44 protein-coding genes and 2 tRNA genes (1 of these 46 running past the window's edge) are annotated in these 57,671 nt (G+C 51.0%); 11 read left to right on the forward strand and 35 right to left on the reverse strand.

The features are described from left to right. The first annotated feature begins 370 nt into the window (after positions 1-370). The gene (locus KTH89_RS17120; protein ID WP_158348746.1) at positions 371-1,156 is read left to right on the forward strand and encodes a PHP domain-containing protein; all 786 of its coding nucleotides are present in this window, start codon (positions 371-373) and stop codon (positions 1,154-1,156) included. Positions 1,157-1,174: 18 nt separating this feature from the next. Further along, positions 1,175-2,473, forward strand: a complete 1,299-nt coding sequence (locus KTH89_RS17125; RefSeq protein ID WP_238722510.1) for an L-cysteine desulfidase family protein — start codon at positions 1,175-1,177, stop codon at positions 2,471-2,473. 73 nt (positions 2,474-2,546) lie between these two features. Here the strand turns inward: KTH89_RS17125 and KTH89_RS17130 are convergent, their stop codons facing one another. From KTH89_RS17130 to KTH89_RS17140, 3 genes are all read right to left on the reverse strand, one after another. Next, positions 2,547-4,997: a transporter substrate-binding domain-containing diguanylate cyclase gene (locus KTH89_RS17130; RefSeq protein WP_238722511.1), complete on the reverse strand. Its 2,451-nt coding sequence runs from the start codon at positions 4,995-4,997 to the stop codon at positions 2,547-2,549. A gap of 236 nt (positions 4,998-5,233) precedes the next feature. After that, positions 5,234-5,304 (reverse strand) — tRNA-Cys (locus KTH89_RS17135). Between the two features lie 591 nt (positions 5,305-5,895). Beyond that, entirely contained in the window at positions 5,896-6,843 is a 948-nt protein-coding gene (locus tag KTH89_RS17140) for a S1 RNA-binding domain-containing protein (protein WP_158348749.1), read from the reverse strand. A 208-nt stretch (positions 6,844-7,051) separates the two neighbouring features. Here KTH89_RS17140 and KTH89_RS17145 point away from each other — a divergent pair, with 208 nt between their 5' ends. Further along, entirely contained in the window at positions 7,052-7,498 is a 447-nt protein-coding gene (locus tag KTH89_RS17145; protein WP_238722512.1) for a hypothetical protein, read from the forward strand. Between the two features lie 70 nt (positions 7,499-7,568). Here the strand turns inward: KTH89_RS17145 and KTH89_RS17150 are convergent, their stop codons facing one another. The 3 genes from KTH89_RS17150 to KTH89_RS17160 form a co-directional block, all read right to left on the reverse strand. Continuing rightward, positions 7,569-7,991, reverse strand: a complete 423-nt coding sequence (locus KTH89_RS17150) for a DUF3021 domain-containing protein (protein ID WP_238722513.1) — start codon at positions 7,989-7,991, stop codon at positions 7,569-7,571. Positions 7,992-8,002: 11 nt separating this feature from the next. After that, positions 8,003-8,431, reverse strand: coding sequence for a LytTR family DNA-binding domain-containing protein (locus tag KTH89_RS17155; protein WP_238722548.1), 429 nt, complete (start codon positions 8,429-8,431; stop codon positions 8,003-8,005). 137 nt (positions 8,432-8,568) lie between these two features. After that, positions 8,569-8,946: a DUF3592 domain-containing protein gene (locus tag KTH89_RS17160; RefSeq protein WP_158348752.1), complete on the reverse strand. Its 378-nt coding sequence runs from the start codon at positions 8,944-8,946 to the stop codon at positions 8,569-8,571. Positions 8,947-9,135: 189 nt separating this feature from the next. Here KTH89_RS17160 and KTH89_RS17165 point away from each other — a divergent pair, with 189 nt between their 5' ends. After that, the gene (locus KTH89_RS17165) at positions 9,136-10,119 is read left to right on the forward strand and encodes a 2-hydroxyacid dehydrogenase (protein WP_238722514.1); all 984 of its coding nucleotides are present in this window, start codon (positions 9,136-9,138) and stop codon (positions 10,117-10,119) included. Between the two features lie 319 nt (positions 10,120-10,438). Next, complete coding sequence (gene glnA, locus KTH89_RS17170; protein WP_238722515.1) at positions 10,439-11,875, forward strand: type I glutamate--ammonia ligase; 1,437 nt, start codon at positions 10,439-10,441, stop codon at positions 11,873-11,875. A gap of 220 nt (positions 11,876-12,095) precedes the next feature. On the opposite strand, the gene KTH89_RS17175 is transcribed toward glnA, so the two are convergent. Genes KTH89_RS17175 through KTH89_RS17195 form a run of 5 tightly spaced genes read right to left on the reverse strand, consistent with a single transcriptional unit; the run spans position 12,096 to position 18,697 of the window. Beyond that, entirely contained in the window at positions 12,096-13,157 is a 1,062-nt protein-coding gene (locus KTH89_RS17175; RefSeq protein WP_238722516.1) for an ABC transporter permease, read from the reverse strand. Next, positions 13,157-14,659 (reverse strand): efflux RND transporter periplasmic adaptor subunit, encoded by a 1,503-nt coding sequence (locus tag KTH89_RS17180; protein ID WP_238722517.1) that lies wholly within the window; start codon positions 14,657-14,659, stop codon positions 13,157-13,159. Before KTH89_RS17180 ends, KTH89_RS17175 begins: the two co-directional genes overlap by 1 nt. Positions 14,660-14,705: 46 nt before the next feature. Next, a complete protein-coding gene (locus KTH89_RS17185) occupies positions 14,706-15,545 on the reverse strand; it encodes a carbohydrate ABC transporter permease (RefSeq protein ID WP_158346969.1) in 840 nt (279 codons plus the stop codon). A 19-nt stretch (positions 15,546-15,564) separates the two neighbouring features. Beyond that, positions 15,565-16,446, reverse strand: a complete 882-nt coding sequence (locus KTH89_RS17190; RefSeq protein WP_238722518.1) for a carbohydrate ABC transporter permease — start codon at positions 16,444-16,446, stop codon at positions 15,565-15,567. Beyond that, positions 16,406-18,697, reverse strand: a complete 2,292-nt coding sequence (locus KTH89_RS17195; protein ID WP_238722519.1) for an ABC transporter substrate-binding protein — start codon at positions 18,695-18,697, stop codon at positions 16,406-16,408. Before KTH89_RS17195 ends, KTH89_RS17190 begins: the two co-directional genes overlap by 41 nt. 321 nt (positions 18,698-19,018) lie before the next feature. Here KTH89_RS17195 and KTH89_RS17200 point away from each other — a divergent pair, with 321 nt between their 5' ends. Continuing rightward, positions 19,019-19,708, forward strand: coding sequence for a response regulator transcription factor (locus KTH89_RS17200; protein WP_158346966.1), 690 nt, complete (start codon positions 19,019-19,021; stop codon positions 19,706-19,708). Positions 19,709-19,724: 16 nt separating this feature from the next. After that, complete coding sequence (locus KTH89_RS17205; protein WP_238722520.1) at positions 19,725-21,014, forward strand: sensor histidine kinase; 1,290 nt, start codon at positions 19,725-19,727, stop codon at positions 21,012-21,014. A 408-nt stretch (positions 21,015-21,422) separates the two neighbouring features. Here KTH89_RS17205 and KTH89_RS17210 read toward each other — a convergent pair whose 3' ends face one another. Then, positions 21,423-22,364, reverse strand: a complete 942-nt coding sequence (locus KTH89_RS17210; protein WP_238722521.1) for a helix-turn-helix transcriptional regulator — start codon at positions 22,362-22,364, stop codon at positions 21,423-21,425. A 174-nt stretch (positions 22,365-22,538) separates the two neighbouring features. Here KTH89_RS17210 and KTH89_RS17215 point away from each other — a divergent pair, with 174 nt between their 5' ends. From KTH89_RS17215 to KTH89_RS17225, 3 genes are all read left to right on the forward strand, one after another. Further along, a complete protein-coding gene (locus KTH89_RS17215; RefSeq protein ID WP_238722522.1) occupies positions 22,539-25,328 on the forward strand; it encodes an alpha-L-rhamnosidase in 2,790 nt (929 codons plus the stop codon). A gap of 44 nt (positions 25,329-25,372) precedes the next feature. Then, positions 25,373-26,806, forward strand: coding sequence for an SLC13 family permease (locus tag KTH89_RS17220; RefSeq protein WP_158346962.1), 1,434 nt, complete (start codon positions 25,373-25,375; stop codon positions 26,804-26,806). Between the two features lie 145 nt (positions 26,807-26,951). Beyond that, entirely contained in the window at positions 26,952-27,863 is a 912-nt protein-coding gene (locus KTH89_RS17225; RefSeq protein ID WP_238722523.1) for a DHH family phosphoesterase, read from the forward strand. Between the two features lie 91 nt (positions 27,864-27,954). On the opposite strand, the gene KTH89_RS17230 is transcribed toward KTH89_RS17225, so the two are convergent. From KTH89_RS17230 to KTH89_RS17305, 16 genes are all read right to left on the reverse strand, one after another. Then, positions 27,955-30,600 carry an alpha-L-rhamnosidase gene (locus tag KTH89_RS17230; protein WP_238722524.1) on the reverse strand — a complete coding sequence of 882 codons (2,646 nt, stop codon included), beginning with the start codon at positions 30,598-30,600 and terminating at the stop codon, positions 27,955-27,957. Between the two features lie 5 nt (positions 30,601-30,605). Next, positions 30,606-31,496: a 2-hydroxy-3-oxopropionate reductase gene (garR, locus tag KTH89_RS17235; protein WP_238722525.1), complete on the reverse strand. Its 891-nt coding sequence runs from the start codon at positions 31,494-31,496 to the stop codon at positions 30,606-30,608. A gap of 25 nt (positions 31,497-31,521) precedes the next feature. After that, on the reverse strand, positions 31,522-32,541 hold the full coding sequence (locus KTH89_RS17240; protein WP_238722526.1) for a transaldolase family protein: 1,020 nt from the start codon (positions 32,539-32,541) through the stop codon (positions 31,522-31,524). A gap of 35 nt (positions 32,542-32,576) precedes the next feature. Continuing rightward, entirely contained in the window at positions 32,577-33,509 is a 933-nt protein-coding gene (gene rbsK, locus KTH89_RS17245) for a ribokinase (protein ID WP_238722527.1), read from the reverse strand. Then, positions 33,502-34,320: an MBL fold metallo-hydrolase gene (locus KTH89_RS17250; RefSeq protein WP_238722528.1), complete on the reverse strand. Its 819-nt coding sequence runs from the start codon at positions 34,318-34,320 to the stop codon at positions 33,502-33,504. The genes rbsK and KTH89_RS17250 overlap by 8 nt, the downstream gene beginning before the upstream one ends. A 21-nt stretch (positions 34,321-34,341) precedes the next feature. Then, on the reverse strand, positions 34,342-35,379 hold the full coding sequence (locus KTH89_RS17255) for a zinc-dependent alcohol dehydrogenase (RefSeq protein WP_158346955.1): 1,038 nt from the start codon (positions 35,377-35,379) through the stop codon (positions 34,342-34,344). 31 nt (positions 35,380-35,410) lie between these two features. Then, positions 35,411-36,196 carry an SDR family NAD(P)-dependent oxidoreductase gene (locus KTH89_RS17260; protein ID WP_238722529.1) on the reverse strand — a complete coding sequence of 262 codons (786 nt, stop codon included), beginning with the start codon at positions 36,194-36,196 and terminating at the stop codon, positions 35,411-35,413. Positions 36,197-36,293: 97 nt separating this feature from the next. After that, positions 36,294-37,367, reverse strand: coding sequence for a LacI family DNA-binding transcriptional regulator (locus KTH89_RS17265; RefSeq protein WP_238722530.1), 1,074 nt, complete (start codon positions 37,365-37,367; stop codon positions 36,294-36,296). Between the two features lie 21 nt (positions 37,368-37,388). Continuing rightward, complete coding sequence (locus tag KTH89_RS17270) at positions 37,389-38,750, reverse strand: aminopeptidase (protein ID WP_238722531.1); 1,362 nt, start codon at positions 38,748-38,750, stop codon at positions 37,389-37,391. Between the two features lie 52 nt (positions 38,751-38,802). Further along, positions 38,803-39,786: a PHP domain-containing protein gene (locus KTH89_RS17275; protein WP_238722532.1), complete on the reverse strand. Its 984-nt coding sequence runs from the start codon at positions 39,784-39,786 to the stop codon at positions 38,803-38,805. A 14-nt stretch (positions 39,787-39,800) separates the two neighbouring features. Continuing rightward, positions 39,801-40,640, reverse strand: coding sequence for a carbohydrate ABC transporter permease (locus KTH89_RS17280; protein WP_158346951.1), 840 nt, complete (start codon positions 40,638-40,640; stop codon positions 39,801-39,803). A gap of 12 nt (positions 40,641-40,652) precedes the next feature. Further along, the gene (locus KTH89_RS17285; RefSeq protein WP_238722533.1) at positions 40,653-42,632 is read right to left on the reverse strand and encodes an ABC transporter permease subunit; all 1,980 of its coding nucleotides are present in this window, start codon (positions 42,630-42,632) and stop codon (positions 40,653-40,655) included. Between the two features lie 102 nt (positions 42,633-42,734). Beyond that, a complete protein-coding gene (locus KTH89_RS17290) occupies positions 42,735-44,405 on the reverse strand; it encodes an ABC transporter substrate-binding protein (protein WP_238722534.1) in 1,671 nt (556 codons plus the stop codon). Between the two features lie 149 nt (positions 44,406-44,554). After that, positions 44,555-46,540, reverse strand: a complete 1,986-nt coding sequence (locus KTH89_RS17295) for an alpha-galactosidase (protein WP_238722535.1) — start codon at positions 46,538-46,540, stop codon at positions 44,555-44,557. A gap of 75 nt (positions 46,541-46,615) precedes the next feature. Next, a complete protein-coding gene (locus KTH89_RS17300; RefSeq protein WP_238722536.1) occupies positions 46,616-47,851 on the reverse strand; it encodes an MFS transporter in 1,236 nt (411 codons plus the stop codon). Positions 47,852-47,870: 19 nt separating this feature from the next. Next, positions 47,871-48,278 carry a cupin domain-containing protein gene (locus KTH89_RS17305; RefSeq protein WP_158346946.1) on the reverse strand — a complete coding sequence of 136 codons (408 nt, stop codon included), beginning with the start codon at positions 48,276-48,278 and terminating at the stop codon, positions 47,871-47,873. 192 nt (positions 48,279-48,470) lie between these two features. Here KTH89_RS17305 and KTH89_RS17310 point away from each other — a divergent pair, with 192 nt between their 5' ends. Further along, complete coding sequence (locus tag KTH89_RS17310; RefSeq protein WP_158346945.1) at positions 48,471-49,226, forward strand: gamma-glutamyl-gamma-aminobutyrate hydrolase family protein; 756 nt, start codon at positions 48,471-48,473, stop codon at positions 49,224-49,226. On the opposite strand, the gene KTH89_RS17315 is transcribed toward KTH89_RS17310, so the two are convergent. The 7 genes from KTH89_RS17315 to KTH89_RS17345 form a co-directional block, all read right to left on the reverse strand. Beyond that, the gene (locus KTH89_RS17315; protein WP_238722537.1) at positions 49,156-50,229 is read right to left on the reverse strand and encodes a LacI family DNA-binding transcriptional regulator; all 1,074 of its coding nucleotides are present in this window, start codon (positions 50,227-50,229) and stop codon (positions 49,156-49,158) included. The two genes, KTH89_RS17310 and KTH89_RS17315, sit on opposite strands and share 71 nt — an antisense overlap. 196 nt (positions 50,230-50,425) lie before the next feature. Continuing rightward, positions 50,426-50,497 (reverse strand) — tRNA-Glu (locus KTH89_RS17320). Between the two features lie 116 nt (positions 50,498-50,613). Further along, entirely contained in the window at positions 50,614-52,482 is a 1,869-nt protein-coding gene (locus KTH89_RS17325; RefSeq protein WP_238722538.1) for a purple acid phosphatase family protein, read from the reverse strand. Positions 52,483-52,514: 32 nt separating this feature from the next. Continuing rightward, positions 52,515-53,918 carry a glycosyltransferase family 2 protein gene (locus KTH89_RS17330; protein ID WP_238722539.1) on the reverse strand — a complete coding sequence of 468 codons (1,404 nt, stop codon included), beginning with the start codon at positions 53,916-53,918 and terminating at the stop codon, positions 52,515-52,517. Continuing rightward, the gene (locus KTH89_RS17335; protein WP_238722540.1) at positions 53,902-55,059 is read right to left on the reverse strand and encodes a HEAT repeat domain-containing protein; all 1,158 of its coding nucleotides are present in this window, start codon (positions 55,057-55,059) and stop codon (positions 53,902-53,904) included. Before KTH89_RS17335 ends, KTH89_RS17330 begins: the two co-directional genes overlap by 17 nt. Before the next feature lie 29 nt (positions 55,060-55,088). Next, the gene (locus KTH89_RS17340; protein ID WP_238722541.1) at positions 55,089-57,257 is read right to left on the reverse strand and encodes a hypothetical protein; all 2,169 of its coding nucleotides are present in this window, start codon (positions 57,255-57,257) and stop codon (positions 55,089-55,091) included. Between the two features lie 21 nt (positions 57,258-57,278). Further along, positions 57,279-57,671: the final stretch of a CotH kinase family protein gene (locus KTH89_RS17345; RefSeq protein ID WP_158346939.1), read on the reverse strand. The gene runs 1,161 nt beyond the window's last position; the window shows 393 of its 1,554 coding nt (coding positions 1,162-1,554); its start codon lies off the right edge, out of view; its stop codon occupies positions 57,279-57,281.

Below are 57,671 nucleotides of genomic sequence, written 5' to 3' on the forward strand. Positions count from 1 at the left end.
GAATAGGCTCGGTTCCTGAACCCGGCTTTTCGATTTCACTTAGCGTATTCCAGCGCTAGCCCTCCGCGCTCCCAGGGAGATACAAAAGAACCCGGCCGCCCGGGGTGTCCCCGGATACCGCCCGCGGTTCCAAGCTCTAAGCAGCGGGCATCCGAAGCCCCCGGGAAGACACAACAGATCCCCGGAACCGGAAGCCTCCCCGGAAACCGTCCGCCGGCCCCGGTCTCCACGTCCCCGGTCCCCATCAGCAAATCAAAAATTCCGCAAATACATGAAATTCCGCAGATTACCCCCTTCCCGAACACAGGATTTATAGTATAATGGAATCAGAATACAAGTAAAACAGCTCTGAGAATAGTAGGTGATCCACTTGAAATTTGATATGCACTGTCATGTAAAAGAGGGATCCATCGACGCCAAAGTATCACTGGAAGAATACATTGACCGGTTAATGGACAAGGGATTTCAGGGAATGCTGGTGACGGATCACGATACCTATGACGGGTACCGGAAATGGAAGTATGAGTTGAAAAACGATGACCGCTATAAAGATTTCGTGGTTATCAAGGGGATCGAGTATGACACCCGGGACGCCGGGCACATGCTCATCATTATGCCGGATCATCTCAAACTGCGGGTGCTGGAAGTCCGCGGACTGCCCATCCAGACACTGATCGACGTTATCCACAAAAGCGGCGGTATTATTGGTCCCGCCCACCCTTGCGGGGAACGTTTCTTAAGTATGATGAGCACCGGACGCTTTCGGAAAAATGACCATCTGGTGGAAAAGTTTGATTTTATCGAGACTTTTAATTCCTGTGAAAGCGATGAATCCAACCGCAGGGCCAGAGCCCTGGCCGAGAAGTATCATAAGCCCCAGTTCGGAGGCAGCGACGCGCACAAGCTGGACTGCGCGGGCCTGGCTTATACCAGGATCGATGCCGATATCCGTTCGGCCAATGATCTGATCCACGCCGTACAGGAACACAAGGTCGTCTCCTGCGGAGGCACATATTACAAATTTACCACGAAACAAAAACTGGGAAAACTGAATAATATCCCGGTAGCCGCCTTTTATTTCTATAATAAAAGTGCCAGCCTCATCAAGACGAATAAAAGAAACAAGAAACTGATTGAGCATCTGCTGCTACGCTAAGGAAGGAACGGTAAACCTATGGATAAAAAAGATAAACGCTACGACGCTTATCTTCGGATACTGAACAAAGAACTGATTCCGGCAATGGGATGTACGGAGCCCATTGCCATCGCATACTGCGCCGCCGTTGCCCGGGACACCCTGGGAACCTGGCCCGACCGGGTGGAGATCTATGTCAGCGGGAATATTATTAAAAATGTAAAAAGTGTCATCGTCCCGAACACCGGGAATAAGAAAGGACTGGAAGCTGCGGCAGCGGCCGGGATCGTAGCCGGCAACGCAGCCCGGAAGCTGGAAGTGATCGCGCAGGTCAGCGTAGAACAGATCGAACAGATGACCCGGTTTTTGGACGACATCCCCATACGGGTGATGTTCGCAGACACGGAATGCCCGCTGGATATCGAAGTTATCCTGTATCATGGTCAGGATTCTGCCCGGGTACATATCATGCAGGAGCACACGAATATTGTACTGATCGAAAAAAATGGGGAAATTCTTGTAAAAGCCGAACCGCAAAACGCGCCCGGTACAAAAGGACTCCCGGAAGCATCCGGCCAGGATGACTATGGGCTTCTTTGCATGGAAGGTATCTTTGATTTTGCACAGACCGTTGCTATCGAGGATGTGCAGCAACTGCTGGATCAGCAGATTGAGTATAACACTGCCATCGCCCGGGAAGGACTGGCCCGGGACTACGGCGCGAATATCGGCAGCGTACTCCTAAAGGCCTACGGCAGCGACATCCGGACGCGGGCCAAGGCAGCGGCCGCCGCCGGTTCCGACGCCAGAATGGATGGCTGTGAGCTTCCGGTGGTGATCAATTCCGGCAGCGGCAATCAGGGCATGACCGTCTCTCTTCCCGTCATTGAGTACGCAAAAGAAACAGGCGCCGGTCAGGAAACCCTGTACCGCGCCCTTGTGCTCTCCAATCTGGCCGCCATACACCAGAAGTTTTACATCGGCCGTCTCTCCGCCTACTGCGGAGCGGTCAGCGCCGGTGCCGCAGCCGGCGCCGGTATTACCTATCTCCTGGGCGGCGGCTACTCTCACATCTGCCACACCATTGTCAATGCCCTCGCCATCACGTCCGGCATCGTATGCGATGGCGCCAAGCCATCCTGCGCTGCCAAAATCGCAGCCTCCGTGGACGCCGGTATCCTGGGATACGAAATGTATCGAAACGGCCAGCAGTTCTACGGCGGCGACGGCGTTCTGGCCAAAGGCATCGAAAACACGCTGCGCAATATCGGACGTCTCGGCAAAGACGGCATGAAAGATACCGACAAAGAGATTATCCGCATTATGTCAGACTGTTAATATACAGCCCTCCAGACCGGCAGCGCCAGTGCTGCCGGAACCGGGGGGCTGTTTTTCGTTTTGGCTGTCCGGATCATAAGCCGGCCGCTTCCATCCTGTCCGCCGCCTTGAATCCATCTCTTCCGTCCTTTTTTGCCTCATACAGCTGTTTATCCGTGATCTGATACAGGTCTTCATACTCATCTCCGGCACAGGACAGTGCCGCTCCTACGCTGATCGTAATCCCGATCTCGTTCTCCACCAGAAGCTCCCGGGCTTTCGAACATATTTCCCCGCATTTATCGCAAAGCGCGCTTTTATCCTTCACTTTCTTCATATAGACCATGAATTCATCCCCGCCCGGACGCCCTACGATATCATCCGCCCGGAAACTGGAGCGAAGCAGCTGTGCCACAGCGCGCAGCACTTCATCACCGCTCATATGGCCATAATTGTCATTCACCGTTTTAAAATGATCCACATCGATCATCAGCAATGCGCCGTGTTCGCCCTCTTTCATCTGATGAATATCTTCTATAATCAGATTCCGGATCGTTTCGGCATTATAGATATGTGTCAGGCTGTCCAGGCGTGCCTTTGACAGCAGCTCATCTCTCTGCTGCATCTCCTCGTCGATCATGTTGATTTTACCCAGAACATATACCAGGGCATCGCCGTCATAGACTTTTTCGATCGCAAGCCTTAGCCAATGGCGCTGTCCGTCATTGCAAACCAAATTAGTCTCCACGATTCCCTCGTTCTGCATAATTAGATCCACAAATCCTTGTTTCTGTTCTTTCAACTCATCCGAATCGGAATCTTGTTTCAAATCAAAATCCATCATCTCCGGCTCCGAATTTTTTTCCGGCCGCGGCCGCGATACCAGAAGCTTCCCGGTCTGGTGGTTATATTCGAAAATGTAATCATTGACCAGCGCATAGAGCCGGAAATGTTTCCGAAGCTCCAGAGCTGTCTTTTTGCTCATCCGGGCGCGCTGCCTCAGAAAATAGGACAGCACTGCGATCACAGTCAGGAACCCGGCCACAAGGACGATGATGGCTTCCAACGGATTCATCCGGATCATATCGCCGATCGTGTAGCTTTGCTTGTTCATACTATTCTGATTTATGATCCCCTGCATATCCACGACGGGGATCGTCGTGATCACTTTATTCAGAATCGACAACAGCTCCATGGAACCCGATTTTACTACTCCAAAGCATATCTTCCTGGCCTCATAAGTCTGTGGGACCATTTTCAGGTCATGGAATTCCGGCATATTGATATAAAACTGCGCGGTATAGGCATCCACATAGGTATAGTCCGCCTCCCCTTTTTCCACTGCCCGTATACATTCACTGACGGTGTCATACCGGTATACATTTCCCTGATATTCTCCCTTATAACTGCCCGCATTGGTCAGAGCCAGTTTTTTTCCCTTTATGGACGCCTCGGTGGAATCTTCCTTCATCAGGATCAGATATTGCGCCGAGACATACGGCCGTGACATGGAAAGGCGGCGTTCTCTTGCCAGGTCATAATTATAAGGCATCCCTGCCACCAGCTTAATATTATCCCGGTCCATTTCCTCATAGAGCAGATCCGGCGTGTCCACACCGACCAGTTCAAACTGAAGTCCTGTGACCTGGCTTACATAGGCCAGCAAATCCACCGAGATCCCGGAAAGCTTATCCTGTTTTTCATCCCAATACTGATAAGGCGGCTGCTCTTTTAAAACGGCCACCTTCATAACACCCGCGTCTTTTATATATTCCTGCTCCTCTTTGGTCAGATACAGTTTATTGTCTGTCGACGTAAAATATTTTTCATTCAGCGAGGCGGTAAAATAAGGATTTGACTGTTCTATACTCACGATGGCCTTATTCAAATCTCCCAGAAGTCCCGTGTTTTTATCCTTCGAGGTGACGAAAAAAAACGGTTTGGAGGCAAACTTGGCGATCGTGCGCACCCCTTCCACAGGATTTACACTATTATTCAGCATCATATCCGCGCGTCCCGAGAGCAGCGCCTCCTTTTGCTCCTCAACAGAAGTGCAGTTGACATACTCCGGCGTGACCAGATTCATCGCGCAGTAATCTTCCAGTTCTTTCACACTTCTGCTGCTCTGGCTAAGAACTGCGATCCGGAAATACTGCTGTACCTGTGAATTGATCGTGACATCCGGTATATTTTCATAGAGCACTTGCAGCACCGTATCCACCATACCATAATCATGACTGGCATAATCGAACTGTTCTCTGAGCGCGGGATCATAGAGCATCCCGCCCATCAGATCCACCTCCCCGTCCTGGAGCATCCGCATAAGCGTTGTAAGGCTCTCATTCTCATCGCCCGGCACCTGAACGAACTCATAATCCCATCCTGTATACTGTGCGATCTCTTCCAGATACTCATATGTATAACCACTGTAATTTCCATATTCATCCAGCTCAGTGAGGCCTTTCTGAATCGGAAACGCCACCCGGACTGTTCTCTCATTGTCAGGCGCGGCCTCCGCGCTTACCGGCCACAGGACCAAACCCATTAAAACCGCCAAAATTATACACAGACCTCTTCGTCGCTTTTTCATTTATCTCAACCTGTCTTTCAGGACTACTTATTCCGTCGTCATTAAGAACATTATACAAGTATTTTCTGATCGTAGCAAGGAAATTACAGTCACCACGCCTTTTCCGCCGCTCAATAAAAAAGTACTATAAAACACTTTCGAATACTTTCCCACATAATGAAAAAGCTCCTGAAAATTCAGGAGCTTTACAGAGGCGACAACCAGATTTGAACTGGTGATCAGGGTGTTGCAGACCCATGCCTTACCACTTGGCTATGTCGCCACAGCTATTTGATTATAGCAAAACATTTTATTTCCGTCAAGACAAAAAAATAATTTTTTTAAATAAATTCAACGTACGTCAATTTAAAACCTTTTTCAGACTTTTCTCAAGCTGCAAAGTCACTATCCAAACTTAACCAAACCAAAAACATCCTCCGTTCACCAGAAGCTGCAAATAAAAATCACCCCAAAATAATGACTTTAAAAAATCCTCCTTTGAATCTCATACTAAGGTTGAACAAAAAGCAGGGAAGAACCCTGGGGGGCGGGTTGCGTACGCCTATTTTGGGACGCGGGGCGGGCGCCTGTCCTTTGGCGGGCATAGGGCGGCTGTGCAGCTGCTTAGTGAAATCCGGCCGGCAGACTCAGGATGTCCGGCGGACTTCACGTCCGACGGGCAAGGGCCACTGAACCGGAAACGCATCATGCGTTTCCGGTGAATTGGCCCGGTTCCTGAGTCTGCCGGCCGGATTTCACTTAGCAGCTGCCAGCATACAGCCCTCCGCCCGCCAAAGGACAGGCGCCCGCCCCGCGTCCCAAAACAGGCGTACGCAACCCGCCCCCCAGGGTTCTCCCCGGACCTTGCATCACTTTACAGATCCAATTTCAGATTCTTAAACAGGGATCCAAGATTCGTAGAAAGCCCTTCGCTCTGGGGAAGGTCGTAGGACTCCTCCACCACTTCCTGAGCGGTTGCGTCATGCAGCGCTTTCATGCTGAGGCTTAATTTTCCTTCTTTTACGGCGATTACTTTAACTTTTACTTTGTCTCCCACTTTGAGAACCGCATCCGGAGATTTGATCCTCTTCTCACTGATCTGGGATACATGTACCAGACCGGACAGGCCGCTGCCCAGATTGATAAACGCTCCGTAAGGCTGGATACTTTCTACAGTACCTTCCGTAACCAGACCTACCTGCACATTGGAAATTCTGGCTTTGCGCTCCTCTGCAGCCTGTTCTCTTAGAATCTCACGGGCAGACAGGATTAAACGCTTGTCCTCTTCCACTACGTCGAGGACTTTGACCTGGATTTCCTTATTCAGGAATTCGTTCAGATCCTCCACATAGTTCAAAGAGAGCTTGGAGGCCGGAATAAATCCGCGGATACCTTCCACGTAGGCAACGACCCCGCTCTTCACCACGCCTTTGACCGTTACGGTGAGGACCGTACCCTCTTCCTGCAGCTGTCTTAGCTTGTCCCAGGCCAGCTCGTCATCTGCCTCGATCTTCGACAGCAGAATATGTCCCTGTCCGTCGTCTTTCTTGACTACGGCAGCGCTGATCTCATCTCCTGCCGCTACATGTTCTTTCAGACTGTAACCGGGTTCCCGGCTGAACTTGTCTAACGGGATGATTCCTTCCGTGTAATACTTCAGATCCACGGTGACATCTTCATCACCTACGGCGATCACGACGCCTGTCATGATCTCCCCCTCCACAATTTCTTTAAAGGAGGCTTCCAGTTCCGTGGCGTAATCCTCCATGGAAGCTCCTTCCTCCGTTACCGGAGTTACATCGACCTTCTGTTCTTCTGACATATCTGACACTTCCTTTCCATAGCTTTACTGTCACGCACCATTATATCATAACAATTCTCATTTGACACGTTCCTTGCGCGAAAAAGGCATAATTTATTCGTAAAAAAATAACAGATTTGCAATGAAGCATAGCATTTTTGTAACATTTACCCTGTATAATAATAAAAAGTAGAAAAAGTACGACGATAACGGAAAAGGATGTGATTGTATGAGTAAGAAAATGCGTGCTGTGGTTTGTGTTTTTCTCTTTATGTTTTTCATCGGAATCAGCGATATTACACTCATGCGTGTATCTGCCGAACCGAATACAGAGGCGGTAACATCCATTCCCCATACCAGTATAGATACCGGGACGGCTGATCGTGATATCGCAGTGGAAATCTTATGTGACCACCTGTCGGAGGATATCGCGGATCTTACCACCCAGATGCGGGAATGCAACGTGAGTGATCTGATAGAGACAGACGATTATGCATACGCTTATTTTGATAAAGATTTTTCCACTTCTCCGGTCTATGATGTATACGCAGTCATCCGTATGGAGAACGGAACCTATACATTTGTTACGCTGAACACTCCCGAAAAGCTCACAGATGGGCAGGTCGATCAGCTGCTGCGGCAGATAGCACAAAACCCCGACTCTTCCGCCTCTTAATAATATAGTCCTCACCAAATCAAAGAGTGCTGTGCCGATGAATTCATCTTTCATCGCACAGCACTCTTTGTTATTTTTCTTTCAGTTTTTCATTGATCCTCATGGCTTCTTTGCGGTAATACAGGTAAAAGCAAAACCAGATCACTCCTGTAATAGCCAGAGTACCGGCAATCATGCCGATCACCGTCCCGATTCCATACTGCAAGGGAATCCATCCCCTCCAAAAGGCAGCGATAAAATAGATCACCAGTCCGATCCCCAAGTGGATGAGCACCTGGATTCCCCTCGCCATCTCTTCCTTTTCGTAGACAACGCTGGGAAGCGTAAATCCCAACCCAATGATAATGCCTGCAAAAATATTGGCAAAATAATCGCTGACATTAGAGATGAGAAATTCAGGCCCCATTGTGGCAACACCAACCATACCGATCAATACATTCATGGTACAACCCCATGCGATTCCCATAAGAAATAATTTTAAAAATTTTTTCATATGCATCCTCCTTACAAACCCAGATATTTTTTGAACTCCGGCAGATATTTTCTCGAGATATAATCCCGGCATCCATTTTTCAGATGCAGAACCATCATTCCGTTAAATGAGGGTTCCACGCTGTCCAGTTCCCTTAGATTGACAACCGTGGACTTGGAGATTTGCATAAATCCTTTTCCCAATAATTCCTTCAGTTCATATAATCGCTTTTTGGAATTGTACTTATTCCTGCCGCAATAGAGGACTGTCTGCGCAGCCTCGACCCTCGCCATGCAGACTTCCTCCGGGCTAAGCACAATGATCCTCTCCCCGTTATTGGCAGTGACCACTGTTTCCCGCTTCTCTAACGAGGCCGCCGCCTGTCGAATTTCCTCCGTCACATTCCCGGTAAAAATGACCGCGTATGGTTCTTTAATATCCCCGGACACCTTGATTTCCACCCGCAAGATCACCGACTCCTTTCTCCACCTTTTTGTTGTCATGCTTATTATAATAGCCGGCACATGAAGTTGTCATTTGATCCGCTGTAAGTGGCCGATATCCGAAGGTAAGATGCATTCCAAACCGGCGTATCCGCTCAGCCATGTATCAGCCCGATCACCAGGCAGGCTGCTCCCAGCGCCAGAATCATCACAAATCTTTTCATTGATACGGTATATAAGCGCTGGGGCCGTTCTTTCAGATATTTTACAGGCAGCTTTGTTCCGATCTGCGCATGCGCCGGTACCTGTATCCGATTCTCTGATATATATTCCCTGCCCTGTGCCTCGTACCGCAAGACCGCCCATTTGGCATCCTTTGGATTTCTTCCATTCCCCGAGGTATACACTTCCATCACGGTGCCTGTCGCATCTCCTGTCTTTCCCTTATTTTTCCACAGGTTCCATCCATCCTTACAAGCCAGCAGCAAAAAAACCACTCCGGCCACACACATAAACATTCCTTCCACGCTCATCCGATATCCTCCTCCGTATGAATCCTTCTTTGTTCTGGTTATACACTGTAATCTTCTTGCCGTCAAGCGCGGATTTTCTCTTGCTGGATTTGCTCTTGCGCTTACCTCGCTTATACATGTTTCTCCGATTATTTCATATAATAACCGCAACCCGATAGAAAATCTATTAAAAGGAACAGGAGAACAATCATGAAGATCTTATTTTACGATACCAAAAGCTATGACCGGGAATCCTTTGAAAAATTTCTTCCCCAATATCCCCAATTGGAGCTGGAATTTATGGAAACCGAATTGTCTCCCCGTACCGCCCGACTGTCCCAGGGCTACGACGCGATCTGCGCCTTCGTCAACTCCGATGTGGGGACCCGGACCATCGAGGCCCTGCATCGCAGTAACGTCCGCCTGATTCTGATGCGCTGCGCCGGTTTCAACAACGTGGATGTGGATACGGCCGCAAGGCTTGGCATCACGATCATGAGAGTCCCCGGCTATTCCCCGGAGGCGGTCGCCGAGCATGCCATGGCTCTGGCGCTGACCGTGAACCGCCATATGCACAAAGCCTACGTCAAGGTACGGGAAAATGATTTCAGCCTCAACAGTCTGATGGGCTTTAATTTCTATCAAAAGACAGCCGGAATCATCGGCACCGGCAAGATCGGGGCTGCCATGGCGCGGATCTGCCGGGGCTTCGGCATGCGCATTCTGGCCTATGATGTATACCGCAATCCGTCGCTTGATTTTGTGGAATATGTGGATCTGGATACCCTGCTTAAGGCCAGTGATCTGGTCTCCCTACACTGCCCGCTCACCGACGCCACCTATCACCTGATCAACCGGGATACCATCCGCGAAATGAAGGAGGGCGTCATATTGGTCAATACTTCCCGGGGAGGGCTGGTGAAAACCGAGGATCTGATCGAGGGTATCCGCGCCCGCAAATTCTTCGGGGTGGGTCTGGATGTGTACGAAGAAGAAAACCGTAACGTATTTGAGGACCGGTCCGACGATATCATGGAACATTCCACCACGGCCCGCCTGTTGTCCTTTCCCAATGTGATGATTACTTCTCATCAGGGGTTTTTTACGAATGAGGCGCTGGATGCCATCAGTTCCGTTACACTGCAGAACGCCATGGATTTTCTGAATGGAGGTGGGAATGGGAATATGGTTTGAAGGGACGGGAGGAAAGAGATGCGCGGGGGCCTTCCGGGGAGGGGCGGCAGCCTTGGGGCGCATAATCACATCGGCCGGGCCTAAGAACAGGTAACTCCGATGGAGGGAGAACCTCTTATTAGCAGGGACTGGAACAAACTCGCCAGAGTACGGCTCGGACAGTGTTCCAGTCCCTGCGAGGTTCTCCCTCCATCTGCGTAACCTGTTCTAAGGCCCGGCCTCAAGCGATTTTGCCGGAGTATTTGTTGGATCTGAGTGTTGACATAAAAGAGGGGAGATTCCATAATGTTATACAAAGACAAAAATTATGTTCAGGGGGATGCCTATGTTTGAAAATGTGAGACAGGCACAGGATTATTGTAAGAATCAGGGAATTCGGATGATTGATTTTAAAATGGTGGATATCAATGGGCGCTGGAGACATCTGACGATTCCTGCGGAGCGGCTGGATGAGAGTACGATGTGCTACGGAATCGGGTTTGACGGTTCGAATTATGGATATGCACCGGTGGAAAAAAGCGATATGGTGTTTCTGCCGGATCTGTCAACTGCTCACCCGGACCCGTTCACGGAGGTTCCCACACTTTCTATTTCCGGGAACGTGCGTGTTTTAAGGGATACGGGGAATGAGCCGTTTGACCAGTATCCCAGGAATGTGGCGCTGAAGGCGGAGGAGTTTATGCGCAGAAGCGGGATCGCCGACCAGATGATTATTGGGCCGGAGTTTGAGTTTCATCTGCTGGACAGAGTCAGCTATGACTGCCGGCCAAACCGGGTTTCCTACGAGCTGGATACCATGCAGGCGGAATGGAATTCCGGGCTGCCGGGAGCGAATTCCGGATATCATGTGCCCCGGGAGGGCGGGTATCACATCTGCGCTCCTCTTGACAGTTCCTATGATTTCCGCAGTAAGATCTGCCTGATGTTAGCTGACTGGGGAATCGACGTCAAGTATCATCACCACGAAGTGGGAGGGCCCGGTCAGGTGGAGATCGAGGTGGAACTGGGTAGTATGACGGATATGGCGGACAAGACCATGATTCTTAAATATGTGGTGCGAAATGCCGCGGTGGCGGCGGGTAAGACAGCCACCTTTATGCCGAAGCCTATTTATCAGGAAGCAGGCAATGGAATGCATGTGCACATGCTGCTCAGAAAAGACGGAAAGCCTTTGTTTTATGATGAGGCTGGGTATTCCGGGCTGAGTAAAGAGGCACATTGGTTTATGGGGGGACTGCTGATGCATGCCCGTTCTCTGTGCGCGCTCACGAATCCTTCTACGAATTCTTTTAAACGTCTGGTGCCCGGTTATGAGGCTCCGGTCACGATCGGTTATGCTACCTCCAACCGAAGCGCTGTGATTCGTATCCCCGCGTATGCTAAGGCTTCGGATTCGAAACGCTTTGAGCTGCGCAATCCGGACGCTACCTGTAATCCTTACTATGCCTATGCGGCTATCCTTATGGCCGGTTTGGATGGGATTCTGCGGCAGACCGATCCCCATGAGCATGGCTGGGGGCCTTTTGATTGTAACTTGTATCAGCTTTCTGAGGAGGAGAAGATGGGACTTGAGTCTCTTCCGAAGACGCTTTCCGAAGCGCTGGATGCACTGGAGAAGGATCATGAGTATCTTACACGGGATGGGGTGTTCCCGGAACCGCTTTTGAATGCCTGGATTAAAAATAAGCGGGCGGAAGCGGAGCTGGTGGAACAGATTCCGCATCCGGCGGAGATTGGGTTGTATTATGATTTGTGATTCGTTTTATGGGTTTTTGAATATCTGCCGGCTGGGGTGTTGAACTTAGGCGGCATTTGGCGGCATTTGGGGACATGTCCATTTCGGTTTGGGACAGGTGCAAATCAGTTTGGGACAGGTACATTTCGCCAGAAGATTTTCGCAGAAAATCAACTGGCGAAATGTACCTGTCCCAAACTGATTTGCACCTGTCCCAAACCGAAATGGACATGTCCCCAAATCAACGGGCCGTGAAGTATAGCAGAACGCTGCTGCTTAAGGAGCCGAAGATGCACCGCCTCAGGCTGCCAAGCAGGAAGGCTTCCTGATACCAGCCCTGGTAGTTCAGCAGCTTCCGGTGGTCGGCGGACAGCTCCTGGAGCTTGACAATCCAGAATTCAAAGTCCGATACCCCTGCCGGTACATAATCAGCCGGGAACCGCACAAAGATACAGACCCACAGCAGGAGAAATAGTCCTATCCCAATAACGGCGGCCATCCTGTATAGGAACCTGGACATCTGGTTTTGGGACAGTATGCTGATATGGCTGCGCAGCAGCCGCTTCCACAGCCTGCGTAAAATCACAGCCCCCAAAAGCAGCGGAGGCAGTCCCAGGAATATTCCGGCAAATCCCGCATAGAGACCCCCTTCCAGGAGGCTGTCGTAATTGGTCAGCCCCTGCTGGGTCAGAAAATTCCGGACTTCGGACGCGGAATATTCCTTCCCTCTATAGCGAAACTCCAGGCTGGACAGCAGATCCGTTTTCTTCGCCCGGTGTAACAGGATCTGCCCGTCGTTTGAGACGACTCCGCGCACGGCATACGTTTTCCCGCCGATACGAAGGGAGCAGCCAAGCGTATCCGTGCTCCGAAACAGCTTCTCCGACAGAGCGCTGCTGATCACGCATCCTTCCTCGTCCAGACTGTTAACATAGCTTCCGCACAGGAGGGGGCCCGGAAGGATTTCGGCCATATTTCCCCAGGCGCCGATCCGGTCCGTCTGCGTGCGGATGTTCAATTCCGGATTCTCTACATCCTGTTCCTCTTCCCGGTACCAACCGGTGATGTCGGGCAGTTCCTTTACTTCCTGCCCTGCTCCCTGCTGACCCGGCAATAACGCTTTCTCTTCTTTTTTCTGCCGCTGCTGCTCATAGATCTCATCCAACTGCGTGCCGGTCATTCCCCGGTCTTTGTAGTGAACGGTTACCGCCTGGCGAAAAGTCAGAACTTTGGATCCGGACGTCACACATACAGCATAGAGAATCAGGAATCCTGCCAGCATACCGTATTGTAGTTTTTTCATTAAGACCCCACCCGTACTCTGTCCCCTTCACTGACATTCTTACTGCTGCCGGTAATAATGCGGTCGTCGGCAGTCAGCGCATCATCTATGGCCACATATTGACTGTTACTTTTTAATACGGTAATCGGAACGCGCACCGCTACGTCGGATTCCCCCAGAATCGTGGATTTCTTTTCCAGGACCAGGCAGTATTTGCCGTTCTGATCCTCGCGCAGCGCTTCGATCGGGATCAGGCTGCGGTATTCCGTCTCCGACATTTTCTCCAGGGAATAGATTCCTTTTCCTGAAATCCGGTATTCTCCCTCCGGCAGATCGGCGATAAAGGTGGTCAGGCTGTTATCCCCCTGGGAGGCGTCCCCGGATACACTTACCTCTCCTGTGCCCGCAGGCTGAATGCTCTGAATCCTAGCCTCCACAGGTTTTGCCTGCTGCGGCAGTGTCACGGTGATCGAATCCCCTTCCTGCATCAGCTCCAGCGCATTTTCATCCAGATTTCCTACGAACTGATAGGCACCGGTTCCAATTTCCACGATCTCCGTTCCTGTGGTTTTCGTTCCGGGCGACACACCCATCTTGGTAATCACGCCGTCCACATCCGCCTGTACTTCCCCGCCGGCCGCGATCAATTCATCGATCTTTGCCAGCTCCTGTTCCTTTTGCCGGATTTCCAGCTTTCTAATTCTCTGTCCCAGTTCTGCCGCTTTCTTTATATTTTCTTCGTTTCTTCTGGAATATTCGTCATTCTTTTTCGCCAGCTCCCGGGCGTTTTCCGCCTGATCGTAAGCGTCCTTTAGGCTGTCCCTTTGGTCGGCCGCCGCTTCCACTGCCTGGCGCTGCTGCTCCTCATAGCTTCTAAAATCCGCATCCGCCTGAGCCACCGCTGCTTCGTAGTCTTTTTGGGCCTGCTCCTGATTCTCCGGAAGCGCCTGATCCAGTGCTGCCCTGGCGTTCTCTTTGATCTGGTCGCAATCGGCTTTTTTGGCGTTCATGTTTGCCTCATAGACATTTTTCGCGTCCTCCACGTCATTTACCGACTGGTCATAACGCTTCTGCGCCTGCTCCAGATTCAGGAGCGCCTGCTCCTCCTCCGATACCTTATCTAACGGCTGGTCGGAATACTCCTGCTGCTCATAGGCCAGCTGAAGCTTTTCCAGCTCTATTTTCCGTACCTCTTTCTGTTCTTCTAAATATTCCGGATCCAGGAAAATGATTCCCTGCCCAGCCGTCACTTTTGTGCCGGCCGGCAACACTTTATTGACCCGGTATCCCAGAGGGACCTCCGTGTAAACCGCCTCGGCCGGCCGCACCGTCCCTTCCCCGCTTAGTTTATAGACCAGATTTCCTTCCTTTTTCTTTCCGATGTCCACCTTCGGCAGCATAACGGAATCGATTACCCGGGAGAGAACCGTCAGAATCAGCATCGCCGCAAAGAAAACGATCAGCAGCTTCATCCATTTTTGTTTTTTCTCCGTCTTCGTCAGCTTCTTCTCTTTATCCATCATTTCCTCCAACGCGTTTCCAAGCGATATCTGTTCCTTTTCGTCATGCTTATTCCTTCAGACCTGACGCCTCGATCCCCTGCTCCAGATAACTTTGTCCCCATAGAAACAGCATAAGCGCCGGAGCCATCATGACGATGGACGCGGTAAATGCCACACTCAGCTGCTCTGTCGTTATGTTCGGAAGATACAGGGACATGGGCCAGAGGGTTTTTGTTTTTAAAAATGCCAGAGGCTGTTCCATGGCATTCCAATATTCCAGAAATCCCAGGATCATGGCCGAGAGAATCCCGGGCAGTCCAAGCGGAAGTCCGATTTTCAGGAAAATGGAAATCTCCCCTGCGCCGTCTATTTTTGCCGCTTCGATAAAGGAGCGCGGAATGCTCCGGAAAAATTTTGTCATGATAAATACGGGAAAGGTGGAAAATATCCCCGGCATAATAATCGCCCAGTGGGTGTCCATCATAGCAAGTTTATCCAGGACCAGGTAATTGGACACCATGGTCACCTGAAAGGGCATGATCATCAGTACCATATAGAGCGTAAACAGCGCTTTTCTTCCCGGAAATTCGAATCTCCCAAAAGCCCAGGCCGCCGGGATGCTGACCAGACATTCCCCGAAGAGGATCCCGAATACCTGCCTGCAGGAATTCCAGAACATCACGTAGAAGCCCGGCGAGTCAAACAGCAGTTCCAGATAGGCTTTCAGGGTGGGAAATTCAGGGATCAGGGAAAACTGTACAGACCCGCCGGTTCCGATCAGAACGGCCCCATAATGTTTTATGATCTCCGATGTTCCCATAAAAGAACTGCTCATCATGATAAGCAATGGAAGAAAGACCACCGAGGATAATAAAAGAAGAAATAGAAAAGTCAATTTTTTTCTCATGTCCCGCTCCTTTTTTGCTCTAATCCTCTGCGTTTCTCTCATTCCGATGCTGTACCACCAGCAGGAAGGTGGTAATCACCAGAGCGGTCAGTACGGCGGCGGCACTCATTTTCTGGATATCCAGCGATACAAACCAGTTGTTAAACAGATGCTGCAGCATATAGATACTGCTGTCCGGGTAATCTCCGGCGATCAGATAAGCTTCCCGGAATACTTTAAAGGAATTGACAAAGGACAGCACGCCGATCAGGAATACCGTCGGCCGCAGTTCCGGCAGCGTGATGTATCGGAAACACTGCCAACGGCCCGCTCCGTCCACTCTGGCCGCCTCATAGAGCGCAGGCGAGATCCCGTTTAAACCGGCCAGCCACAGGATGATGTCATAACCGATATTCTTCCACAGATAGCTGAATACCAGCACATAGAAGGCGGTGGCCCCATTCATCCAGTCCACGGGGGACATGTGAAATACCGCCGTAATCTGGTTCAGATACCCTTTCTCGTCGAACATTAACTGCCAGAGCAGTACGATGGACGCCACAGGGATCGCCATAGGGGTCAGGAATATGGTCTTAAACCATTCCCCCGACCCGCACAGTCCCTGGATGCACAGCGCCACCAGAAAGGACAGGAGCAGCAACAGGGGAATGCAGGTGAGCAGGAATCTGCCGGTATTGAAAGCCGCCTGATGAAACGCTTCGTTCGTCAGTACGGTCTGATAATTCTTAAGTCCCACAAACCTGCCGCCCATGGCTTCATAAAAGGATCTGCGGATCACATCCAGAAACGGAATAAGTACAAAGGCGGCGACCCCCAGCAAACTGGGGGCCAGGAACAGATAGGCCTTTACCGCCGTATTCTTATTCCGCCTGATAGGTGTTTGCTTTCTTGCATATGGCATCAGCTGCCTTCTCCGCCGAGGCACTGCCGGCAAAAAATGCTTTGGATTCATCCAGTATCATCTCCTTGAAAACCCGGTCCATATTAAGCGGCACCCGAAGTTCCCGGGCCATATCGATGAACGAGGTGATCTCTTCCTTCGTGGGAGCGTCTGCGCTTACGTATATCGTTTCACCGTTGATCTGCATACTTGCTCCCGTAGAGTATTCCAGCACTTTTGTGCACCAGCTGTCCAGTGATTTCGCATTCACCGGAAATCCGTTGCCCAGATCCGTATTCTGTTCTTCCTCCGAAAGCAGGAACTTTACAAAATCCTTTGCCAAATCGCTCTGTCCGGAAGCGCTGTTCACCCCGATCATGCCGCTGGGTATGAATAGCCCGTTTACGGTGGAGATACTCTTCCCATAGTCCGATACCATGGTCGTAGGGATATACAGGTCATCGATCCCCTTCATCTCATCCGCCGCTGCCGAATGATCCAGTACAGGGTAGTCGCCCATATGAAAATTCATTTTTGCCCAGTAAGGACTCGCTGATGCGATCCATTCTTTCATCTCTTCTTCCGTCAAGGGTGGGATTGGCTCCGGTTCCACCGTGGCCCCCAGGGCATTGCCCGCGCTCTGCACCGTATCCAGGAATTTCACCACCGATTCCTGATCAAGCTTCGACCCGTCCCCGACGATTTCCTGATAATTGATGCTTAGCAGTAGTTTTGCCAGTTCTTCGTAGGTAAAGGTCTTACCGCCCGTGAGCATGAACGGGGTGTCCGGATGTCCCTCCGCGTATTGTTTCAGTGTATCCAGCCCGGACATAGCCTTCATAACATCCTCATCGCCAACCAGGATAGGAACACTGAATCTGGCGGGAATGCCGTACATCCTGCCATCCTGATCCGCGTAGCAGTTTATGATATTTTCCAGAAGTTCCCCGGATTCCAGCATGGGTTTCAGGATATCGGACAGATCCGCGAGAACGCCTTTTTCAATGTAGGAATCCACCGGAAGGCCGTCCAGTACCAGAATATCCGCTCCCTTCCCGCTCAGCAGCTCCGTGTTCAGCGCCCGGATGTAATCGGACGTAGTAGAGGCCCCCTCATCCGTCTCTGCGGTTGTGTAGCTGACCTGCACATCCGGATTGTTAATCTGATATTTTCCGACGGCTCTTGCGATCACATCGTTTGCTTCCAGTCCGTAGATCGAAAGCTTGACGGACGGTACCGTAGCCACATTTGCGTCGTATACGTAATGGGCCAGCTGCACACTCTGGTCATCTTTGTAGAGTACATAATAATCGTCATTGTCACCAACCACGATATTTGTTATAGCAATCCCGGGAATACCGACAGAACACAGGCTTCCGTCGATCACCGTCTCCTGTATCGTGCCGCCGGCCTGCATATGTCTTAGGCCCACCGGGTCCAGATACAGATATTCCTGCGTACCGGAGAACCGCATAATGCCGTCCACATAATCTTGTTCTTCCAGCAGGATACTGTCCACCTGTTGGCCGGTGTCCGCATCATATACCACAAATCCTTTGGCGTCTTCATTTAAGGTAAGTATCCGGTTTCCCTCCACGTCCAGCAGATCATTGACGTCATCCAATCCGCTTTTTCCCAGTTTGAATTTCTTAAGCTCACTGCCGTCCGCGCCGCTGTAGAGAACCAGTTCCTGCTGCTGCATATAGGCGATCAATATATCTCCCGACTCCATGATTTTCCAGCCGCAGGATATCCGCTCCATGCCGCCGGAGGCCAGTTCCGGGATATTTATCTCCTCCGCGTTTTCTCCGTCTATAGTTTTGAAGATATGGGCGGTATAATTGTCATCAAAAAACACGGCAAATAAAGAACCGTCATCCCCTTTTTCCACCCGCCGCAGGTATCCTTTCATCTTTCCTATTGTATTGGTAAGCCAGGGAGCGTCCTCCTCCGCCCAGGTCCCGTCATCCGACAGCACGTACCCCTTATAGGTTCCGGTACCGCCCAGTTCTGCATAGAGGACTTTTCGTCCCTGGGCGTCCTCAAGGAAAGTGGTCCAGGTGGATTCTCCCTCCATCTGTTTTGGAAGCGCAAGCTGCTGTTCCACGTACCTGCCCATTGGTACATTTTCATCCTGACCACTTTGGGTCTGTGTATTATTTTCCCCGGCTGACGGCTGATTGTTGTTGTCTTCCGCCTTTTTTCCGCAGCCGGATGTCATTCCTGCTATCAGTGCGATTGCCATTATGATTGAAATCCATTTTTTCTTCATTGGGTTATCTCCTCCTTTTTTACTATCTTACCGGGGATTTCTCTAAAAATCTTTTAAAATAATGAGAAGAATAGAGGCGGTGCAGGCTGCGGGATGTATACGGGCCGGCTTTCGGGGACAGGCCCCTTCCTCGCGCTGCACTAGAATACGTAATGTCGCCGTCCGGAAGATGCCAGTCCCCTTTCATATATTTCCAGGAAAACTTCAGTGGATTTTAAAGATTTTTAGAGAATTTTACTGTATACTGAACGAAAAGGTGTCCGTCTGCGGTCCAGTCGGCAGACGGGAATATTTATGGAAATAGCGATTGGAGGGAGAGATATGAGAATTTTATTGATCGAAGACGATCTGGACATTTGCCAGGCCATCGAAGTCCAGCTTAACAAGGAGGGGTATACGACCGATATCTGCACCAACGGGGAGGATGCCCTCTTCTACGTGATACATACGTCTTACGACGCCATCGTACTGGACCGTCTGCTTCCGGGATCGGACGGTCTTACGATTATAAAGGAAATACGGCAGAATAATATCCATACCCCGGTCATCATGGCTACCGCCATGAGCCAGATCAGCGACCGGATTGACGGGCTGGACAACGGGGCGGATGATTATATAGTAAAGCCCTATGACGTGCAGGAGCTGTCCGCGCGTATCCGGGCGCTCACCCGACGTCCGGCGAAGGTGGAGGATGTAAGCTCCCTGTCTTATGCGGATCTGAATCTCCTCGTAAACGACCGGGAACTGCTCTGTAACGACACCAGAAATCAGCTGTCGAAGCGGGAAACTCTTCTATTGGAATACTTTTTGCAGAATCCGGAAGCCACGCTGACCCGGGAGGCCATCTTCTCCCATGTATGGGGACCGGACGCGGAGGTGGAGGACGGCAATCTGGACAATTATATCCATTTCCTGCGGAAACGCTTGCGGACGCTTGGAAGCAGGGCCTGTATCCGTACGCTGCACGGGGCGGGTTATCGACTGGAGACCAAATCCTCCAAAAACCAATGAGCAGCGGGGAGTGCTTATGTTTAAAAAGCTTCGTTTTCGCCTGACACTTTTATATACGCTTACCACCGGCATTATTCTTACGCTGGTGGTTATTTCTATTTCCATCAACAGCCAGCTGTCCACGATCCGGCGCATTGATGAGACCTTTCAGACGCAGGTTATGAATATTACCACGAAGCTGCAGACGGACAATTCTTTTAATATCACCTGGCTGGCCGCCACAGAGGCGGAGAATGACCTGCTGATCCACATCGAGGAAAACGGAACTCCGCTCCTGTTCAAGGGCGCCTGGGAACCGCCCAGCGGACGGGAATTTCTGCTTGAAAAAGCCGCCTCCAAGGCGCGGGAGCTGGGAACGGACATCTCTGTCCAGCCGGTTACCACCTATTCGATCAGTCCGGTTTTTGAGATTACCGGAAACCACAGAGACCGCTATCAGTGTATCGCCATGTCCTATCCCTCCAGCAGGGGATATAAAAGTGTCTTACTTCTATATTATATCAGTCCTTCTCTGCAAACGCTGAACCGGCAGCGTCTGTTTTTTGCGGGTATGGATGTCCTTGGAATCGCCGCGCTGTACCTGGTGGCCCGCTTCTTTGTCAAGAGATCCCTTCGGCCGATTCAGCAGAGCAAACGCAGGCAGCAGGAATTTATCGCCGCCGCTTCCCACGAGCTTCGCTCGCCCCTGATGGTGATCCAGACTTCCGCCCAGGCCATCGATGCCGATCCCGAAAGGACAGCTCTGTTCACCGGCAACATCCGTTCTGAGTGTAAACGGATGGCCCGCCTGATCAGCGACATGCTGACTCTCGCCTGTGCTGACAACGGAAATTGGTCGGTCCGTTTTTCCCCGCTGGATCCGAATACTTTTCTGCTGGACCTGTACGAATCCTATGAACCGGTCTGCCAGGAGAAAAAAATCCCCTTCCGGCTGGATCTGTCGGATGATTCTCTTCCTATGATTCAGGGTGACCAGGAACGGTTGACGCAGCTTCTCGGTATTCTCATCGACAACGCGTTAGCCTACTGCGGGAATTGTAAGCCATTGCTTTTGAAAGCTTCCACTGCAAAAAACCGGCTGCTGATCCAGGTTATCGATCACGGGCCGGGTATTCCAAACGACCAGAAGGCTCAGGTGTTTGACCGTTTTTATCGCTCGGATAAGTCCCGGAAAGACAAGCAGCATTTCGGGCTGGGGTTGAGTATCGCCAGGGAGCTGGCGGTTCTGCACAAAGGAGAACTGACACTTCGGGATACGGAGGGGGGCGGCTGTACCTTCGTGCTCAGCCTGCCTGTGCTCAGCTGATACCACTGTGGGAGAAGGTCCGAAAACGATGGCCCAGCCCCCGGGATGTCCGGAGATGTCTTCCGAACCGCAGCCGGCGGGAAGGGTGATATCCGTCTGTTCCATCACGGAAGGCTGTTTCCCGGTGAAATCTAAATGAAATCGGTCCGGCCGGTTATGGGTCCGTGGCTAATTCGCAGCGAATGCCTGATGCATTCGCTGCTCAGCAGCCACCGCAAGACTGCGTGGAACGCAGTCTTGCGCCCATAACCGGCCGGACCGATTTCATTAAGATTTCGCACGGGCGCCTTATGTGATGGAACAGACGGATACCACCCTTCCCGCCGGCTGCGGTTCGGAAGACATCTCCGGACATCCCGGGGGCTGGGCCATCGTTTTCGGACCTTCTCCCTGGAACGCCGTGGTTTTTTAGGGTTTAGCTGAATCGTCCGTACTCGTATTGATGATGAGTTCCTTTCGATATTCCGCAGGGGTCATCTGCACTTTTTCCCTGAATTTTTTATAAAAATAGGAATAGTTTGTAAAGCCTGTCAAATCAGCAATTTTATTGACTGACAGGTCGTTTTGGGATAACAGCTGGATGGCCGTATCCAATTGGATCTTCAGCTTGTATTCGCTGAAGGTATATCCGGTGGCCTCCCGAATGAGATGGGATATATAGTTCTGGGAATAGGCAAACCGGCCGGACAGCTGGGGAAGTGAGACTTCCTTGTAATTGAGATGAATATACCGGAGGATCTTTGCCGTAATCAGTTCTTTTCGGGCTTCCTTCTGCTCTTTTGCGGAAGCCTGCATCTGGCGGGATATGCGCTCACAGGTATTTAAGATCAGCGCCAGATAGCAGTTGATAAATTGCCTGTTCTGTTTTTCCGCGAAAAAGTGTTCTTCCAGCAAAGTATCTACCAGGCTGCGCATTCGGGGATCGTTGGTGGTCGTCACATGGATGACGGATCTGCTCTGATCCATGAATTCCGCGGCCAGAAGCGGCTTCAGTGTATGTTCCAGATAGTCGGGGTTTATTAAAAGGTTAATCCCCTGGCAGACCTTTGAACTATCCAGGATACTGTGCACGCAGCCGGGGGGAATCATGATAAAGTCCCCGATAGAGAGGGAAATCGTCCTGTCTTTCACCTGGTAGACAAAAGATCCCTCGTATACATATACGGCTTCATAGTAATCGTGAATATGGGGAGAGACCGGAATGGGAAGGTTATGGATAAATATTTTGAAATCGGGGTCGGGATGAAACTGTAGGGAAGCAAAACCGACAAAACGGATGTTTCCATTGAAAAGTGAGGTCTCAGCTCTAGGTTGTAATTGTACCATCTTTAATATATTGCGGATATTCATCTGATTTTTACCCTCATTGTAGAATATGATATATATTTGCGCGATTTTGTTATAGAAATCATACTGTAAATATTATAAATTAGAAGACAGAAGAAAGTCAATATGATCATAGCGACCTCTGAATCAGCCTGATATTTTCACTATATTTCACAAACAGGAAAGGTAAAAAATCAAATGTTAAGTATTATTGACAAAAAGTGTATGGGAATGCAAAATCCTGTAGGCATACGCCCGGCACGTCCGGAATTCAGCTGGATTATAGATTCTGACATGCATGATACGGTGCAGGAGACTTATCAGATTCAGGTAAGATCCCTGGATGGGACATTGGTGTGGGACAGCGGCAGTTGTAGCTCTGGCATATGCTCGGCCGTCTTTTACGACGGAGAGCCGTTGCGCCCCCGTACCTGTTATGAATGGACGCTGGCGGTGACCGACAATCACGGACAGACCGCCGTAAGGCGTGGGGATCTGTTCGAGACCGGTTTCTCTGAAGGGGAACCCTGGACAGGAAAGTGGATCTCGCCAAAGCAGGAGGTTGTCCCGGATGCGTTCTGTGATTGGCCGGCGGATAAGCTGGTGGAACATTTTGGTCCGGTCGATTTCGTGGGCCTGGATATGGGAAATCCCGATGGGGTAGCGCCGGCTTATTATCTTAGAAAATCCTTTGGGCTTTTGCCTAAAAAACGCAGCAGTGCGCGGCTGTACATAACGGCCGGCGGAATCTACGATGTCTCCCTGAACGGCAAGCCGGTAACGGATACCTTGTTTAACCCCGGTTTTACACCCTATGATAAATATTTTGAATATCAGACCTTCGATGTCACCGGACTGCTGGAGCAGGAGAACGTAATCGGCGTGATCCTGGCGGATGGTTGGTACAAGGGCCGAAACGGAATCGGAGGCCTGCGCAATCTGTACGGAAAACAGACCAAGTTACTGGCGGAGCTTCACGTCCGATACGAGGACGGTACGACAGATATCATTGCCACCGATGATACCTGGATTTCTTCAAAGGGGCCTTATGAATATGCGGATCTCTTTGTCGGGGAATTCTATGACGCCCGCAAAGACCTGGGTGCCTGGGACTGCGCAGGCTATATTCCGAAAGGGTGGACGGCCGTCACTGTTTTACCGCACACAGACGAGGTTCTCAAAGGGATCTGCGCACCTCCCGCCGGAGTCGTGGAGCATATACGGCCAGCCTCGGTATATCGAAATGACATCGGGGAACTGATTCTGGATATGGGACAGAATATAGCCGGGTTTGTCCGGGCGACGTTTTACAATCAGGAGCCGGGCGCACATATTGTCTTCGAGCATACGGAGATGCTGGATGAACGCGGACATTATATGAATTCCATTAATCCGGACTGCAGGGAACTGATTGATCACTATATCTGCTGCGGTAAAAGTTCTGAGACCTACTGTCCCCGCTTTACCTTTCACGGGTTCCGTTATGTGCGGATCAGCGGACTTAAAGGGCAGGTTCGGGCTGAAGATTTCGAGGGGCTTGTGGTGGCGTCCCGGTTGGATACGACGATGGACTTTCAATGCAGCAATCCGGACATCACCCGGCTTCAGTCCAATATATTCCGCAGCCAACAGGGAAATTTTCTGGGAATACCAACGGATTGTCCCCAACGGGAAAAAGCCGGATGGACCGGGGACGTATTTGTCTATTCGGATACCGCCTCTTATGTGCAGGACGTGCGGATGTTCCTGAAGAGATGGCTCGAGATGGTTCGCATGGAGCAGTTCGCCAATGGGATCGTCCCGGTGACCGTACCTTACACTAAGAATTATTATTATATCCAGGACTGTGTCTTTCAGGCGCATACCTCCTGCGGATGGGGGGACGCCATCATCGAGGTACCCTGGGTACTCTATCAACAGTATGGAGATATCAGCTTTCTCACCGATAACTATGATGCTATGAAGAAGTGGATCGGGTATGTCGAGAAGGAGGCCTCCGAGGGCAGAACGGACGATTATGAGAAAATGCCTTTATCGCAGCAGGAACGGCAGCCGTATCTGTGGAATACAGGCTTCCACTATGGGGACTGGTCCTATCCCAGCTGCCGGAATGAAAAAGGGGAGACCGACAACCTGCAGTCCTCGATTAATACCAGGGAATATGTAGCCACCGCTCTCTACGCCCACTCCTGCGAGGTTTTCTCCAAGGTGGCCGCCGTGCTTTCAAAGGATGAGGATGCCCGCTATTACCGGACGTTAAGAGACCGGATCTGTAAAGCCTATGAGGAGGAATATATCCGTCCCGACGGACAATTTCCCCTCCCGATACAAGGATTATACGTGCTGACGCTTGCCATGGGGCTTGTGTCGGAGGAGAAGGCAGGTCTGCTGGCCAGGCATCTGAATCAGTTGATTCTTGATAACGGCGGCTGTCTGGACACTGGTTTTATGTCCATCAAATTCCTGCTGGATGTCCTGTGCCGGTATGGTTATACCGATACAGCCAAGACGCTTCTGCTGCAGGAGAAATGTCCCTCCTGGCTGTATGAGGTAAAGCATGACGCCACTACCGTCTGGTCAAAGTGGAACGCCATCCAGCCGGAGACCGGCAAAGTGACCTGCGCTTCCTACAACCACTATTCCTTCGGAAGTGTGGGGAAATGGATGTATAACTATATTCTGGGAATCCGAAATACCGGCTGTGGTTTCCGGGACTTTGTGGTAGAGCCTGGATTTGATTACCCATTCCAGTGGGCCTGCGGCAGTTATCACTGTGTCTACGGCGATATCCGGGTGGCGTGGGCCAGAGACGGCAGGGAAAGAAGCATCGATCTCACCGTACCTGTCTCTACACACGCGTTGATCCGGCTGAAAGATTGCGATACAAACAGTCTGTCTCATTATTTCAAAGACCGGATGAAGGACGGATATGTCTCGCTTGGCAGCGGCACGTACCATATCTGCTATCAGACAAGACCGGAAATGTAGAGAGACTATTCCAAACCAGAAAATGAAATACAGGAGGAAGCATCATGAAAGAAAAATTATTCTGCGGCAGTAAGAAATATTATATTAACAGCGCGATCACCATCGTCCTGATGTTCGGGTTCCGGTTTCTTCCGCCGATCGGGACCATAAGCCAGGTAGGAATGGGCGTCCTGGGCGTTTTCCTGGGCGCTATCTACGGCTGGTCCACAGTGGGCATCTTCTGGCCCAGCGCCCTTTCCATCATCGCTCTTTCTTTTACCGGTTACGGTAAATTCTCCGAACTAATCTCCACCGGGATGGGTTCCAATACCTTTATCGTGCTGGTGACCATGTTCGGACTGCTGGCCATCATCAACGAGTCCGGTATCTCCATGTATCTGGCCAAGAAAATCATCGGTCTCAAAATCGGACGCGGCCGCCCCTGGGTCGTCGTCTATCTTCTGATGACCGCCTGCAGCCTGCTTTTCGGTGTCACCGGAGCATTTCCCATCGCACTGATGATCTGGGAAATCTTCTATGACATGGTAGATTATAACGGTATCCAAAAAGGAAAATTCACCCAGTTTGTGGTGACCGCCGTCATGTTCGGGGCAATACTGGGCGGACAGATCTTCCCGTTCACGGTCGTTATTCTTGTTCTATTTAACATCTTTACCTCCACCACCGGACTGGCCGCCCCCGCATTCGTCTCCTATGTCATATGGATGCTGGTTATCTCCCAGCTCTGTACCATCGTATTCATCCTGGCCGGAAAATATCTGCTGCGGATCAAAGCTCCGAAGCTGGAAATCAAAAAGGACGAAACTTTGGAAAAACTGGACACGTACCAGAAAATCGTTCTCGGCGTGGCTGCCGCATTCGTAGCAGTTCTGGTTCTCTCCAATATTCTTCCGTCCGGCTGGATATTTACCCAGGCAGTCAGCGGGCTGGGCGTCAGCGGGGTTGCGCTGGTGGCGGATATTTTCCTGATTGCCGTTCGTTTCACCCAGGGAAAAACATTCCAGGCCTATATGTCCAAATCCGTCGGCTGGGATCTTCTGTTCATGTGCATGCCGATCACTCTGATTTCCTCCGCTCTCACCAGTGCGGACACCGGAATCAGCGACTGGGTATGTAATCTGTTCATCCCTGTCTTCTCTAAACTGGGCCCCGCCGTGTTCCTGATCCTGATTGTGGTTATCCCTCTGATTCTGACGAATTTCCTGAATAATATCGTCATGGGAACCTTATTTATCCCGATCGGTTTTGCCATCGCCGGTTCCCTTGGCTTAAATCAGTATCTGGTAGTCACCCTCATCATAGAAGCGACCTCTATGGCCCTGGTCACTCCGGCGGCCTGTACTCCGGCAGCTGTCCTGCACGGCAATTCCGAGTGGGTCACCAGCAACCAGGCGGCAAAATATGGAGCGGTCGCAGTAGCCCTGGCAGCTCTGGTCATTATCGCGGCTGGTATCCCTTTGGGCATGCTTCTGTATTAAAATTCACAGACTCTCTCTCTACATGTAATACCTGTAATATCCTTGCGGAATGGTTGCCATCTCCGGCCGTATCAACTATAATAGACTTATCTGTATCATAACGCTTGGCAGGAAAGACACAGAATAAGAAAAGAGGTTGAAAGATATGAGACTGGTTACCCGATCTGATTTTGACGGACTGGTATGTGGTGCATTGTTAAAAGAGGCTGGAATCATCGATCACTGGAAATTCGCCCATCCGAAGGATCTGCAGGATGGCCTGGTGGAAGTCACAGAGGACGACTGTCTGGCCAATGTTCCCTATGTGGAGGGCTGCGGACTCTGGTTCGATCATCATTCCAGTGAGATGGAGCGCAATCAGCTTGCAGGAAAGTATAAAGGGGAGAGCCGGCTGACCCCCTCGTGCGCGAGGATTATCTATGATTATTATGGAGGACAGGAACGTTTCTCCCATTTTGATGAAATGATGGAAGCGGTGGATAAGGTGGATTCCGGGAATCTGACGATCGATGAGATACAGAATCCCAAGGGCTGGATTCTGATCGGTTTCCTGATGGACCCGCGAACCGGTCTGGGACGCTGGCGGAATTTTACCATCTCCAATTATCAGTTGATGGAGAAATTAATCGACGCATGCCGTACTATGAACACGCAGGAGATCCTGGATCTGCCGGATGTAAAGGAGAGAATCGAAGTCTACTTCGAACAGACCGAGAAGTTTACAGAAATGGTCAAAAAGTACACCCGCATCGACGGGGACGTAATCATATCCGATCTAAGGGGTGTGGATCCTATCTATACCGGCAACCGCTTCCTGATCTACAGCCTGTATCCGGATCAGAATATCTCGGCATGGATCGTAGATGGGAAAGGCGGCAAGGGTTGTTCCGTGGCGGTGGGATATAGTATCCTGAACCGAACTTCCACCATTGACGTGGGAAGCCTGATGTTAAAATATGGCGGCGGCGGTCACAAGATGGTGGGAACCTGTCAGTTCCCGGATGATAAGATCGAAGAATTATTGCCGAAGCTGCTGAACGAACTGGTACATCCGTAGATTTCCCTATAGAATGAAAAATACTCTGTAACCCGGAGACAGACTAATGGTCTGTATCCGTTTTACAGAGTATTTTAAATCTCTCCTCTAATCAGTTAGGTTTTATCACATCAATCTTATAACTGCCGGGCGTCAGAAGCCATACACCGTTCTCCCGGGCCAGCTTCACTTCCTCATCCCCGCACAGCACACGGACCGGTTTTCCATCCAGCACAAGCCTTGCCTCAGTATCAAAAGGCACCTGAATCTCATAGGTGATCCCAGTGTCGGTCCATTTCCAGCCCAGGCGGTAGGTCCCCGATGCAGATACATAGCTCCCCTCTGCCCAGCAAAACCTCTGATCCGGCTGGGGCCTTAACAGTGCCTTTTTAAATCCCGGAGCTTCCTCCATCGGGTTGATCCCGCACATATAGCGGTACATCCACTCTACAATAGAACCGTAGGCGTAATGATTCATACTGTTCATCCCGGTATCACTGACAAGACCATCAGGCAGCACGGAATTCCAACGTTCCCAGATCGTAGTCGCTCCCATATTGACCTCATACAACCAGCTGGGGAAATCTTCATTAAGCAGCAAGGTATAGGCCTCGTCTGCCATCCCATTGTCCGAAAGAACCGGGCAGAGATAGGGCGTCCCCACGAATCCGGTCGTCAGGTGATTATCGTGGTCCTCCAGATTCTTCTTCAGATCCCGTTTCAGCCGTTCTTTAAACTGCTCCGGCACCAGATCCAGGTACAGGGCCAGCACCATGCCGGTCTGGGTATCCACAGCGATCCTGCCGGTGGGGGTAAAATATTCCTGTTGAACCGCCTGTTTAATCTCTCCGGCCAGTGTGCCGTACCGGACAGCTTCCTCCTCTTTTCCCAGCACCCGGGCCGCTTTGGCCGTAAGCCACGCGGAATAGTAATAGCAGGCGGATGCCACATAATAGCAGTCGGTGCCGCCAAATGAGCTGCTCTTATCCGGATTATCAAGCGCCAGCCAGTCCGCGAAATGGAATCCGTGGGTCCACAGTCTGGAGCCTCCGCAGTAAGTATCGTCCTGATTCTTCATATAATCCACCCAGCCCGACATATTTTCGAACTGCTCTTCCAGCAGGGTCTTATCCCCGTAGAACAGCCAGAGGGTCCAGGGAATCACCGTGGCAGTCTCTCCCCATGCGCAGGAGCCGTGAGGCGCATCCCCGTCGGTCTGATGAAGAATTGAACGGATCTGTCCTAAAATATCCGGAACCACATGGGGTACTGAACCGTTCAGCTGCCTTTGCTCCAACAGCACATCGTGCAGAAATTTCCGGTAAAATGCGGGCGTATACCGGTTAAAACTGGCTGTAGCGGCAAACACCTGGGCATCTCCGGTCCATCCCATCCGCTCATCCCGCTGGGGACAGTCTGTGGGCACATCCAGGAAATTCCCCTTCTGCCCCCACAGACAGTTCTCAAACAACCGGTTGACCTTTTCATCAGAGGTCTTGATCTCACCGGTCCGGTCCAGTTTGGAGAAAATCACGCAAGCCGTAAAATCTTCCATGCAGACCTGCTGCATCCCGGTCACCTTCACATACCGGAAACCATAGAAGGTAAAATGAGGCCGTACACAGACCTTTTCCCCGCTTGATCTATAGCGGTATTCCTGTTTAGCCGTCCGCAGATTTTCATTGTAAAAATTATCATGCTGAAGCAGCTCTCCGTATTGCAGCAACACTTCCGCCCCTTCGGGCAGACCGCAGTTGAATTCCACCCAGCCTGTCATTACCTGGCCAAAATCCAGCACCAGCTCACCGGCCGGCGTATGTAACAGCTCTACCGGCTTCCTGCGCTCCATGATTACTAGCGGAGGGCTCAGCCGCTCATACAGCTCTCCTTTGGGCGGCGCAGACGGCACTGCCTGTACAAAGCCGGCCGTATCACAGGATGCTGTGGATCTATTTTTTATCTCCATTCGCGCGTCATAGTATTCCCCATTGTAGATGCTGCTCTCAAGCACCGGGGAAGGACAGCACAGCCAGCTCTCATCCGAGCCCAGAGTCACGGTCTCTCCATTTTCCAGTTCTATCCGAATCTCACACAGGAATTTCATCTGATCCCCATAGAGTTCATTCAGGCCGTCCACGAATCCAAAGCGCCCCTTGTACCAGCCATTGCCCAGCAGAACCCCCAGCGCGTTATCGCCTTCAAATAATAGATCTGTAATATCATAGGTCTGATACTGCTGCCACAGGTTATAGTCGTTATAAAATGGGGCCAGATAGTCCTCTCCCACCTTTTTTCCGTTGAGTTCCAGCTCATACAGTCCAAGACCGGTAACATATACCCTGGCCCTCCGGACCGGAGCTTTCAGACAAAAATTTCGGTACAGATAGGGATGTATTTCTTTTTCAAATGGGGCCTGTATCCATTTTGCGTCCCAGTTCTCCTGCATTTTACCGGTCTCAAACCAGGCAGTCTCACTGACCCCGCACTCCTGGTTGTCCGCTTTGACCGTCACTCTCCAATAATATCTGGTACATGGCAAAAGTTTTAAATCCACCTCGACGCCTAAGGAGCTTAAATTCTCCTTATTTCCGCTGTCATAGACCAGTTGTTGAAAATCAGGGTCCAGGGCGGCCTCGATCCTGGCCCATGCCTGTTTCTTCCCGGATGATTCCTCCACAATCCAGGACAACACGGGCCGTTCCAGATGATATCCCAGCGGATTCGTCAGATGATTGGTTCTCAAATCGGTGATTATCATAGGCGTCACTCTTCCTTTAATGTTGTTCCGGCTATCTTCTCGTAATATTTCATCAATGCGCTGTGGTCGCTTGCGCCTTCCCCGTCCTGATGCAGCGTCTGCAGCATCTGCATGATCTGGGCGCTTAACAGAAGCGGCGCTCCGGACTTATATCCCGTCTCCAGCGCATTGTTCAAATCCTTGATGTGAAGATCGATCTTAAAACCGGGCTTATAATTCCCGGCCAGCATCATGGGCGCTTTGGCGTTCATGACCGTACTTCCCGCAAGTCCCCGGCTGATGGCGTGGAAGACCTTTTCCGGATCGGTTCCCGCTTTTTTCGCCAGCATCATGGCTTCGCTGAGTACCGCGATATTTCCCGCCACGATTATCTGATTGGCCAGCTTGCAGGTGTTTCCGCTGCCCACGTCTCCCACCAGTACCGCGGAGGAGCCCAGCACTTCAAAGACCGGTTGGGCCTCCTGAAAATCTTCAGGGCTGCCTCCCGCCATAATCGCCAGCGTGCCGTCCACGGCCTTCGGTTCCCCGCCGGACACGGGCGCATCGATCAGGCGGATTCCCTTCGGCGCAATGGCTGCGCTGATTTCCTTAGAAGCATCCGGCGCGATAGAACTCATATCGATAATCAGCGTTCCTTTCGCCGCATACTGTGCGATACCGCCTTCTCCCAGGATAACTTCCTTTACCTGTGGGGAATTGGGCAGCATAGTAACGATCGTGCTGCACGACACGGCAACCTCTTCAATGGAGGAACAGCCGATTCCTCCCGCTTCCACTAATTTATCTATTTCCGCATAATTTACATCATAAGTATAAACCCGATAGCCGGCTTTTAGTAGATTTTTTGCCATGGGTTTTCCCATGATACCTAACCCGATAAACCCAATCTCTTTCATTGTCCATTCCTCACTTTTCTATCCGTCAGCGTGCCAGCAGATTCCAGCCGCACTCGCTGAACTGATTGATCGTACGGTTCGTGGCCCCGTATCCTATAAATTCGCTGACTGCAAGTCCATCCGGTTCATATGCTTTACAGAATTCCGGAAGCTTTGACAGACGGCTGATAATCTTCTCATCCACCGGTTCCCGGATTACTTCCTGAAACGGCGGTTTGCATTCCATAAGCATTCTCTCGATCTTCGGAGCAATGGAAAAGATCATACGGGCTCCCGCCAGCTCCGTAATATGTTCTGCGCACCGGCAGCCGGCCGGCATTAGTATGCAGGAATATTCCCGCTCACAGAAAATTTTATATGCCCGTTTTATCGCCGCAAGCCCCGCCTTTGTGATCTCCGCTTCGGAAAGGTCCAGTCCATAATCCGCCGCTGAATCCCGCAGATAATCATCCAGCCTTCCCACCATCAGGACCGCGATGCCAAGGCCCGGAGTGATTCCATTCTGTCTGGCCCTGGCCGCCCCCCGCTCATAGGCTTCGGCGGCCGCCAGAGTCTGGGCTACTGTAAAACTGACGGTGGCGCAGACGTTCATACCCAGCGCCGCGCATTCCTCATAGGCCAGAAGCCCGGCCTTTGTAGACGGAAGCTTAATCACCAGATTAGGAGCCGCTGCCGCGTATCTTTTGGCCTGTTCTATCATGCGGATCGCATCCCCCGGCCGGGTGGGATCCGTCTGGGCGCAGCAGTATCCGGTACCGAAGCCTCTATGCTCCCGCTCCATCCGCTTTGCGATTCTGCCGGCCACCGCTGCGATCTTCGCCTCCGCCTTCTCCGGTCCGGGAGGCAGTGTTTTGACAGCCGCCATGTCCTCCTCCCAGTCATCCGGCGATCCGGCCAGCGTATCCTGCACGAGGAACGGATTCGTCGTCACACCGGTTGCCCCGTTTCGGATCGCTTCCTCGATGGCAGTCAGATTCGCACTGTCGTGCCAGTAAATCGACGGCGTCTCAGAAGACAGCCATCGCAAATATTCATTCTGTCCCATATTTTACACCTTCTATGTATTTCTATGTTGCGCCTCTATCGCAGATCCGCTGCCGCTTCTTCCCGGTCAATCTCTCTGCGGTACGGCATAGACGGAGCTGTTCCAAATTTCTGTACCGACAGGGAGGCTGTCGTATTCCCGAATCGGACCGCTTCCTCCAGTTCCTTACCCTCCGACAGCGCAGTTACCAGTCCGCCGTTGAACGCGTCCCCGGCCCCGGTGGTATCGACCGCTTTCACCAGTCTGGCCGGTATCATTCCTTGTCCGCTGCCGCCGCTATAGAAAGCCCCCTTCTCTCCCATGGTAATCACCACGGAGGGGATGCCCATCCGATGGAAGACCTGTGCCGCTTGAAGGGCGCTTTCCTCATTTGTCACTTCAACCCCGGTCAGGGCTTTTGCTTCCATCTCATTGGGGGTAATGATATCAATCTTTGAAAGCAACTCTCTGGAAACCTCTCTTGCCGGCGCCGGGTTCAGTACAATTAACACTTCATGTTCCTTCGCTATATCTACTGCTTTTTCAAGGGCATCCATATTAATTTCAAACTGCAGCAAAAGGATATCCGCATTCCTTATGATATCCTCGATCTGTCTTAAGTCCCGGTCCCCAAATCGGGTACAGGCTGATGGGACTACCAGTATCTGATTCTGCTTCGTTTTTTCATCCACACAGATCAGCGCCACGCCGGTGGCCGCTTCTTCATCCACCAGCACAAATTGTGTATCCATCCGCTCCTTCTCATAAAACGCCAGGGCCAAGTCACCGAATACATCCTTACCGACCTTCGTGATCAGGCGAAGATCCGCCCCCGCCCGATGGGCTGCCACCGCCTGATTACTCCCTTTTCCGCCGGGTCCGATTCGGAACGTCTCCCCGAATACAGTCTCTGCGGGCCTGGGGAGATGTTCTCCCGTGCCGGTCAGATCCGCCACATAACTCCCGAATACCACAACCTTTTTACCCATGTATGCTCCTTTCCTCCGGATCTTCCCCGCGGGGATACAGAAACACTCTGCCCGGCATATCCATATCCAGCCGGCACCTTGGCGCCAGTTCCCGGAACGCTCCTACCGCCTCGATGGGATTACCCAGATGGCGCGGGAATGTCCAGAAGTGGTGCGGGATACAGGCAGTTACTTCAAGATCCGCCGCCAGTCTGGCAGCCTGAGTCCCATTCAGATTGCCATATGCCCCGTTGATGGGCAAAAGCGCCACATCCGGACGTTCCATAACCGCCTCCCGAAGTCTCTCCGGGGTATAACCGGTATCACCGGAATAGTAAAGCTTCACAAATCCGAAATCCAGAAGGAACCCCAGCGCATCAGGACACAGCTCTCCATGATCGCAGTCCACGGCTTTTACCCAGAACTCCCCGCAGGACACTTCCTCGCCCTTGCGAAGCGCATGGATCCGATTTTCCGGAAAGCCCGCCTCCACCAGCTGTTCTTTGCAGCCCGTGTTGGTGATCACCTGCAGGTTTTCCTGATCCCGGTAAACCGGCATGGCTTCCATATCCAGATGATCCGGATGTTCATGAGAGATCAACAGGAAATCCGGGATCACCTCATTCGGCTCGAACAACGGTACGCTCAAACGCTTGTATCCCAGTCCTTCCTCCTTCTCCATGATATGATAGACGGAGTCGGTCAGATAGGGATCGATCAGAATCTTCCTGCCTCCCGCCGTTTTCAGCAGGAAACCCGCTTGTCCGATCCAAATAACCCCCACTTTATGTTCCGCAATCTCCAGATTACGGAAAGTATCCGAAAAATTCATATTTTCCACCACATTCCTATGTCAGAATTTTAACAGCACTTTGATGCGGTCGCCCTCGTTTTGGATCACCCGTTCTACTGCGAAGGGCGCCTGATCAAAATCATATACCGCGGAGACCAGCGGCTCAAAACTCACCTTCTTCGTCCGCAGCAGTTCGATAATCCCGGGCATCGTGGCCGCGGAGCCTGCCACTCCCAGCAAAGAGATATCATTGACGATAAACTGGTCAATATTGAAGTTAGGGATATTCTGCTCGTAAAAACCCAGGAGCACCACGTTTCCGCCGCCTTTTACATACTGACCGCATTCATAGAGCACATCTATGTTTCCGGAGGATTCCATGACCGTGCCGAATCTGCCGCTCTCCGTCAGCTTACTCAGTTCCTCCACGACATTTTGTTCGGAAGAGTTGACCAGATAATCCGCTCCCATCCTCTTCCCGATCTTTAATTTGGACTCCCTGCGCCCAACCAGGACTACGGTACAGCCAATTGCTTTGAGAAGCCCCACGGCTGTCAGGCCAATTGCGCCGGTACCGATCACCAGGACCTTATCCCCAAACCGGGCCCCGCTCTTTCTAATGCCATGCATGGCGATGGAGGCCGGCTCGATTAACGCCGCTTCCTTGAGATCGATTTCAGGGTCCAGCTTGTAGGTCAACCGCTCGGGCATTTTCATGTACTCCGCAAAGCACCCGTCATAGGTATTAATGGTCCCCACGCTTTTTACTTTCGGACAATGCCCCACGTCCCCGCTCCAGCAGGTGGGGCAATCAAAGCAGGCCACCCCGCTGTCCCCGATCACATGGTCGCCGGGACGGATCGTTTTGACATCAGCTCCCACTTCTGTGACAACTCCGGCCCACTCATGGCCGATCCGGATCGGATATTTCGCCAGACCTTCCCGCACGAAGGTCGTCTCCCCTGTGATCAGCGCAATATCTGTCGCGCAGATTCCGGCATAGGCAACTTTCGCCAGAATTTCCCCAGGCCCTACCTCCGGCTTTTTTACATCCACAAATTCTGCCTTTCCTGGCTCTTTTGCTATAAATGCCTTCATATTTTTCCTCCAGTTTCCAAAATACAGCTGTCTAAAAATCCCGGGCAAACCCGCAGGTCCACCCTCCGTCAACGGTTATGATGCTGCCAGTCATATAAGTCATCTCGTCGGATGACAGGAATACCGCTGTTCCGGCGATCTCTCGGGGCTCTGCCGGACGTCCCAGCGGTATGTGGGCCAGCATTCGTTCGCTGCGCTCCTGATCTGCGTAGAACAACGCCCTTGTACCTTCAAAGATGACGGATCCCGGGCAGATACAGTTGACTAGGATACCATCCGCTCCCAGTTCCACTGCCATGGTCTTGGTCAAATGGATCACAGCGGCCTTGGCCGCGGTAAACGCGCACTGGTTTCGCATCGGCACCTGCCCCACGCAGGAAGCGATATTGATGATACGGCCGTATTTTCTGGCCGCCATATGCCGGATGACCGGGCGGGAGCAGTAGAATACTCCGTCCAGATCCACCTTCATGATCTTATGCCAGTTTTCCTCCGTAAAATCCTGAATCAGAGCTCTCCCCTCGGGTCCCACATTGACTCCCGCGTTGTTAACCAGAATTTCTATTCCGCCGAACGTGTCCAGAACCTGCGCGCACATGCTTTCCATGCTTTCCCCGTCGGACACGTCCCCGAAGAAATACCGGGCATTCCCCCTCAGTTTCCTTAACTGCGACGCGGCTTCCTCCCCTTTTGTACGGTCAATATCGACTACCGCTACATTTGCGCCGGATTGGATATAATACTCGCACATAGCCATTCCGATGGCGCCCGAACCGCCTGTGATCACAGCCGTTTTGCCTGTCAGATCAATATTCATCTTGTCTCCTTTCCAGATATCACTGGTTCTTAGATTTTCACTGTCAATTTATTGCCTATATGATTTTTGTCAGTCATTTTATCTGTCAGCTTCGCATCTATAGGATATAATCATCTTTCATCTGCTCGAGGATGTCTGAATACAGCGGCAGATTGCTCCTTAACACGATCTGCGGATCCAATAGGATGACGTCATTTTCAAACTGTCTGCCCTCGGCCATATATTCATACAGATACCGGACTGCCAGCCTTCCCTGCAGAAACGGATTCTGGAAGATCGTCGCCTTGATTACCCGCTCCCTCATCAAGGCAGCAATGTCCGGAAATACATCTGAGGCAACAATGGAAATCTTTCCCGCATATCCCAGCTCCTGAAGCCGTTTACAAAACGCCACGGAATTGGCGGTTCCAAAGTAGATCCCGCCCAGATCCGGATACTGATCCACCAACACCTTGGCCAGATCATAGGCCTCTCTTAAGTTGTCATGATGTTCGTAAACCCCGGAAAATTTCAGTCCGAAGCTTTCGCTGCCCTCCCGAAAACCTTCCACTGTATTTCTGTGCACCTGGCTGGTCAGCTGTCCGGTAACCATCACTACCGGCTTCTCCCTGTCCGCCAGCATTCCCAGAAGTTCAGCAGCCATCTTTCCCGCCATTCTTCCGTTGTTCTGGATGGAAAATAACCGGTCGGAGCCCTCCAGATCGGAGGTCACCGTAGCAAAGATCAGATCGGTCTTCTCCCTTAATTCTTTTACCACCCCGCTGACTTCCGACTCATTAGACGGCGGCAGTATGATGATACCGTCAAACTCCTGCTCGGCCAGTTCGTACAGCTTGTCGATAAAGGGCCGCGTCTCTTCCGCTGTCACCTTGAACATCTCACAGTAGACGCTGTAGTCGGCCAGGTCATCGGAGGCCCGCCGGATTCCCCGCTCCACCTCAGCCAGATAACCGTATACCGTATCCGGCAGAAGCACCGCAATCCGCTTGGGATTGCGCTTTAAGGATGCCGCGGTCTTACTTGGACGGTATCCCATCTCCTGTGCCGTCTCCATCACCAGTTTGCGGGTCTTTTCACTAACGGAAGCTTTGTCATTCATCGCCCTGTTCACAGTGGCGGTGGATATACCCAGCTGTTTTGCCACATCATAGATCGTTACCTTTTTCTGCATCGTAAAAGCCCCCTTTGGTTCCTATATCGGTGTGTGAAAAAAGGCGGAGATTCCGCGGTAAAGCAGATAAATATCCCGTTTGGATGTAATCTCAAAGGGGGCGTGCATCGAGAGCACCGGGACGCCCAGATCTGCCGTTTGAAGATTTCTGACCGCCAGACATCTGGAAATTGTCTTTCCCCCGCCACAGTCCACCTTGCCGATTTCTCCGATCTGATAGGCGATCTGTTCTTGTTTCAGGATAGTTCTCAGTTCCCCTAGATACTCTGCGCAGGCATCCGCTGTCTCGGACTTACCCCTGAGGCCGCTGTACTTTTGTAAGATGGGTCCCTTGTTCAGATAAGCGGTATTAAGCGGATCGAATGCCTCCGGATAGTTGGGATCATAAGCCGAGCTGGCATCGACGGACAGGGATCTGGACATGGCGTAAACATGTCTTAATTTTAATCCTTCCCCTTCCGCCAGATCCTCGATAAAATCATCCATATAAGTGCTGTCCATCCCGGTCGTGCTGCCGTTTCCGGTCTCTTCTTTATCCGCCAGCACGACAATACAGGTATTCTCAGGTATCTTAAGTCCGCGTAGAGCCTGAACCGCAGGGTAGGCGCACACCGTATCGTCCTGCCCATAAGCTCCGATCAGGCTGCGGTCGATCCCCACATCCGTACTGCCGAAAGCCGGAACAAAACATAGCTCCGCGGACCAGAAATCCTGCTCCTCTATCCCGTAGAATTCTTTTAACAGCCGCAGCACCTCATCTTTAAGAAACTCGCCACCGTTTTCCCTGTTTCCGCTGCCGATCACCACATTCAGCCGTTCTCCGGTAATGATCTCATCCACAGGCCGCGGCGTAAAACCACTTGCCAGGTGGGGCAGCAGATCCGATACCGTAAACTGAGGCTCCCCCTTCTTCTCTCCAATGCAGATATCCACCATTTCCCCATCCGACAGGCAGACACAGCCGTGAATCGCCAACGGGATCGCCGCCCACTGGTATTTGCGCAAGGAACCATAATAATGGGTTTTGAAAAACGCAAGTCCCTCCTGTGCATAGAGAGGCGCAGGCTTGACATCCAGCCTGGGAGAATCAATATGAGCCGCCGCCAGCCTGGCCCCCTTGGCAAGTCCCCGTTCTCCGATTACCGCAAGGATCAATGCCTTATTTCTCTGATTAAAATAAATACGATCCCCCGGCCGCCATATTTTAGACCTGTCATAGGGTACAAACCCGTCGCCCTCAAGTTCTGCAATCAGAGCGCGCACAGCCTCCCGCTCTGTCTTTGCACAGTCCAGAAACCTTTTATAATCTTCACAAAATGCAAATTCATCCCCTGGTTCCTTTTCCTTCTCCATCTGCCCACATCCATCCAACCTATCTGCCATATTATCCTCCAGTGCCGCATTTACTGCGGCTTAAATTTAACTCTTCAAACCTTTATTTCTGCGCGGTCATGGGATTTGTCCAGGCCAGGCGCCCATATTTGTCCATACACTGTATCCTCACAAAGGATTCATTTCCCTTTAACTCAAAAGAAGCCTGGCAAATGCTTTCCTCTCCCTGGGGCGGATGGACCGAACCCCCTGCGCTCACCACATTTCCCGCCACAAAGTCAATCTTTACAACCGGACTGCACTCCACATATACTTTTCCGTCCCGGATCCCATACGCATAGATCTCCGGCCCGGATGATGAATAAAAGTTTCCATCCAGCAATGCCTGAACGATATCCTCATGACACAGGCTTAAAGCCTGAACCATAACGAACCCGCCAAAGGCATCCGCCAGACTGTGGTTATCATCGGCTGCGTATGCTTTCCAACCCTTCTCTAATCTCAGGGCCTGGTCATAGTGGATCACGTCATATCCTGTGGCGTCCCCGTGCTCCGAAGCGTAATTAAATATTTCCATGGCCCATATTCCATTCAGGGGCAGGAAATCCGCTCCGGTCACTCTGGACCATACCGGATGGTTATATGTGACGAACATCCCATGGTCCCTCAGCTCATCCACCAGCTCCTGCCCGGCCTTCACAGGATCCCATTTTCTGAAGTACATTCTCTTCCCGATATGCTCCATATGTTGGTACAGCCCCGCCTTCGCATTTCGCTGCATCTGTTCTGTTCCAAGAAGCCCCAGGAAATGATGGGTTTTCATCTCATAGGGAATTTCCCAGGTATCATGCACGGTAGCTGATGCCTCTAATCCCGGCAACAGGATAAAGTCATCCCGGTCCAGCTCCTTGCGCAGATCCGTATATCTCTCATGCTCTGTCATTGCCAGGAAATGATACCCTTTTTTCCTGAACGCCTCCGCCATCTGTTTCGGCTGCAGCGCCCCGTCTGAATTCGTGGTGTGGCAATGCAGATTTCCTTTATACCATTTTCCGTCTTTTTGAAACATACTGATATCCGCCAGCATTTACACTCCCCCTCTCAGCCCTTGATCGCGCCTGCGGTCAGACCTTCCATATACAGGCGCGAGGTAAATACAAACAGGATAAACAGTGGAATCGTTGCAAATACAAAGCCTGCCACCATAGCTCCGATATCAATACTTCCGGTCGCCGACTGGAATACCCGGATCGCCACGGTAATCACCTGCTTTGAGTTATTCTCGATCGCTAACAGCGGCCAGATAAAATCGTTATAGTAGTCCATCATTTTCATGACGACCACAGTGGCGATAATCGGTTTGGACAGCGGGACCGCAATCTTGACCAAAGCCCGCACTTCCCGGCAGCCGTCGATCTTGGCAGACTCAAAGAGCTCTGCGGGCAGGCCCTCCATAAAAGTCCTGCATAACAGGATTCCAAACACCTGTCCTCCCGACACCCAGGGAAGAATCAACGCCCACCAGGTATTGTAGATATGATAGGACTGAATCAGCGTATACTGAGGTGTCAGCGTCAGGACGCCGGGAACCATCATCAGGCATAGCACAGCCAGAAAGATCACGTTTTTTCCCGGAAACTTTAATCTGGCAAACACATATCCGGCCGTAGCCGACAAAACCGCTGTGATTACTGTGGCGATCGCCACTACCAGCATGGTGTTGATCATGTTGGGAATCAGCATCCCGATAGCCGTATTATAGTTCTCCCAGTGAATCGGATGCGGCAGTGAGAAGAAATCCCCGTATATCTGCACATTAGACTTTAACGACAGTATGATCATGAAGATAATAGGTACAAATGCAAAAAACATTAATAAAATTGCTATGCCCGCAATGACCAGTTGGAAAGCGGAAAATTTCCTTTTAAATTTTGTCTTCACCGTCTTTTCCTCCTATTCATTGTTATTGGATTTGATGCGCATATTGATGATCGTGCCGATCAGGATGAATACGAACATGACAAGTCCGAGTGCACAGGCATATCCGTACCGTCCGAATTTCGTGACGTTGTAATACAGTTCCAGGCCAGGCACGTACGTGCTGGTTCCCGGCCCGCCGCCGGTGAGAATGTAGATATTTGCATAATCCTGGACCACGCCGATAAATGTGAGTACGATCATCATCTTGATCTGTGGCGCGATCATGGGCAGCAGTACCCGGAAAAATATGCCCCGTCTGGTCGCTCCATCCACCCTGGCCGCTTCGATCAGGGAACTGTCCACATCGATCAGTCCGCCGTAGTACACCAGAAAGGCCAGCGTGTTGATAAACGGGAAGCCCATGAAGATAATCGCCCAGAGCGCCGTCTTCTCATCTCCCAGCCAGGTCATCTGAAGGCTGCTTAAACCGATCTTGCCCAGCACTTCATTGACCAGACCTATATTGGGGTCATAGATCTGTTTCCACACCAGGGAGGAAACGATACCCGGCACCACCATAGGCAGCACGAACAGGAACCGGAATATGTATTTCTGCCGGTCGGATCTCATGGAATATACCAGCCAGGCCACCAGGATTGGTACGGTCAGGACTTTTATAAATCCGGTGACCATCAAGATAACCAGATTCTTGATACCGATCAGAAAGTACCCTTCCGAGAACATGGTCTTAAAGTTATCAAGACCTACGAACTTGATTTCTGCCAGCGTATTGATATCCTTCGACCAGTTGGTGAACGCACGGGTGAAGGCCAGGAACACCGGTGTATAGTTAAATAATATAAGCAGAATAAACGTGGGGATCAGCAGAAGATAGGCAATCCGGTATTTGTAAAGAGCCTTTCCCATTTTGAACAACTTTCCCTTTACCACCGGTATGGACATCATCAGGCTGATCAGCAGCAGTGCGAACGATACCGCTCCTGTAATCCTTGTGATACTGTGGATGATATGATACAGATTCATCTGTCCCAGATCCGATACGGAGATGGTCTTGATAAAATCACCCCTGCCCGTAATATAGATCAGGTCATCCACGCCTAGTATTCCGGCGACCGCATTGGATAATCTTACGGAGACCGCCTTATTTCCATCCGGATCAATCACATACAGATATCCTTCCTCTGTGCCGATTACCAGATATTCCCCGCTTTCATCCGCACCGATGGAGGCCACCTTCACCTTCAGATTGCTCTGTACATTGCCTCTTCTTAAGAGCTTTAACTGCTCATCCAGCACGCAGTAAGAGCCGTCATTACAAAGAGCTGCAAAATCTTCTCCCATTTTGGCCACGCCTACGATCCGATACTGCAGTTCGGTCATGCCGACCACATTGCCCGCTTTGTCGATCCTGGTGAATTCACCCCGGTCATTTCCGAAGATGATTTCCTGCTCATCCTTTGTATAGCTGACTCCGCGGATGATCGATTTGTAAGGGAGATTCACGATTCCCTCCCCGTCTTTTGTGTAGAGGAACAGATTATGCTTATTGGCTGCCGCTCCCGCAGAGATCAATATCTCCTCCCCATCCCTGGTCACATCGATATCATAGATCCGGCGCTTAACATTGATCTGATTTACAACTTCTCCGCTATCTATCTGAATGATATACACATTATTGTCACTGTTACCCGCATATAACAGGCCCTGTTCTGAGCGGACCACCAGCTTGCAGAACGGCCCCTTTGCTTCCAACTCCCAGAGTTTCTCATGGGTTTTATTTTGAAACGCCATTAATTTGTTATTGTACGTGCCGACAAAAAATATATCTCTCTCCGCGTCAAGTCCAAGCGAGTTATTCTGAAGTCCTGTCTTGATTTCGGAATCCTGTATAATGTCTACCGATTTTCCTGTCTGCCAATATAAAAATCCTGAAATAAGTACCGCGATCAGAGATATGATACAGACCCAGTTCCAGGCTGATAATCTTTTCATCGTTCCGCCGTCACCTCCTGGTTTTCTTTTTCACGGAAAAGGGGCTGTGTATTGCAGCCCCTTTTGAATTCAAAGGAATCTACGTCCTATGAATCTAAAATGTTATTCCCCGGTAGGTTCATTCTGCGGATTCTCCAGGTCATTGTCGCTGATCTCTGAGGATGCCATAGCATCTTCTATGTATGTGTCTATGTTGTTTTGATGGCTGGTCAGCCAGTCATCGATCGTAATCTTTCCGGTCAGGTAATCATAGGAATACCGGTAGAAATCACGGACGGATTCCTGTACGTCGGACATACCGCGGGCCAGCCATGCTGCACAGCCCTTCTGGCAGTTGCCGATCAGTTCCAGCTGGTCAAACATAGCCTGAATGTCATCCGGAAGCTCCACTCCATATACCAGAGACGGTCCCTGAGGAACCAGGCCTGCATCAATCCCTGCGCTTAGGTAGATACTCTGTCCTTCCTGGGAGGAATAGTACATCAGGAAGTCTACCACCTGATCATCATGAGCTTTGTCCTTGGCCACTGCGCCCACGAATCCTGTGGCAACCTCAATCGTTCTGGCAGGAGCCTCGATTCCTTCCCCTTCCATGCTCGGCATATTAAATACGCCCAGATCAAACTTCTTAACTCCCTCAATGGCAGCGCCGGTCGCATCTGTTACTTCTTCCCCTGAGGACAGTTTCTTCATATCGTTATTGAAGTTCACCAATCTCCACGCTCCGTCGACCATCATGGCCGCTTTCCCCTGATAGAACATGGACACCTGGCCCGGATCAATGGTTCCAAAGAAAGTCTCTCCGCCCACATATTTCGGGAAGATTTTAGCAAAGTTTTCCCAAACCGTCTTCATACCAGGTGAACTGGGTGAATAAACATTATCTTTTACTGCCTTGTACGCCCGAACCGCATTCTGGTTCACTTTCCATGCGTCATCATTAAACGGATCGGTGGGATCGTATTTCCAAACTCCGTCCACTTCCGGATCAAAGCAGTAATCCCCTTCCTGTGCTCTGTAGATATCCAGCATGGATCTGGTAGTCTGATCCGTGTAGATCTGGGCCAGCCAGCCGAAGGTTCCGGACCAGAAGCTTGTAGCATCGCCAGGCATAGTGATGGGCTGATAGCCTGCGGCATCCAGCTTCTCGCAGACGGTGACCAGTTCATCCCAAGTGGTAGGAGGTTCTACGCCGACTTCCTCAAAAATCTCTTTGTTGTAGCACCAGACCACCTGCACGGAATCCAGAGAAAGCATGGACCACTCGCTCTGTCCTCTTTCCTTGGTCTGCATCTGGAAATTGAACTGTTCTGACCAGGTCCCGTCCGAGTAGGGGCTGTCCATATCCGCATATTCCAGGAAGTTGATTACCTTTCCGGTGGTTGCGGTTCCCGCCAGGTTTACGTTTACGATATCCGCCGTAGGATCATCCACGGTAAAAATGTTCTGAACCCATTCTGCGTATCCTTCCGAAGGTTTCAGATCCACTACTACCTTCACATTAGGGTTCTTCTCCATATATGCATCCGCCACAGCCTGCCACGCCTCCTGGGCGCCGACGCTGGACTGAGTATTGACTGTGATCGTGGTCTCCCCGCCTGCCTGAGCTGCCGGGGTACTCTGCGCACCCTGTTCCCCGCTGTCCGTGGTTTCCTGAGGTGTGCCGCTGTCCGTTACTGCATCAGAACTTTTTCCACAGCCCGCCATCAGGCTTCCGGTCGCCAATACAACCGCTAACATACAACTAAGGACTTTGAACTTATTGTTCCTCATAAAACTCCCTCCTGTTAAGATAACTGATCTCATTTGCTTGTTTTTCATAGTCTTTAAAATAGTAACCGGTTACATTTTCATTTTACCATGCCTTTTCTCTGATGTCAATAAAATTTGTAACCGGTTACGTAAAGGTTGTGTAAAATATGTCATTCTTCTACTACTTTCTGCACCACATGATAAAAAAATAATTTCGAGCTTCGCGGATGAGGCAAAGTTACACGGAACATGTCCATTAAGCCGGAACCGTCCCTCTCCTGCCATTCCCCCGTATCCGCATCCTCAAGACGGTATACGCACCCATCCTGCAGTCCCCGCAGCTTAAGATCGGCCGACGGATTTGGGGACTGGCTGCGCCGGAACGCCATAACCACCCCGCTGTCCGTGTCCGGATCGTGATACTGCCATCCGGTCCATGATACGCGATCCACGGAATATCCCGCCAGCGAATAAAAATCGCAGGAAAAATAAGGTCTCGCCTTCTTAAACTCCCGGTTCATCTTCCGCACCCATTCTACCGGTTCCTCATCTCCAAATCCTTCCGCATAGCCCCAGAAGGAATTGACCGAAGAGGTCCCGAAACAGCTTCGGAATGCATATGTATCCCCTTTATGCTTGCCGGCCCCCGTTCCATGGTAGGGCAGATACCAGGAAAGGCCGGTACCGTGGATCTGCGCCACCTCCGGGTCCGCGTCCCAGGTACACTGATAATCACTTCTCCACAGGGAAATACTCCGGCTCAACATTTCGATATCCAGCCGCCGTCCGCCGCTGGCGCAGTTGTCAATAATCAGGTGCGGAAATTTTTCCAGCAGACTGTCCCAGAGCCGGTACAGACCCGCGATATGTTTCATCTCGTGGATTCCTTTCCGGTGAATGGTATCATGATTCTGCCAGTATGGGAGAACCTGGAAATTAAAATCCTGCCGGTAACATGAGATATGCAGGGTTTCGATCTTATCACAGAGTACCTGGTAAATATAGTCCCAGGCATCCTCATTCCCCAGATCCAGGATCAAATGCATATCCAGATTTTTATCGCCGCTCACCTGGTGAAGGAACCATTCCGGATGCTCCAATGTCATGGGTGTTCCCTGCACTGCCCGCTCCGGTTCGAACCACAGAAGGAACTTCATTCCGGCCCTCTCGACCTCCTCTACCACCTCATGCAGGCCGTCCGGATGATAATGGGGGTTCACCCTCCAATCGCCGGTGCGAAGGCCCCAGTCTCCCGTGAACTCATCGGTACAGTCCTGTGTATTCTCACTCACTCCGTACCATCCCGCGTCAATCCAGTAATACTCATAACCCAGATCATATTTGGCGGATCTTCTGATCCGCTCTATCAGAACATCGCTTGGCAGACCGCCCCACCCCATAAAACAAAGCGGTCCGGTCTGCGGCCTTCCGGGCTTGCCGATCAGCGAAAACTCCTTTTTCATAAGCCGTCGGAAATCATTATGCGCTTTCTCCTGGCCCTGGTCGTAAGGCAAGATCAGTACCGAGGAAGTCCGAACCTTTTCTCCCGGATAGAGGATAAAACCATCCTTCTGATCCTGCAGTTCCTGAAGACCGGTCTGAACCAGTACACCATGCTGCGTCCTCTCAAAGGAAGCATTCCACTGCCCGGTCCAGCCGATAGCGATCAGGTATCCCCGTTCTCCCTGGTTGATATCGAAAAACGGAACCCAGGTATCGGAAGATCTGCCTCCCAAACACGCACACTGCTGGGCGATTCCCGGCGTCAGCTCTCTTGGAACCGCCCGGAACTCATCCCGTTCCCATGTGGACCCCTTTAGAAAATACACTTTAGCCGTACCGTCCGGCGTCTCATAACCCGGAATTTTCTTGGGATCATCCGGAAGTGCAAACTCCTGGTCACAATCCCTGACCTGAGAGATCAGGCCGCTATCTGTGGTACCTTTATTTTCAAATTCCAGCACCCAATGAACTGCCCTGAACTCCCTGTATTCCGTAATCGTCTGCATGACCTGAAGTCCATCTTTCTGTTTCCAGGTTATGCAGTATCTCTGATCTTTCTCCCGTTCCCGGATTTCCACCGATTTCTGAAACACTTCTGTGTGGGGGCGGTCATCGTACCTGAACGAGAATCCTCGCACTTTATTCGCTGTCATAGTTTCCTCCATTTTGTTATCCCGCACTTATTGGATTGGGTGAACATCTTTTTATTCAACTTTACGTTCTTCCTGTTACAAATACGTCTTTTTCTTACATCGAATCAGCGCTGCTATACTGAGCAGGATCATTCCTATCCAGGTCAGAAAGATATACCGCCATCCAAGCTTCTGATCCAGCATAATTCCCGTAAGGGCTGAGAAACCAGCGGTGGCTATATAAGAAAAGCAGTCCAGGAATCCGGATGCAAAGCTTACACGCCCATATGCCGCGTATTGGGTAGGTATCGCTCCCAACAGCAATGCGTTCTGGCCGTACATAACCGCAGACAGTAATCCAAGCGCACCGATCCCTATCACCGGGCTCGCCTCCATACCAAAGACCAGCAGCAGTATCAGGAGTAAGCTGATTCCCAGCGTGCATATACTGATTCGGATCGTACTCAATCCGCCGGCTTCTTCCAGCCGGCCCACCACCAGGATACCCAAGAAATTCAATACCGGGATCGCCAATAGTATCATACTGGACCGGGACACGTTAAAATGATAGATATCGGTAACCATGGTAGGTCCCCATACTCCCACATTGTCCTTCACAATTCCCTGGGGAAGACAGACCAGCGTTACCAGGATTAACCCTGAAGTAAACAAAAACTTAATAATTCCAATAGCCGGAGCATATCCTGTCCTTTCACCATTCATTGCCCCCATGTTTTCCTCTACCGATGCGATTTCCCTTCCAACGCAGCCGTCTGCCTGGGGGCAGACCGGGCCATTTTGCGCAAGTCCCGCCCAAACCGCAGCATTGAGCACCAGAATTCCTCCGGGTATCAGAAACTGATATTTCCAGGGCAGAAAGGCTGCCAGCAGACCGCATCCGCTCAATCCCAGAAAGGTTCCCGCCACCATGGAGGTAGACAGATCTATCATCACCTTGGATATCTGTTTTGGAGGATACCAGCTGCATATGATTTTCAATATATTGCACCACATGAGGCTTTGAAAAAAACCATTCAGCCCCCATAAAGCCAGCAGCACATAGTAGTTGTGTACAATACCAAACAATATATTGCACAGTCCGGAAATAAGCAACCCCTGAAATATCAGCCATTTATTGTTCCCCTTATCTCCCAGATAGCCGTTTACCAGCTTTCCGCAGGCATATACACAGAAGAACAGGCTGCTGAAACCTCCAATCGCAGTATTGCTTAAGCTCAGGTCGCTTTGCATGAGTTTCTGCGCCACCGACAGATTCATTCTTCCAAAATAGATATTGGCGTAAGAGATCCAGCACAGGATGAACATTTTCATTTGCTCTTTTTTCTGTACGCTACTCATCAATCGTCCGGTATACCTTACCCCATGCCTTCTTTCTTATAAAATATAATTCATTATACTCCTGCTTTTCCCAGAAAGTCAGAAGTACGAATTCCTCGCTGCTTCCTGTGTTGTCAATATAATGGAAGACTCCGGGAGGGATAATTATGCAGTCTCCTGCTTTTACCGGAATACGCACATCGTCCAGCCAAACATCGCCTCTGCCTCTGAGAATGTAGTAAATCTCCGGTTTCTCATGTACGCCTCCTCCTGTCTTTTCTCCTGCCTTTAACGTGCCTTCGTTGACATTGATCAAATCAAAACCCGCCACATCTTTTCCTGTAAGATACTTACTGGAATAGGTTTCATCACAGACAAACGCTTTCACCTTGTCGGAATGTATGACCTTCCCCTTTTCCATTTTCCTCTCTCCTTAATTTTAATTGTAACCGGTTACTTTTTTAATCGTATCACGCGGACCTGGAAGTGTCAACAAAAATGTAACCGGTTGCATTAATATCTTGCAATTAAAAAACAGGTCTGCTACAATATCATACAAGAATAGTTCGGCGACTATAAACTGATATGGAACTTTGTCAAAGGAGGCTTTATCTTGCCTGTAAAAATGCCTGTCATCTGTGTTACCTGTGATTCAAACGCGAACTCCGGCTATTCCGGCGGACGGCATCTGGACAGCCCGTCTACTTATTCCCGCGCGCTGGCATATGCAGGGGCCGTACCGGTAGCGGCCCTGGAATATTGTCCGGAAGAGCTGGCCGGTCTGTGCGATGGTTTATTGCTTACGGGAGGCGTCGACATTGAGCCTTCTCTATACGGGGAGGAAGTCCTGAATCATACAGTCATTACCGATCCCTCCCGGACTTCCTATGAACTGTGTCTGACCCGTGCTTTTCTGCAAAAAAAGAAACCCATATTGGCTATATGCCGTGGGTTTCAATTACTGAATTGTATCTTGGGCGGGACTCTCTATCAGGACCTTGTAGAACAACTGGGTTATGTACACAACCATCCGGATATCCGTCATGGGGTTACCACTCTTAGAGGATCGGTCCTATACCGGTATTTTGGCTGTGACTTTAAAACAAACTCGACCCACCATCAGGCTGTCCGCAAGCTGGGAAATGGCCTTTATGCAACTGCTTATTCCGCGGAAGGGATCATTGAGGCATATGAACACGAAGAACTGCCCATTCTGGGAACCCAATTTCATCCGGAATGCCTGACAAACCTGATGTGGGACGGACGCACTCCTGACTTTGCCCCCTACTTCAAGTACTTTATTGGACTATGCCGTCCTTCATCTGCTCCAGATTATTCTGAAAAAGGCAAAGATTACTCCTCAATATGATGCTGGGATCCAGGTAAATAGTATCCGTATCAAATCTACGTCCCTCCACCATATATTCATAAAGATACCGAAAAGCTATCCGTCCCTGCTGGAACGGGTTCTGGAATATAGTGGCGTCGATGGTCCCCTCTTCCATCAGCTGCGCGATCTCCGGAAATATATCGGAAGCGATAACCGCGATCCTGCGATCCATCCCAAGTTCCTTCAGCCTTTTACAAAAAGCCACAGAATTGGCGGTTCCAAGATAAACACCGGCAATATCCGGGTGCTGGTGGAGCAGCTCATCTGCCAGCCTATAAGACTGTTCCGGATCATCGTGATGTTCATAAACACCGGCAAACATAAGATGAAAATTATGCAGTTCCGACTGAAAACCTTCTATCACATTGCGGTGGGCCTGCGTGGTACCCTGCCCGATGACGATAGCCGCCTTACTTCCCTGCGGTATCTTCCAGCCCAGCAGCTCCGCCGCCATCCGGCCTGCCACGATCCCATTGCTCTGCACCGAGAGTATCCTGCCGGAATCCTGAAGGTCAGAAGTGACCGTGACATAATACTGCTTTTTCTGTTCTCTTAAATCCTGTACCGCTCTGCTCATCTGAGCCTCATCGAAAGGAGGCAGAATAATAATTCCATCAAAATTCATATCCGAGATCTCTTGAAGCCTCCGAATAAATACTTCCATATCCTCGTCATTCTCTTCAAACACTTCGCACTCAACGCTATATTCCGCCAGCTCTTCCGCCGCCTTATGGACGCCTCTCTCCACTTCTGCCTGATACCCATGGATTGTATTGGGAAGCAGAACCGCAATTCTTCTGGGATTCCTTTTCAACGAGGAAGCGCTTTTGCTGGGATGATATCCCATCTCCCGTGCCGTCTCCTGGACCAGACGTTTTGTCTTATCACTGATACTGCCCTTCTCGTTCATCGCCCGATTTACCGTAGCGGTAGATATCCCCAGTCGTTCCGCCACATCGTAGATCGTAACCTTCTTCTGCATCTAAATCCCTCCATAAGATTATCCTTTGTTATTAAGCACATTATACCTTTCGGTTTTTGGGTAAGCAACCTTAAATAAGGATTTTCTTATCTTAACGGCCATAAAGTGCAACGTAGTCTGCAAAAACGCGTCCAGGACTCCGGACCAAAAAAAATCTCGAACCATTCGAAAAGGTTCGAGATTTTTTCTTTATGAATGACTCCAAGGGGATTTGAACCCCTGTTACCGCCGTGAAAGGGCGGTGTCTTAACCGCTTGACCATGGAGCCTTGTCCGGTTGAAACCGACTCAAAGCGTCAACCGGAATTTATCTTATCATATTATGCGCGCCAATGCAAGTACTAAACTATAAAAATTTCAGACGAAATCCGCCGGTCCGTTTTTCCTAATCTTTTGTGAGGGTGCAGGTATCGATCATCCGTCCGTCTCCGGGGCAAAACGTCCGTATCCCGAGCCTTAATCCGTCTACGTCCACCACAGTAATCAGGGGCTCCTCATCCGCCTGGACGTAAGCGGCATAAGACAGCTTCTCTTCACTTTTTCCATAATACTTACTTCCGGAAGAGGAAGCGGCGGTCAGATAGAGGGTCTCCCCTTTCGATACCGCGCCCGCTTCGCGGCCGCTTACTTTCGTGCCCTGCATCAGATAGGATCTGGTGTAGAGATGATCGTGACCCGCCAGAACGAGATCCACATGGTACCGGGAAAAGACCGGCGCCAGAGCTTCCCGCATGGACAGGATCGTCTCATCCCCGGCATGGGCGCCGGCGCTGTAGAGAGCGTAATGCATGGTGACAATGATCCAGTCCGCCTCTGTGCTCTCAACCGACTGCCGGATAAACGCCTCATGCTTATCGTAGTCATTGTTATTCGAATCGATGACCAGGAACAGTACATTCTTATAGGTATACGCGTAATCATGAGGCTCATCCTCAGTCTTTGCAAACTGCTGATCGTACAAGATGGTCCCGGCCTCATGGTTTCCGGGGTTTACCGCCACCGGAAGCTCCTTTAAAATCTGCGGGCTGCGAAAGCCATCGTATTCTTTGACCGCTTTGTCCTTATCCGAGCTGTCCACCTGGTCACCCGCGGACACCAGGAACGCCGCGTCCGGCGCAAAAGTAAGACCTGCTTTCAAGGTCTGCTCCCATCCCATGGTATCGTTTCTGATCTCACCGGCTCCGATCTGCGGATCGCCTGCGAACAGGAAAGAAAATGCTTCCCCGGCTCCCTGGGAGGCAACGGAATAACTGTCTGAATAATTTGGATTCCCCAGCTGCTTAATCCGGTAGATATACTCGGTATCCGGCAGGGCCAGATCCATATCCGCCTTATAACAATAGGTGGAAGAGACCCCGGCATAGGTTCTGCCCAGCAGCACGCTTTCATAGGAATCCGGGAAAGCTCCGCCTGTTTTGGGGGCGTACTGGACCTCATACGCGCCCTTGTCCTTTGTCAGCCAATTGACCAATACCTGTCCTGCGGTGTTCCCCACTTCCAGAATCAGACCGGAGGTGTCCGGTTTCTTCTGCTCCGGTATCTGATAGGAAATTCTGAGCGACTGAAAGTCAAAGAAAATGTCGGAGCTGTGGGCATTGGCCTGATGCAGCTCCACGGCAATTGTATTTCTCCCTTCTTTTAACATCGGAAGCTCACTGACGGAGAAGGTTTCCTGCCTGGCGGAGTTCACCGTTTCCTCTGCGCCGTAGGACAGAAGACCCGCGTATCCGCCCCCCGGTGTGTTGCCCGCCCAGATAAGTTCCCCGTTCAGATAGATGACCGCCGCATCGTCAAAGAGGATATCTCCCTCCAGCGCTCTGATGGTATCTTTCGACCGGATGTCGATCTCTGTCCGGAACAGACAGACCTGCCTGGTCACCGTCCGGCTCTCATCCGTATACTGTGACAGCAGATTGGCGGCGTATATCCCCTCTTTTATCTCCGCCTTTTGGCCCTGTTTGACCCCAAAGCTCCCGGCCGCCTCTTTCCATGCGGAATCATCATAATCCGGTTCTGCCCAGTTGGCGCACTCTGCCCCATCCGAAACCATGTCCTGGAATCTCCATCTGGTCTCTCCCGATACGATCAGATCCTTATCTAGATAGGCTCCGGTTTCAGGCAGTTCTGTTTTCGAACCGTTGCCGTACTGCCCCTTCTGGGCCAGCGCCATGGAAAATACGAAAAGCAGCAGCGCGATTACCGCTGCAAACGCCGCTCCATGTTTGATCCAATCCCAAATTTTATTTCTACCCATCGGTGCTCACCTCGGCTCTTTTTTCCTGTCTGTTATTCACGGTTATGTCGGAAACGTTCCTTCTCTCCCCAGACGCTTCGGTTTTTCCGGTACCCCAGCAGCGCATTCATGCGTACCAGCATCAGGATAAACCGCATGCCCACCAGCTCGAAGCCGCTTAAGAGAACCGCCCGCAGGCCGTCCCAAAAAGAGATATACACCTGCTGCGTATGAATGCGGCTGAAAAACGCAATCAGCGTAAGAATACAGCCAAAAAGGGCATAAACGCCAAAAAACAGGATCATAAACGGCACATTGATCAGATTTACCACAAAAGATAAGATAATCGTCAGCAGGCCGAACAGCTCTATATAAGGAGATAACAGCTCATAGATCCAGAAGTACAAAAAAGAAATGGTTCCCATCAGCCCATATTCCTGCTTCCCAATCACATTGTGATATTTCATCAGGCTTTCGAACAAGCCGATATGCCAGCGCCGGCGCTGCCGCATCAGATCCAGCAGGTTACCGGGTACCTGACTCCAGCAGATCGCATCCGGGGCATAACGGATTCTGTATTCGATGTGGTTGGCGCGGCAGAACGCGTGCAGTTTCACCACCAGCTCCATATCTTCACCCATAGTCGTATCGTCGTATCCTCCCACCAGCAGGACCATTTCCTTCTGAAACAGCCCAAACGCTCCGGAGATAATCAGATTGCCGTTAAATCTGTCCATGAAGATTCTGGACGCCAGAAAAGAACGGTTGTATTCCAAGACCTGCATGGCTACGATGATGTTCTTTGGAAGGCTGTAATCGGCAACTTCCCCTTTCACCAGCTTTACGCCGTTGGATATCCGTACCTGCCCGCCGCAGGCGATAACCCGGTTGTCTTCCAGGACCGGTTTCGCGATCTCATGAAGGGAATCCTTCTGCAGCATGGAATCCGCGTCCATACAGATAAAATAAGGATAACGGGAAATATTGATCCCCATGTTCAGGGTATCCGCCTTCCCGCCGCTTTCCTTTAGCACCAAAGTGATCGGGACCTTTCCCGCCTCCGCCTCATAGACCGCCAGCTCATTCTTACAGGGAATGGTTTTCCGGATCGGCCGGCTGATCTGATGCATTTGAAAGTGCTCAATCAGGTACTCCCCGGTCCGGTCCGTGGAGCCATCGTCCACAATGATGATTTCGTATAATTTATATTCCTGTTCCAACAGGGTTAACACCGTATCGATGACCGTCATCTCTTCATTGTGCGCCGGCACGATAATACTGATGGGAAGGTAATATTCCTGGTGCAGATCCAGTTCCAGCTCCTCGTCCCTGCGCTTCTGGTACAGCCTGCTGGAGCCCCAGAGTACGGACAATAAGAGGAAGCTGCTGTACCCGATCAGATACAGGATAAAAAATACGTCCACACCGAATAGAAATATCTTAATCGCGTCCATCATCTGGCGCCACCTCCTGTTCCAGAGCCGCTGCCGCCTCGGCGGCCGGTTCCATATCCAAAGCTTTCCCCAGCTGATCCAGCTTATATTGCAGCATATCTTTTGCATAGCGGTCGGTACCCTGCAGGACCTCCTGCAGCAGAACGCTATCCCTTCCGATCCGGACCAGGGAATCGGACGCATTATCACGAATGTACCAGTTACTGCTGTACATCCCTTGTATCAGCGCCCGTATACTGTCCTCTCCCGGGTAATTCTCCAGAGACGCCGCCGCCAGCGCCGCGAATTCCCAGTCGTCGATATTCCATTCCATGACCATGCGGCACAGTACCGGCCCAGCCTCTTCATAATGATAGCGCCGGTAGTACCGGATAACGGCAAACTGGACTTCCCGGTCCGTCTCTTCCCGAAGCAGCGAAAGAAAGCGCCGGCCGAATCCATCCGTCACCAGCCGGATAAAATTAATAAAAGCGGTCTGGTAAAACGGAGGGAATTCATTCCAGTGATCCCACAGCAAACCGGCCAGTTCCACACGGTCGTCGGCAAACGCGAGAAGCCCGTCGGTTACCAGCTTGGAGCTGTGCTCGATCTCCTGGCGGACCATCAGCTGGTATGCCCGGATCACAATGGCTGCCGGCGCGTTGGCATATAACGCCTGTAATGCGTTCTCCCGGCAGTAGATCGAGTGCTCCGTCACTAGCTGCAGCATGAATCTTACGAATGGATCCCGCTGTGTTGTCCCGCACAGCTTATATTGTCCGATCAGGAAAGCGTAAAACGCTTTGTACATGACGCTTTTTTTACTGTATTTTTCACAGGGCGTAATGAAGATCCGGCGGTTGGCCGCAGCCCAATCCAGAAACCGCTCCCCTTTTCCTTCCTGCCAAAGCTCCTGCTGCGCCTTGTAAAACAAAGATATCTGAGCGGGTTTGGCCAAGGTTTTCATCAGCTCTTTTGTTTCTTTGGAATTCACCGGCTGTTCGGATTCTATCAGTATCCCGATCCGTTCCTTCCATTTCTTAATTTTCCCCGGTCTGTGCAGATCCGACCATTTTCTGCGCCCCGCATAGGCAGCGTTAAAGGCCAGCATACACACGCATAAGACCATATACATATAGATCAGGATATTTACCCTAAGTACCATGTTATCGTCCCCTTCCGCCTCCTTGCCGCCTATTCACCGGTTCCTGTCCAGAGCTGCTGCAGAGCATAATATCCTTCTTTTAGGCGCTCATGATAGGTAATGTTTTTTCCCCAGCCCTTTAAGGGCACCGCCTGCATAGGGATAACCTCCGACGCACTGCGAAGCTCGCCGATACCCGTATAGAATTGATCGATCGGGAGCCCTTCAATCCCGTAATTCTCATAATAGTCGTCGTGGATCATCATCTCCGAGGGATTACAGAAGTTAAGGAGCAGCCATGGCAGGCGGATCTCGATCTCATCTCCCCGTATGATAAAATCTGATAAGGAATTAAAATCCGTGCTCTCCGGATTTCCATTTCCGTAGGTGAGTATCCCCGTATCGAAAGTCTCTCCGATATCATAGCCTGTGGTATCCAGTTCCTCATGCGGATCCAGCGGCACCTGCAGCATCAGCCGGATGTCGGTGAATTCGTCCGTATCCCGCGCCGGTTCATTCAGATACGCGTCTTCCAGGTATACCCGGTGAGAATAGATGGCCCGCAAAGCCTCATACCTTCGCTGTACCAGCACGCGGCTGTTATCTTTTCCATCCAGGATCATGAGAAAGTCCGCCGGACGTTCAAAGCTGCCTTTTAGCCCGCGGCAGCTGGTGCTTCCGCTCTTGGGGGTCGTGTCGATGGGCACGTACAGCACATCCGTTTCCGGGTCGTATTGGTCTTTATGTATCCGGAAATACAGATATTTTTCATCGTATTTGGACCAGATGCTCATTCCCTCCCGCTCCGACACCAGATCCTGAGCGGTCCATTCGGACACGTCTCCATCCACATAGCAGACGCTCTTTTCTTTTCCGGGATCAAAAGACAATATCCCGAAATACTGCTCGTTGGTCTGATAGTCGCTCCAGTACGGGGTTTTCGTCAAATCCGTATACGCCATGGTGTTCCAAGTCCGTTTAAACCATTCATCCTGCCAGGTAAAGGCGATGGACCCCGCACATCCCGCCTCCATAATATCCTGGTAACAGGTTACCAAAGCCCGGGCCTGATCCGCCTCCGACATGCCGCCCTGGGCACGCCCCGTATTCCGGTCGCTTTGGGCGCGTCCTCTGGCGGAGGGCACCCCGTACTCAGCGATCACTACGGGAATCGTGTGGTATTCGTTCAGCATCGTAACATAGGCCCGGTAAGAATCGAAAACTCCGTGTTCATCCACAAAACGGTCCTTATCCTTCACCTCGATCCCCATGATATCCAGGAAACCCAGGTAGTCCGGGAAATAAGGATACACATGATAGGAGGCAAAATGGCCCGAAACGAACGCATCCGTGGTTTTAATATGCTCCACATCCACTTTTGCAAACTTCCGAAAATAATACTCTACCAGCTCATGCCAGTCAAACGGGTCCGTCGTCGGCCAATTGCTAAAAGCGATCAGCCGTTGTTCATTGTAGCGCACGGTTTCATATTCAATAATCCGGTCCCCCACCTGGGCCAGCATCGCTTCAAACGGGGACGCTTCTTGGGTGGTGTACATATATTTTCCCTGATACCGGTTCTTCGAATCTTCGATATGGTTGGTGAAGGCGACGGTCGTATCCTCCCACTCCACGCCCAGAATATAACCCAGTACCCAGGGCGAGATATCTTTATGATAAGTACCGCTGCCCAGATCTTCCCCCAGGGAAAATATCTTGTTTCCATGGATGATATCCACCAGGGTCCTGGAATCGTTCAGCATGGCGTCCAGAAAATCCTTATCATATGCGTCCCTGTGTGAAAACTGTACATAATCATTGACCCACAGGCCGTGAAGAATATAGAGCGGATGTTCATTATCGTGATTATATTCCCATACCGCGTTATAGAAATCGTCCGATTGGATGGTATATACCCGTACGCAGTTGGCTCCCATTTCCTGGATCATGGAAAACCAGCGCAGATAGGTCTCTTTATCTATGGCATAATCCGTGGCGAAATGCCCGGGAATCCCCACGCCCATATTGACTCCGCGTATTTCAAAGGGTTCCATCCCGTTGCCCGTATCCGCCAGGATCGTCTTCCCTTCCACCTTGGTAAACGTATGCACCGGCTGTTCGGAACGGATTCCGATAAACAAACCGATTTTTGGAGACAACAGAATCCACCCGGCCCCGATGATGATCAGAACGGAACAGATAATCAAGAATTTTTTCATAAGCTGTCATCCCTCCTGATATTAGTGGTTATATTTCTTAACTGCGGATTCATGACCATACTGCCGTAATACTTCAATATTCTCATCCAGCCAGTCCAACCGGTCAAACAAGGTATCCTTCATCTGTTGAACCGCCGCTTCATAAGATCCGGGATTGCGCTCATCCGGAGCCAGTTTATTCCTCCAGTCCAGATTCGCATTGTCAAAGCTGTAGCCCCATACCGCGTAGTTCCGGTCAACGGCCGTGTCCAGATAAGCGACGGTATCGTCGATATAAGTATTCAGATAATCCTCGCTTAAGGTGGTCAGCCGCAGTTCCCGGTAGCGGCGGATAATACGGTCGATATAGCTCTCTTCCTTGAGCATCATCAGAAACCAGGGCGCCTGGACTGTGACAAACTGCCGGATGTGAAA

It is taken from the genome of Diplocloster agilis (assembly GCF_019042275.1).
Lineage (GTDB): Bacteria > Bacillota > Clostridia > Lachnospirales > Lachnospiraceae > Diplocloster > Diplocloster agilis.

Excerpts from the sequence above, each read along its gene's own strand:
- KTH89_RS17265 (WP_238722530.1), bottom strand. The coding sequence starts at position 37,367 with ATGCAGAAAAAGGTAACGATCTATGATGTGGCAAAACAGCTGGGTATA.
- KTH89_RS17130 (WP_238722511.1), bottom strand. The coding sequence starts at position 4,997 with ATGGGTTTGGTCCTGTGGCCGGTAAGCGCGGAGGCCGCGCCTGACAAT.
- KTH89_RS17275 (WP_238722532.1), bottom strand. The coding sequence starts at position 39,786 with ATGCTGGCGGATATCAGTATGTTTCAAAAAGACGGAAAATGGTATAAA.
- KTH89_RS17195 (WP_238722519.1), bottom strand. The coding sequence starts at position 18,697 with ATGAAGAAAAAATGGATTTCAATCATAATGGCAATCGCACTGATAGCA.
- garR (WP_238722525.1), bottom strand. The coding sequence starts at position 31,496 with ATGAAAGAGATTGGGTTTATCGGGTTAGGTATCATGGGAAAACCCATG.
- KTH89_RS17145 (WP_238722512.1), top strand. The coding sequence starts at position 7,052 with ATGAGTAAGAAAATGCGTGCTGTGGTTTGTGTTTTTCTCTTTATGTTT.
- KTH89_RS17305 (WP_158346946.1), bottom strand. The coding sequence starts at position 48,278 with ATGGAAAAGGGGAAGGTCATACATTCCGACAAGGTGAAAGCGTTTGTC.
- KTH89_RS17215 (WP_238722522.1), top strand. The coding sequence starts at position 22,539 with ATGTTAAGTATTATTGACAAAAAGTGTATGGGAATGCAAAATCCTGTA.
- KTH89_RS17325 (WP_238722538.1), bottom strand. The coding sequence starts at position 52,482 with ATGGGTAGAAATAAAATTTGGGATTGGATCAAACATGGAGCGGCGTTT.
- KTH89_RS17160 (WP_158348752.1), bottom strand. The coding sequence starts at position 8,946 with ATGAGCGTGGAAGGAATGTTTATGTGTGTGGCCGGAGTGGTTTTTTTG.
- KTH89_RS17270 (WP_238722531.1), bottom strand. The coding sequence starts at position 38,750 with ATGGCAGATAGGTTGGATGGATGTGGGCAGATGGAGAAGGAAAAGGAA.
- KTH89_RS17140 (WP_158348749.1), bottom strand. The coding sequence starts at position 6,843 with ATGTCAGAAGAACAGAAGGTCGATGTAACTCCGGTAACGGAGGAAGGA.
- KTH89_RS17240 (WP_238722526.1), bottom strand. The coding sequence starts at position 32,541 with ATGGGACAGAATGAATATTTGCGATGGCTGTCTTCTGAGACGCCGTCG.
- rbsK (WP_238722527.1), bottom strand. The coding sequence starts at position 33,509 with ATGGGTAAAAAGGTTGTGGTATTCGGGAGTTATGTGGCGGATCTGACC.
- glnA (WP_238722515.1), top strand. The coding sequence starts at position 10,439 with ATGCCTATGTTTGAAAATGTGAGACAGGCACAGGATTATTGTAAGAAT.
- KTH89_RS17180 (WP_238722517.1), bottom strand. The coding sequence starts at position 14,659 with ATGATGGATAAAGAGAAGAAGCTGACGAAGACGGAGAAAAAACAAAAA.
- KTH89_RS17220 (WP_158346962.1), top strand. The coding sequence starts at position 25,373 with ATGAAAGAAAAATTATTCTGCGGCAGTAAGAAATATTATATTAACAGC.
- KTH89_RS17150 (WP_238722513.1), bottom strand. The coding sequence starts at position 7,991 with ATGAAAAAATTTTTAAAATTATTTCTTATGGGAATCGCATGGGGTTGT.
- KTH89_RS17230 (WP_238722524.1), bottom strand. The coding sequence starts at position 30,600 with ATGATAATCACCGATTTGAGAACCAATCATCTGACGAATCCGCTGGGA.
- KTH89_RS17285 (WP_238722533.1), bottom strand. The coding sequence starts at position 42,632 with ATGAAAAGATTATCAGCCTGGAACTGGGTCTGTATCATATCTCTGATC.
- KTH89_RS17290 (WP_238722534.1), bottom strand. The coding sequence starts at position 44,405 with ATGAGGAACAATAAGTTCAAAGTCCTTAGTTGTATGTTAGCGGTTGTA.
- KTH89_RS17260 (WP_238722529.1), bottom strand. The coding sequence starts at position 36,196 with ATGAATATTGATCTGACAGGCAAAACGGCTGTGATCACAGGCGGTTCG.
- KTH89_RS17200 (WP_158346966.1), top strand. The coding sequence starts at position 19,019 with ATGAGAATTTTATTGATCGAAGACGATCTGGACATTTGCCAGGCCATC.
- KTH89_RS17315 (WP_238722537.1), bottom strand. The coding sequence starts at position 50,229 with ATGCAGAAGAAGGTTACGATCTACGATGTGGCGGAACGACTGGGGATA.
- KTH89_RS17250 (WP_238722528.1), bottom strand. The coding sequence starts at position 34,320 with ATGAATTTTTCGGATACTTTCCGTAATCTGGAGATTGCGGAACATAAA.
- KTH89_RS17295 (WP_238722535.1), bottom strand. The coding sequence starts at position 46,540 with ATGACAGCGAATAAAGTGCGAGGATTCTCGTTCAGGTACGATGACCGC.
- KTH89_RS17165 (WP_238722514.1), top strand. The coding sequence starts at position 9,136 with ATGAAGATCTTATTTTACGATACCAAAAGCTATGACCGGGAATCCTTT.
- KTH89_RS17205 (WP_238722520.1), top strand. The coding sequence starts at position 19,725 with ATGTTTAAAAAGCTTCGTTTTCGCCTGACACTTTTATATACGCTTACC.
- KTH89_RS17185 (WP_158346969.1), bottom strand. The coding sequence starts at position 15,545 with ATGAGAAAAAAATTGACTTTTCTATTTCTTCTTTTATTATCCTCGGTG.
- KTH89_RS17225 (WP_238722523.1), top strand. The coding sequence starts at position 26,952 with ATGAGACTGGTTACCCGATCTGATTTTGACGGACTGGTATGTGGTGCA.
- KTH89_RS17330 (WP_238722539.1), bottom strand. The coding sequence starts at position 53,918 with ATGATGGACGCGATTAAGATATTTCTATTCGGTGTGGACGTATTTTTT.
- KTH89_RS17255 (WP_158346955.1), bottom strand. The coding sequence starts at position 35,379 with ATGAAGGCATTTATAGCAAAAGAGCCAGGAAAGGCAGAATTTGTGGAT.
- KTH89_RS17190 (WP_238722518.1), bottom strand. The coding sequence starts at position 16,446 with ATGCCATATGCAAGAAAGCAAACACCTATCAGGCGGAATAAGAATACG.
- KTH89_RS17335 (WP_238722540.1), bottom strand. The coding sequence starts at position 55,059 with ATGGTACTTAGGGTAAATATCCTGATCTATATGTATATGGTCTTATGC.
- KTH89_RS17340 (WP_238722541.1), bottom strand. The coding sequence starts at position 57,257 with ATGAAAAAATTCTTGATTATCTGTTCCGTTCTGATCATCATCGGGGCC.
- KTH89_RS17125 (WP_238722510.1), top strand. The coding sequence starts at position 1,175 with ATGGATAAAAAAGATAAACGCTACGACGCTTATCTTCGGATACTGAAC.
- KTH89_RS17210 (WP_238722521.1), bottom strand. The coding sequence starts at position 22,364 with ATGAATATCCGCAATATATTAAAGATGGTACAATTACAACCTAGAGCT.
- KTH89_RS17300 (WP_238722536.1), bottom strand. The coding sequence starts at position 47,851 with ATGAAAATGTTCATCCTGTGCTGGATCTCTTACGCCAATATCTATTTT.
- KTH89_RS17175 (WP_238722516.1), bottom strand. The coding sequence starts at position 13,157 with ATGAAAAAACTACAATACGGTATGCTGGCAGGATTCCTGATTCTCTAT.